Source organism: Streptomyces sp. NPDC016309, from assembly GCF_043077235.1.
GTDB lineage: Bacteria > Actinomycetota > Actinomycetes > Streptomycetales > Streptomycetaceae > Streptomyces.
Genome location: NZ_JBIBSG010000007.1, coordinates 232,046 through 289,463 on the forward strand (window position 1 = coordinate 232,046; position 57,418 = coordinate 289,463).

50 protein-coding genes, 1 tRNA gene and 2 pseudogenes (1 of these 53 only partly in view) are annotated in these 57,418 nt (G+C 72.9%); 26 read left to right on the forward strand and 27 right to left on the reverse strand.

From position 1 onward, the window contains the following. The first annotated feature begins 328 nt into the window (after positions 1–328). The gene (locus ACF068_RS19675) at positions 329–1,228 is read left to right on the forward strand and encodes a Yip1 family protein (protein ID WP_392275523.1); all 900 of its coding nucleotides are present in this window, start codon (positions 329–331) and stop codon (positions 1,226–1,228) included. 60 nt (positions 1,229–1,288) lie between these two features. Here the strand turns inward: ACF068_RS19675 and ACF068_RS19680 are convergent, their stop codons facing one another. The 3 genes from ACF068_RS19680 to ACF068_RS19690 form a co-directional block, all read right to left on the reverse strand. Further along, the gene (locus ACF068_RS19680) at positions 1,289–1,786 is read right to left on the reverse strand and encodes a phosphoribosyltransferase (protein WP_392275524.1); all 498 of its coding nucleotides are present in this window, start codon (positions 1,784–1,786) and stop codon (positions 1,289–1,291) included. 2 nt (positions 1,787–1,788) lie between these two features. After that, positions 1,789–2,364 carry a dCTP deaminase gene (dcd, locus tag ACF068_RS19685; RefSeq protein WP_336323542.1) on the reverse strand — a complete coding sequence of 192 codons (576 nt, stop codon included), beginning with the start codon at positions 2,362–2,364 and terminating at the stop codon, positions 1,789–1,791. Positions 2,365–2,433: 69 nt separating this feature from the next. Beyond that, positions 2,434–2,607, reverse strand: a complete 174-nt coding sequence (locus tag ACF068_RS19690) for a hypothetical protein (protein ID WP_392275525.1) — start codon at positions 2,605–2,607, stop codon at positions 2,434–2,436. Between the two features lie 226 nt (positions 2,608–2,833). On the opposite strand from ACF068_RS19690, the gene ACF068_RS19695 reads away from it, so the two are divergent. Beyond that, positions 2,834–2,907, forward strand: a tRNA-Gly gene (locus tag ACF068_RS19695). Between the two features lie 54 nt (positions 2,908–2,961). Here ACF068_RS19695 and ACF068_RS19700 read toward each other — a convergent pair. Then, the gene (locus ACF068_RS19700) at positions 2,962–3,693 is read right to left on the reverse strand and encodes an XRE family transcriptional regulator (protein WP_392275526.1); all 732 of its coding nucleotides are present in this window, start codon (positions 3,691–3,693) and stop codon (positions 2,962–2,964) included. 577 nt (positions 3,694–4,270) lie between these two features. Here ACF068_RS19700 and ACF068_RS19705 point away from each other — a divergent pair. The 9 genes from ACF068_RS19705 to ACF068_RS19745 all read left to right on the forward strand — a co-directional run bounded on the left by ACF068_RS19705 (position 4,271) and on the right by ACF068_RS19745 (position 16,078). Then, positions 4,271–4,726 (forward strand): NUDIX hydrolase, encoded by a 456-nt coding sequence (locus ACF068_RS19705; RefSeq protein ID WP_392275701.1) that lies wholly within the window; start codon positions 4,271–4,273, stop codon positions 4,724–4,726. A gap of 412 nt (positions 4,727–5,138) precedes the next feature. Next, positions 5,139–5,732, forward strand: coding sequence for a hypothetical protein (locus ACF068_RS19710; RefSeq protein WP_392275527.1), 594 nt, complete (start codon positions 5,139–5,141; stop codon positions 5,730–5,732). Between the two features lie 2 nt (positions 5,733–5,734). Next, positions 5,735–7,111, forward strand: a complete 1,377-nt coding sequence (locus ACF068_RS19715) for a hypothetical protein (protein ID WP_392275528.1) — start codon at positions 5,735–5,737, stop codon at positions 7,109–7,111. 192 nt (positions 7,112–7,303) lie between these two features. After that, on the forward strand, positions 7,304–7,645 hold the full coding sequence (locus ACF068_RS19720) for a hypothetical protein (protein ID WP_392275529.1): 342 nt from the start codon (positions 7,304–7,306) through the stop codon (positions 7,643–7,645). A gap of 538 nt (positions 7,646–8,183) precedes the next feature. Beyond that, the gene (locus ACF068_RS19725; RefSeq protein ID WP_392275530.1) at positions 8,184–8,432 is read left to right on the forward strand and encodes a hypothetical protein; all 249 of its coding nucleotides are present in this window, start codon (positions 8,184–8,186) and stop codon (positions 8,430–8,432) included. Continuing rightward, complete coding sequence (locus ACF068_RS19730; protein WP_392275531.1) at positions 8,429–8,830, forward strand: DNA-binding protein; 402 nt, start codon at positions 8,429–8,431, stop codon at positions 8,828–8,830. Before ACF068_RS19725 ends, ACF068_RS19730 begins: the two co-directional genes overlap by 4 nt. A gap of 340 nt (positions 8,831–9,170) precedes the next feature. Then, complete coding sequence (locus ACF068_RS19735) at positions 9,171–10,733, forward strand: sigma-70 family RNA polymerase sigma factor (RefSeq protein ID WP_392275532.1); 1,563 nt, start codon at positions 9,171–9,173, stop codon at positions 10,731–10,733. A gap of 319 nt (positions 10,734–11,052) precedes the next feature. Beyond that, entirely contained in the window at positions 11,053–13,413 is a 2,361-nt protein-coding gene (locus ACF068_RS19740) for a non-reducing end alpha-L-arabinofuranosidase family hydrolase (protein WP_392275702.1), read from the forward strand. 40 nt (positions 13,414–13,453) lie between these two features. Beyond that, positions 13,454–16,078, forward strand: coding sequence for an RICIN domain-containing protein (locus ACF068_RS19745; RefSeq protein ID WP_392275533.1), 2,625 nt, complete (start codon positions 13,454–13,456; stop codon positions 16,076–16,078). Positions 16,079–16,175: 97 nt separating this feature from the next. Here ACF068_RS19745 and ACF068_RS19750 read toward each other — a convergent pair whose 3' ends face one another. From ACF068_RS19750 to ACF068_RS19765, 4 genes are all read right to left on the reverse strand, one after another. Further along, positions 16,176–17,306, reverse strand: a complete 1,131-nt coding sequence (locus ACF068_RS19750; protein ID WP_392275534.1) for a PP2C family protein-serine/threonine phosphatase — start codon at positions 17,304–17,306, stop codon at positions 16,176–16,178. Between the two features lie 137 nt (positions 17,307–17,443). Continuing rightward, on the reverse strand, positions 17,444–18,649 hold the full coding sequence (locus ACF068_RS19755; RefSeq protein ID WP_392275535.1) for an HTTM domain-containing protein: 1,206 nt from the start codon (positions 18,647–18,649) through the stop codon (positions 17,444–17,446). Further along, on the reverse strand, positions 18,636–19,208 hold the full coding sequence (locus tag ACF068_RS19760; RefSeq protein WP_392275536.1) for a DUF5819 family protein: 573 nt from the start codon (positions 19,206–19,208) through the stop codon (positions 18,636–18,638). Before ACF068_RS19760 ends, ACF068_RS19755 begins: the two co-directional genes overlap by 14 nt. A 308-nt stretch (positions 19,209–19,516) precedes the next feature. Beyond that, positions 19,517–20,881, reverse strand: coding sequence for an ice-binding family protein (locus tag ACF068_RS19765; protein ID WP_392275537.1), 1,365 nt, complete (start codon positions 20,879–20,881; stop codon positions 19,517–19,519). Positions 20,882–21,225: 344 nt separating this feature from the next. Here ACF068_RS19765 and ACF068_RS19770 point away from each other — a divergent pair, with 344 nt between their 5' ends. Continuing rightward, a complete protein-coding gene (locus ACF068_RS19770; RefSeq protein ID WP_392275538.1) occupies positions 21,226–21,792 on the forward strand; it encodes a DUF5994 family protein in 567 nt (188 codons plus the stop codon). Between the two features lie 4 nt (positions 21,793–21,796). Further along, positions 21,797–22,030 (forward strand): hypothetical protein, encoded by a 234-nt coding sequence (locus ACF068_RS19775; protein ID WP_392275539.1) that lies wholly within the window; start codon positions 21,797–21,799, stop codon positions 22,028–22,030. Positions 22,031–22,162: 132 nt separating this feature from the next. Here ACF068_RS19775 and ACF068_RS19780 read toward each other — a convergent pair whose 3' ends face one another. After that, the gene (locus tag ACF068_RS19780) at positions 22,163–22,615 is read right to left on the reverse strand and encodes an iron chaperone (protein WP_392275540.1); all 453 of its coding nucleotides are present in this window, start codon (positions 22,613–22,615) and stop codon (positions 22,163–22,165) included. A gap of 106 nt (positions 22,616–22,721) precedes the next feature. Here ACF068_RS19780 and ACF068_RS19785 point away from each other — a divergent pair, with 106 nt between their 5' ends. Then, positions 22,722–23,558: a ribonuclease BN gene (locus ACF068_RS19785; protein WP_392275541.1), complete on the forward strand. Its 837-nt coding sequence runs from the start codon at positions 22,722–22,724 to the stop codon at positions 23,556–23,558. A gap of 39 nt (positions 23,559–23,597) precedes the next feature. On the opposite strand, the gene ACF068_RS19790 is transcribed toward ACF068_RS19785, so the two are convergent. Then, a complete protein-coding gene (locus ACF068_RS19790; RefSeq protein ID WP_392275542.1) occupies positions 23,598–24,560 on the reverse strand; it encodes a DMT family transporter in 963 nt (320 codons plus the stop codon). Positions 24,561–24,685: 125 nt separating this feature from the next. Here ACF068_RS19790 and ACF068_RS19795 point away from each other — a divergent pair, with 125 nt between their 5' ends. Next, entirely contained in the window at positions 24,686–25,471 is a 786-nt protein-coding gene (locus tag ACF068_RS19795; RefSeq protein ID WP_392275543.1) for a DUF2470 domain-containing protein, read from the forward strand. Between the two features lie 85 nt (positions 25,472–25,556). Here ACF068_RS19795 and ACF068_RS19800 read toward each other — a convergent pair whose 3' ends face one another. After that, on the reverse strand, positions 25,557–26,822 hold the full coding sequence (locus ACF068_RS19800; RefSeq protein ID WP_392275544.1) for a cytochrome P450: 1,266 nt from the start codon (positions 26,820–26,822) through the stop codon (positions 25,557–25,559). A gap of 179 nt (positions 26,823–27,001) precedes the next feature. On the opposite strand from ACF068_RS19800, the gene ACF068_RS19805 reads away from it, so the two are divergent. Next, on the forward strand, positions 27,002–27,451 hold the full coding sequence (locus ACF068_RS19805; RefSeq protein ID WP_392275545.1) for a lamin tail domain-containing protein: 450 nt from the start codon (positions 27,002–27,004) through the stop codon (positions 27,449–27,451). 69 nt (positions 27,452–27,520) lie between these two features. Here the strand turns inward: ACF068_RS19805 and ACF068_RS19810 are convergent, their stop codons facing one another. From ACF068_RS19810 to ACF068_RS19820, 3 genes and pseudogenes are all read right to left on the reverse strand, one after another. Next, positions 27,521–27,781 carry a hypothetical protein gene (locus ACF068_RS19810; RefSeq protein WP_392275712.1) on the reverse strand — a complete coding sequence of 87 codons (261 nt, stop codon included), beginning with the start codon at positions 27,779–27,781 and terminating at the stop codon, positions 27,521–27,523. A 6-nt stretch (positions 27,782–27,787) separates the two neighbouring features. Further along, positions 27,788–27,844: pseudogene (locus ACF068_RS19815) on the reverse strand (hypothetical protein); the annotation flags it as partial. Positions 27,845–27,846: 2 nt separating this feature from the next. Beyond that, positions 27,847–28,053, reverse strand: a pseudogene (locus ACF068_RS19820) (hypothetical protein); the annotation flags it as partial. Positions 28,054–28,400: 347 nt separating this feature from the next. On the opposite strand from ACF068_RS19820, the gene ACF068_RS19825 reads away from it, so the two are divergent. Beyond that, a complete protein-coding gene (locus ACF068_RS19825; protein WP_392275546.1) occupies positions 28,401–28,757 on the forward strand; it encodes a PRC-barrel domain-containing protein in 357 nt (118 codons plus the stop codon). On the opposite strand, the gene ACF068_RS19830 is transcribed toward ACF068_RS19825, so the two are convergent. The 10 genes from ACF068_RS19830 to ACF068_RS19875 are packed head-to-tail and all read right to left on the reverse strand — an operon-like array spanning position 28,712 to position 40,300. Then, the gene (locus ACF068_RS19830) at positions 28,712–30,481 is read right to left on the reverse strand and encodes an ABC transporter ATP-binding protein (protein ID WP_392275547.1); all 1,770 of its coding nucleotides are present in this window, start codon (positions 30,479–30,481) and stop codon (positions 28,712–28,714) included. The two genes, ACF068_RS19825 and ACF068_RS19830, sit on opposite strands and share 46 nt — an antisense overlap. After that, a complete protein-coding gene (locus ACF068_RS19835; RefSeq protein WP_392275548.1) occupies positions 30,478–31,263 on the reverse strand; it encodes an ABC transporter permease in 786 nt (261 codons plus the stop codon). Before ACF068_RS19835 ends, ACF068_RS19830 begins: the two co-directional genes overlap by 4 nt. After that, positions 31,260–32,213, reverse strand: a complete 954-nt coding sequence (locus ACF068_RS19840; protein ID WP_392275549.1) for an ABC transporter permease — start codon at positions 32,211–32,213, stop codon at positions 31,260–31,262. Before ACF068_RS19840 ends, ACF068_RS19835 begins: the two co-directional genes overlap by 4 nt. Continuing rightward, positions 32,201–33,817, reverse strand: coding sequence for an ABC transporter substrate-binding protein (locus ACF068_RS19845; RefSeq protein WP_392275550.1), 1,617 nt, complete (start codon positions 33,815–33,817; stop codon positions 32,201–32,203). Before ACF068_RS19845 ends, ACF068_RS19840 begins: the two co-directional genes overlap by 13 nt. Positions 33,818–33,876: 59 nt before the next feature. After that, a complete protein-coding gene (locus tag ACF068_RS19850; RefSeq protein ID WP_392275551.1) occupies positions 33,877–34,665 on the reverse strand; it encodes a class I SAM-dependent DNA methyltransferase in 789 nt (262 codons plus the stop codon). After that, positions 34,662–35,954: an MFS transporter gene (locus tag ACF068_RS19855; RefSeq protein WP_392275552.1), complete on the reverse strand. Its 1,293-nt coding sequence runs from the start codon at positions 35,952–35,954 to the stop codon at positions 34,662–34,664. Before ACF068_RS19855 ends, ACF068_RS19850 begins: the two co-directional genes overlap by 4 nt. Continuing rightward, positions 35,951–37,027, reverse strand: coding sequence for a mandelate racemase/muconate lactonizing enzyme family protein (locus tag ACF068_RS19860; RefSeq protein ID WP_392275553.1), 1,077 nt, complete (start codon positions 37,025–37,027; stop codon positions 35,951–35,953). The genes ACF068_RS19855 and ACF068_RS19860 overlap by 4 nt, the downstream gene beginning before the upstream one ends. Then, positions 37,024–38,166, reverse strand: a complete 1,143-nt coding sequence (locus ACF068_RS19865; protein WP_392275554.1) for a PLP-dependent cysteine synthase family protein — start codon at positions 38,164–38,166, stop codon at positions 37,024–37,026. The genes ACF068_RS19860 and ACF068_RS19865 overlap by 4 nt, the downstream gene beginning before the upstream one ends. Further along, positions 38,163–39,047: a Rossmann-like domain-containing protein gene (locus ACF068_RS19870; protein WP_392275555.1), complete on the reverse strand. Its 885-nt coding sequence runs from the start codon at positions 39,045–39,047 to the stop codon at positions 38,163–38,165. Before ACF068_RS19870 ends, ACF068_RS19865 begins: the two co-directional genes overlap by 4 nt. After that, positions 39,044–40,300, reverse strand: coding sequence for an ATP-grasp domain-containing protein (locus ACF068_RS19875; RefSeq protein WP_392275556.1), 1,257 nt, complete (start codon positions 40,298–40,300; stop codon positions 39,044–39,046). Before ACF068_RS19875 ends, ACF068_RS19870 begins: the two co-directional genes overlap by 4 nt. Positions 40,301–40,454: 154 nt before the next feature. On the opposite strand from ACF068_RS19875, the gene ACF068_RS19880 reads away from it, so the two are divergent. From ACF068_RS19880 to fxsT, 9 genes are all read left to right on the forward strand, one after another. Next, positions 40,455–41,972: an alpha/beta hydrolase gene (locus ACF068_RS19880; RefSeq protein ID WP_392275557.1), complete on the forward strand. Its 1,518-nt coding sequence runs from the start codon at positions 40,455–40,457 to the stop codon at positions 41,970–41,972. Positions 41,973–42,028: 56 nt separating this feature from the next. Beyond that, a complete protein-coding gene (locus ACF068_RS19885; RefSeq protein ID WP_392275703.1) occupies positions 42,029–42,601 on the forward strand; it encodes a GNAT family N-acetyltransferase in 573 nt (190 codons plus the stop codon). Then, positions 42,601–42,942, forward strand: a complete 342-nt coding sequence (locus ACF068_RS19890) for a hypothetical protein (protein ID WP_392275558.1) — start codon at positions 42,601–42,603, stop codon at positions 42,940–42,942. The genes ACF068_RS19885 and ACF068_RS19890 overlap by 1 nt, the downstream gene beginning before the upstream one ends. A 416-nt stretch (positions 42,943–43,358) precedes the next feature. Continuing rightward, the gene (locus tag ACF068_RS19895; protein ID WP_392275559.1) at positions 43,359–45,305 is read left to right on the forward strand and encodes a protein-arginine deiminase domain-containing protein; all 1,947 of its coding nucleotides are present in this window, start codon (positions 43,359–43,361) and stop codon (positions 45,303–45,305) included. A 21-nt stretch (positions 45,306–45,326) separates the two neighbouring features. Further along, the gene (locus tag ACF068_RS19900) at positions 45,327–46,091 is read left to right on the forward strand and encodes a DUF72 domain-containing protein (RefSeq protein ID WP_392275704.1); all 765 of its coding nucleotides are present in this window, start codon (positions 45,327–45,329) and stop codon (positions 46,089–46,091) included. A 58-nt stretch (positions 46,092–46,149) separates the two neighbouring features. Beyond that, the gene (locus tag ACF068_RS19905) at positions 46,150–47,418 is read left to right on the forward strand and encodes an alpha/beta fold hydrolase (protein WP_392275560.1); all 1,269 of its coding nucleotides are present in this window, start codon (positions 46,150–46,152) and stop codon (positions 47,416–47,418) included. A gap of 72 nt (positions 47,419–47,490) precedes the next feature. After that, positions 47,491–49,122, forward strand: coding sequence for a hypothetical protein (locus ACF068_RS19910; protein WP_392275561.1), 1,632 nt, complete (start codon positions 47,491–47,493; stop codon positions 49,120–49,122). Continuing rightward, a complete protein-coding gene (locus tag ACF068_RS19915) occupies positions 49,119–50,156 on the forward strand; it encodes an AAA family ATPase (RefSeq protein WP_392275562.1) in 1,038 nt (345 codons plus the stop codon). Before ACF068_RS19910 ends, ACF068_RS19915 begins: the two co-directional genes overlap by 4 nt. Next, positions 50,153–54,595, forward strand: coding sequence for an FxSxx-COOH system tetratricopeptide repeat protein (gene fxsT / locus ACF068_RS19920; RefSeq protein WP_392275563.1), 4,443 nt, complete (start codon positions 50,153–50,155; stop codon positions 54,593–54,595). The genes ACF068_RS19915 and fxsT overlap by 4 nt, the downstream gene beginning before the upstream one ends. On the opposite strand, the gene ACF068_RS19925 is transcribed toward fxsT, so the two are convergent. From ACF068_RS19925 to ACF068_RS19935, 3 genes are all read right to left on the reverse strand, one after another. Further along, positions 54,592–56,475, reverse strand: coding sequence for an aKG-HExxH-type peptide beta-hydroxylase (locus ACF068_RS19925; RefSeq protein WP_392275564.1), 1,884 nt, complete (start codon positions 56,473–56,475; stop codon positions 54,592–54,594). The two genes, fxsT and ACF068_RS19925, sit on opposite strands and share 4 nt — an antisense overlap. 30 nt (positions 56,476–56,505) lie before the next feature. Further along, positions 56,506–56,688 carry a hypothetical protein gene (locus tag ACF068_RS19930; RefSeq protein WP_392275565.1) on the reverse strand — a complete coding sequence of 61 codons (183 nt, stop codon included), beginning with the start codon at positions 56,686–56,688 and terminating at the stop codon, positions 56,506–56,508. A 138-nt stretch (positions 56,689–56,826) separates the two neighbouring features. Further along, a protein-coding gene (locus tag ACF068_RS19935; protein WP_392275566.1) for a hypothetical protein crosses the window boundary here: on the reverse strand, positions 56,827–57,418 show its 3' portion. Its footprint extends 500 nt past the window's final position; 592 of the gene's 1,092 nt are visible here — the last part of the coding sequence; its start codon lies off the right edge, out of view; its stop codon occupies positions 56,827–56,829.

Genomic DNA, 57,418 nt, shown 5'->3' on the forward strand with positions numbered 1-57,418 from the left:
GCGGGGGCGGCGCGGGCGGGGGGGGCCGGCCCCCCCCGCGCGGGGGGGGGGGGGGGGCCCCCGGCCCCCCCCGGGGGGGGCCGGGGCGGCGGGGGGGGGGGGGCCCCCCCGCTTCGTGTCGCCAGGGGGTCCTGTGACCTACTGCACAGTAATCGCCCGCCCCGTCCCGCTCTTCCCCCGCTCGCCCCCAAAAGCGCAGGAACCGGCCCACAAAGCCCTGATTCCGCCCCCATTCCGGCCCCTAGGGGATGTCACAGGTCCGCAGCAAAGGACCCGCCCCTCCATGGCCCGTCCACCGAACACGGCGGGACCGGGTACGTTCGGTGACGTGGCTGGATTCAGGATCGGACGCGGCCGGGACAACCGCACCCCGCAACAACGACCGCAGCGGGCGCCCTACGGCGCCGCGGCGGCACCACCCCCGTACGGGCAACCACAGCAGCAGCAGTGGCCCCAGGGGCAGCAGCCGTACCCGCACGGGCAGCAGCAGCAGCAGCCGTACGGCGAGCCGGAGTACTTCGGCGACCCCTACGCGCAGGCGCCCGCCGCTCCCGCGCACGACCCGTACGCCGCGAACAACCCGGGCCACACCCGGGCGTTCAGCATCCACGACGAGGCGTACGACGACGGCTCCGCGTACCAGGACGGCGCCACCTACCAGGCCGGCGCCGGCCCCGCCCCGTCGGGACCGCGCCTGCACTGGAAGCAGCTCCTCAGCGGCATCGTCATGCGCCCGGGCCCGACGTTCTGGCAGATGCGCGACCACGCCGTCTGGGGCCCCGCCCTGGTGGTCACCTTCCTCTACGGCCTGCTCGCCCTCTTCGGGTTCGACCAGGCCCGCGAGGAGGCCATCAACGCCACGCTCTCCACGGCGATCCCGTACGTCCTCGTCACCGGCGTCATGTTCGTCGTCGGCGGCCTGATCCTGGGCGCCGTCACGCACACCCTGGCCCGCCAGCTCGGCGGCGACGGCGCCTGGCAGCCGACCGTCGGCCTGTCCATGATCATCATGGCCATGACCGACGCGCCGCGCCTGCTCTTCGCGCTGTTCCTGGGCGGCGAGAACACCCTCGTCCAGATCGTCGGCTGGCTGTCCTGGCTGGCGGCCGGCGCGCTCTTCACGTCGATGGTCAGCAAGTCGCACGACCTGCACTGGCCGAAGGCCCTGGGCGCCTCGGCGATCCAGCTCGTGGCGCTGCTGTCCCTGCTGAAGCTCGGCACGATCTGACGCCCGTACGTCACGCGAAGGCCCCCGCCGAGGCGGGGGCCTTCCGCGTGCCGGTGCGGCTCAGGCGTCGAGGACCTGGCCCTCGCGCTTCACGACGGGCGGCTGCACGCTCCACGGGAAGTTGATCCACTCGTCGGTCTTCTTCCACACGTACTCGCACTTCACGAGCGAGTGGGACTTCTCGTAGATGACCGCGCTGCGGACCTCGGCGACCGCGCCGAGGCAGAAGTCGTGCACCAGCTTCAGCGTCTTGCCGGTGTCGGCGACGTCGTCGGCGATGAGCACCTTCTTGTCGCTGAAGTCGATCACGTTCGGCACCGGCGCGAGCATGACCGGCATCTCCAGCGTGGTCCCGACGCCGGTGTAGAACTCCACGTTCACCAGGTGGATGTTCTTGCAGTCCAGCGCGTACGCCAGCCCGCCCGCCACGAACACGCCGCCGCGGGCGATGCTGAGCACGATGTCGGGCTCGTAGCCGTCGTCCGCGATGGTCTGCGCCAGCTCGCGGATCGCCGTCCCGAACTTCTCGTAGGTCAGGTTCTCCCGTACGTCACTCATGCTCACACCTGCGTCCGATGGAAGTTCTGGAAGGACCGCGAGGCGGTCGGCCCCCGCTGTCCCTGGTACCGCGATCCGTACTTCTCAGACCCGTACGGGTACTCCGCCGGCGAGCTGAGCCGGAACATGCAGAGCTGCCCGATCTTCATGCCCGGCCAGAGCTTGATCGGCAGCGTGGCGAGGTTCGACAGCTCCAGCGTCACGTGCCCGGAGAACCCCGGGTCGATGAACCCGGCGGTCGAGTGCGTCACCAGGCCGAGCCGCCCGAGCGAGCTCTTGCCCTCCAGCCGCGAGGCCAGGTCGTCGGGGAGGCTGATCACCTCGTACGTCGACGCCAGCACGAACTCACCCGGGTGCAGGATGAAGGCCTCGTCCCCCTCCGGCTCGACCAGCCGCGTCAGGTCCGCCTGCTCGACCGCGGGGTCGATGTGCGGGTAGCGGTGGTTCTCGAACACCCGGAAGTAGCGGTCCAGCCGCACGTCGATGCTCGAGGGCTGCACCATGGAGTCGTCGTACGGGTCGATGCGTACCCGCCCGGCGTCGATCTCGGCCCGGATGTCCTTGTCTGAGAGAAGCACGCCCCGAGGATACGCAGAGCGCGCGGGCCCGCCCCAATCGGACGACCCCCGCGCGCCTCCCACCACGTACTACCGCCGCTCGAGCACCACGGGCACGGCCTGCCGCAGCCGGGCACAGCGCGGACACCGCAGCAGCCTCCCCGGCCCGATCCGGCCGGCACCGAGCTGCTGCATCGGGAACGAAGCGGTACTGAACACGTGCCCCTCGGCACAGCGGACGACGGTGCGCTCCATGGAGTCCATCAAGTCCCTTCCCCAACAATGCGTGGACGAGAAAGCCACATTAGGGGATCAACAGGACACCACTCCAGGCGGCACCCCGTCCCCCCACCGTATGCCCCAACTCCCGCCCCACGCACCTGGATCCGTCCCCCACACAGCACGAAGACCCCGCGGCGCGATACACCGGGGGCCTGCCGATGGGGTACAGTGAGCGACGATACGACACCGGATCTCCGGTGCGTGTTACGCGGGTGTAGTTTAATGGTAGAACATGAGCTTCCCAAGCTCAGAGCGCGGGTTCGATTCCCGTCACCCGCTCCAAAAAGAAGCCCCAGGCCGATGGCCCGGGGCTTTGTTGTTGGGTCGGCCCGCGCGTTAGGTGTTCGCGGGAACGGCCCGGCTCCACAGTTCTTCCGCATGCTCGGCGAAGCGGTCGAACATTCCGCCCTCGCCCTGGCGGCGCAGATGGAGCAGTGGCGAGTCGTGCCCGACGAGACGAGCCAGGTGCGGCGTGACGAGGGCCTGGTGGTCGAACCGGAAGACCGACAGGGAGACGTGGTTCACCGCATCCTCGGCACTGCTGAACCTGACCTCGAGTCCGTCCATGGCACCAAGGTGCTCCAGGTGTTCCAGAGAGATTCTGATCCTGGTGGACACGCTCAGGGCGACGCCTTCGATGAGCTCACGCTGTCGTGTGACCTCACTGTCCGGGTCACCGAGCAGGAAGCGCACCCTGCACCCCGTGTCCAGCTTGCGCCGGAGCGTCTCGGCGAAGGCGGGCTGTTCGAGCCAGACGAAGTAGTTGGTGTACCCCGCCAGAAAAATCTGGTCGTGAGCCTCCTCGATCAACTCGCCCCAGACCGTCGACGGGCATGCCGAGCGGTACGGATAGGCGTGGACGAGTTCCCTGTCGTGCCCCGACTTCACACGGTCCTGTAAGGCTTTGGGCCAGATCATCTCTTCGTCCACCTTCAGTGCCCGGCAGGCATCGACACGGTTCCTTGCATGCGGCACCAGCTCGGCGTCGGCCAGCCATCGCTCCACGGTCTTGGGCGCCACTCCGATACGGGCGGCAAGCTTGCGGGGCGTGAGCCGCGCGTCCGCCATAGCCGATCGTAAAGCGACGTTCAACGCTTCTCCCTACGACGTTTGGGCCTTGTCGCACGGTAGCGCCGGGCGTCTCAACTGTCCGCGCCATCGCCGAGATACGTCCGTAAGGGGGGAGCATCGTTCCCGTTATGAGCGACCCGAGGACTTACCCGCACCGCCCGGTCTACCTGCCGATCCCGCCCGAGCCTCCGCGTCCCGTCAGCGGATGCGCCACCTGTGCCGCGCTGGCGGCGCGACGGAGTGCGGCCCGGGACGAAGGTGACTACTCGCAGGCGACGGACGCATCGGTCGAGATTCGCAACCACCCCCACCGCACCAGGTGATCGCCTTGACGGATGCCGACACCCCCCACCTCCACGACAGCCGTTCGATCGCCGGCCAGGCAGCCAGGGGGCTGTGGTCGGCCCTCGTGTCCCTCGGCCTCCCCCCTGGGCAGGCACGCCACGTACGGCCCGTCTTGACCAGCAGTGGGAAGCCCTACGTCTACATCGGTCTGCTCACTGCGGAGGCGGTGTCCAAGCTGTTGCAGCTCCTCGGGTCCCCGCCTCGGGGACATGCCGTGGCAAGCCCGCCCATGGTCACCGCCCCCGAGCCAGCCCCGGGGACACCACTGCACTCCGTATCCGTGGCGGGAGCGGTGGTGCGGGAGGACGGCCGGCTCCTGGCGATTCGGCGCGCTGATAACGGGACTTGGGAACTGCCGGGCGGAGTGCTGGAACTGGCGGAGTCACCGGAAGAGGGCGTAGCCCGCGAGGTCTGGGAAGAGATCGGCATCCACGTCGAGGTCGACGAACTGACCGGCGTCTACAAGAACACGGCTCGGGGCATCGTCGCCCTGGTGTTCCGCTGCAAGCCCTCCGGGGGCACCGAACGAACGTCGGCTGAGCCCCTGGCGGTCGACTGGCTCACGCCCGCAGAGATCACCGAGCGGATGTCCGAGGTCTACGCAGTCCGGCTGCTGGACGCCCTAGACGGGAATGGCCCGCATGTCCGGAGCCACGACGGACGCCACCTGCTTCCAGCGCGGTAAGACTTTCCCTACTTCATCAAGGCACCCGCCGCGCACAGCGCGGCGCGCGCGGCCCGTCGTCCGGGCCGACGCTCCTGTCTCCGCCCCGCTCCGGCCCGGCCGCCGGCCGCACGCCGGTCGGCTCAGGGTTGCTGGTGGGAGAAACCCGCTGTGGCTGGGGCGGTCGGCTCCACGGCTTTAGCCACCTCCCCGGTCCGGGTCCCGCGCCGAGCAAGACCAGGGGGCCACTCGTGCTCATTACGGGCAGGTTCAAAGCCTGCCCGAGTTGCCAACCAGCGCACGGCCCCCTGATCATGCTCGGCCCCAGACCGGGCAGGCCACCGGCGAAACCCGCTCCACCGACCTGTACGCAGCCATCCCCCCTTCCTCACGCAGGGTATGCGCCCAAGAACCCATTGGGTACGCTCTGGCTATGTCGGGAGAGCTTCTGCATAGCAAGGGCGAAGAGGGGGCCCGGCGAGCCAAGCATTGGCTCGACGCCACAACCCGCGCGAATGCCCGATGGGTCAATCCGAACCCCACAGCGATCCCGAAACTTACGTTCGATTGGGCGGACGGATCGACTTTCTCTTATGACCTTGGCGGCCTGCTTATTGGCGGACAGTTCGAAGGTCAGGAATTCCTGGTTGAGTCGAAGTTCTATGAAACGCCAGGCCATCAAGGCAGCATGTATGTCGAGTACCTGGCTAAATGCTACCGCGCCTATAAAACAAGGCCCGATCGATGTGATAATTTCATGTGGATAACATGGCACCCATTTTCGCTTAACAGATGGTCGAAGCTCTGCACGGCTGCCGAGGTTCGAGCAGCAACCCTCGCTCATCATCACAAGTGCCTGGGATGCGCCGACCCTGATCAAGCCGAAGAGTTGGTCGACGAGGAAGCGTGTAAAGAGGTCGCCGACCGCCTCTGGCTAATCCTCCTCAGTAAACGCCAGGAAGAACTCGTGATCAGCAAAAAGCATCTCGGCTGGATACGGGATCGCGAGACGACGGAGGAGGTTTAGCGATGAAGTCCGATTACGCTGAAGCCTTGCGGGATGCCCTTTTCGACCCGAACCCGAACTCCAGCGCTCGGCGTACTAAAGAATTGGTCATCCGCGAACTCCGTGACGTGGACCCTCGCATCAACATCAAGAGTACCGAGTACTTTAACCATACTTTTTCACCGGATCTCGTCCTTACTTGGCCGGGGAGCAATAAGCGCGAGAAGCGCTATGTCTTCTTGCGACTACCAGACAGTCCCGAGTACTTCGCCGAAGACGTCGAGACCGTCAGCGAAATGCAGCCGATTGTGTACGGCCTTAACGGCGGTTCGGACCTCTCCGAGTCGTTGAATGCAGTGGCCGAATTGAGCCACGAGAATAACGTCCTGGTGACCGACGTCCATGGCATGGACCGCCTTGCTCGGAATAGAAAGGATCACAACATTGCCAACCTGGTCTCCACCGCACTAATTCGCGGCGGCCGGGGGCTCATGGACTCGGGTGGTGCAGATGCCATCTCAGCAAGTGTGAATCGCGGGTTTGAGGGCGCGCGTGTTGCTCAGGTCGAGGCAACCGGGAACGCAGTACGTGCCCTTGAGCGGTATCTTGCTCCGGCGCAATCCAGGCAGATGACGCAGTTTCTTCAAGCAGTCTGGATTTCCTCCCAGGGGCGAATCGATGGATTCCCGGGACCTAAGGAATTGTCAGGCGAAATCGGTGACGAATCACTGGAGTACCTTCTTCATTTCGACCCAATCGATGACCCCGACTTCTGGCGAGCCTTAGGAGCCTCTGTTTCCGTCGAGCAGTTGTCCAGGCTCCAAATCACGGATGCCCCTGTGAATCTCCAGCATCTTATTCGAGAGAATCTAGACCGCCTGTGGTCTAGGCAGATGCGAGTGATTGGGGGCGAGCTCGCACTGAGCGAATCCGTTGAGCCCACCTGGACTGTCACTCGTCAGTCTTTGTGCTTGCGGGGGGAGGATTACGCGGCTTACTTTGCACAGAATGCAAGCAACCTGCGCCACATTAGGCCCGACGCGGCATACGGACTTTCCATTGAGGATATCCACCGCCGCTCTCGAAATATCCACCTGAGCGAACTCACGGTGCGAAAGGGTTCAGAAAGTTTCACCGTAGAAGCCCAGGGGATCCGCAGCGTGTTGCTTGCGGAAAGCCTGTCCGCCCTGCCTGCCAGTTATCTCGAGAAAGCGCGCGTGATTCGCGCTACTGCGAAGTCGCCAGGAGGGCAAGAAATACACTGCGATTTCCTCGAGCGGGATGCAACAGCAGTGACCAGCGCCCGCGTCTGCCTCGAGGATTGGCTAGGCTCTGCACTCCCCTTGCTCTGGGACGTTTCGGTGAACTTCTCACGACATGACGGGACGGAGACTGCTTGATCGCCTGGCACATCGGTGAGGATCCAGCGCAGACGCGCCCCTTGGACGGTGCCGGCTCCCGGGCAGCATGGAGAGACACACAGAAACTTCGGCTGCCTGCCCCGATGCCTGACTGGAGGCAAAGTTCTCGCTTTAGCACGCCCCAGGGTAAGCCGTGCATCCTGGTCCAAAACCGTCTGGAGGAGGCGCGCATTGAAGCGCAGCAAAGGGACTGACGACGAGGAAGCACGGATGCCGATCTTCCCCGTGCCCAACCACAGCTACTTCCCGGGCATGATCGTGACTTTCCTGGTGGTCGCCCTCATGGCCCATGTGCTCATGCGCGGACTGGACAAGCCCGGGTGGATGGCCTGGCCCATCGCCAGCCTCTACCTGGCAGACTCCCTGCGCCGAGCCAGGCTCGCACATTTGCGGCTAGCAGCAAGATGGAACGAGTTGCTTGATGACTGGCTCGATCATGAACAGCGGCTACACAAGCAGCAACTTGAAGATCTGCGCAAGAAGCACCAACCGGATCAATTGTCTCCAGAGTAATCGTGCCCGATGCGTGCCCGATGAGACGGTGCACAACGGTCAACCCTCATCTCCTGTGATTCCCAAACTCAGAGCGCGGGTTCGATTCCCGTCACCCGCTCCATGACGAAGGCCCTGGTCGGAGACCAGGGCCTTGTTTGTTGTCCGGATCGGTTCAGGGACCTTGCCCAGAAGGCTTCTCTCTGGCCTTCGCACGGGCGGCGCGCACGAGGTCGTCCAGATTCCTGCTTAAGCGTCTGCACGGCACGTCGCTGACGAAATTGGTCAGTGCCGTAGGGCACAAGTAACTGGCGCTCGGCGTGACCGTCGGTGCACTCACCCCTCCATCGGGTGCCCGCCCGGCCGACGTCGTGTCGGCCGGGTTGGCCGGCGCCGGGGCATCGGCATCGGCATCGACATCGGCCCTTCACGCCCTAATCCGTTGAGGCGGACAATCCTTGACACACGACAGGGCAGCACCCCACCACTACAGGCACCTGGTCGGAGCTCAGGGCGCCCATCACGGACGACCTCACGCATACTCCAGTATGCTCCGAGTATGTCATCGACTACTCGCATCACTGTCACACTGCCCACCGACCAAGTGGCGGAGCTCCGTAGACTCACGGACAACGTCTCCGGCTATGTGGCGGAAGCCGTAGCTCGCCAGATCCGGCACCAGCTCCTGGGCAACGACCTCCGCCGCCACGAGGAGGAGCACGGATCCTTCAGCGACGAGGAGCTCGCCGAGGCCCGCGCGAAGATCTTCGGCTCCGCCGGCTCCTCCAAGGGCGCGGACGCCGCGTGAGCGAGCGCATCGAGACCGTCGTCCTGGACGCGGAAGGGTTGTCCGCCTGGATCGCGCAGGACCGCAAGCTCCTCGCCATGCTGCAGGTGTTCCACGACATGGGAGCCGACCTCGTCATCGGAGCGAACACCATCGTGGAAGTCAGCCACTCCCGAACCAACATGCCTCGCCTGAACTGGGCTCTGTCCCGCGTCAAAGTGGAGCCGGTCACCGAACAAGCGGCGAAAGCGGCAGCGGAACTCCTGAAAGACGCCGGACTGCACGGGCACGAATACGCCATCGACGCCACGGTCGCCGAAGTCGCGCTTCGCCAGCCGAAACCCGTCGCTCTGCTGACGTCCGACAGCGACGACATGGCCAAACTCTGCGGCAGCCAGATCCGCATCATTCCTCTTTGACCCGCCGGCCCTCAGGCTCTGTTGCACTGCCGCCACCCGTGCCCCATCCGTGCACAGGTCGGAGCCCGTCCAACAGCCCGAACCACCGGTGATTCCCCAGCTCAGAACGCTGGTTCGATTCCCGTCACCCGCTCCACGCAGAAGGCCCAGGTCATCGACCCGGGCCCTTTTCTTGTCCGGACCGGGTCAGGGGGGCCGTGGGTGGTGCCTCAGGGGGGCTTGGGGGTGGCCCGGGCGGGGCCGGTTCATCGGTCCGAAGCGCGCGCTTTGGCCGTGTACCTCGCCGACGTTAAGGTGTGGCGCCGTGATCGGCGGATCGCTTCTTCGGGGGAGGTGGGGGATGGGAATGGGGCTCATGGACGCGGACCACGCGAGGCTGGTCGTCGCGGCGCAGGCCGGTGACGAACGGGCGCGCGAGGAGCTGCTCGCCGCATACCTGCCGCTGCTCTACAACATCGTCGGGCGAGCGCTGAGCGGACATGCCGACGTCGACGACGTCGTCCAGGAAACCCTGTTGCGCGTGGTGCGCGACCTGCCCGCCCTGCGTGCCCCGGAAAGCTTCCGGTCCTGGCTGGTGTCGATCACGCTCCGTCAGATCAATTCCCACTGGCACCGGCAACGCACCCTCGCCGACCGGACCACGGTCATGGACGAGGCGCTCCGGGTACCGGCCGTCGGCGCCGCGCTCGAGGACAGGACGATGCTGCGTCTGCACCTCTCGGACGAGCGCCGCCAGGTGGTCGAGGCCGCCCGGTGGCTCGACCCGGACCATCGGGTGCTGCTGTCGCTGTGGTGGCAGGAATGCGCCGGCCTGCTGAGCCGTCACGACATCGCCGACGCGACAGGGCTCAGTGCGGCCCACGCCGGAGTACGCCTCCAGCGCATGCGCGAGCAACTGGATCTGAGCCGGACCATCGTCGCCGCGCTGGAGGCGAACCCGCGCTGTCCGCAGCTCAACGAGACCGTCGTCGGCTGGGACGGTCTCCGTACACCTGTGTGGCGCAAGCGGATCGCGCGGCACACCCGCGCCTGCCCGGTGTGCACGGCGACGACGACACAACGGGTTCCGGCCGAACTGCTGCTCCTCGATATCGCGCCGCTGGCCGTCCCGGCGACGCTCATCGCCGCGCTGGCCGCCAAGGGCCTGCTGTCGGGTACGGCGGCGGGCGCCGCCGGGCTGGCCGCGGCACACACCACCGTCGGCACGGCGGTGGGCGGAGGCGGGCTGCACGGCTCGCTGATCGGCAAACTGCACGCGGTGACCGCTCATCCGATGGTGAGCCTCGCCACCGGCGCGGTGATCGTCGCCGGGGCCGCCACCTACGCGACCTGGCCCGAACCGGCGCCTCGGGCGCCCGGCGTCGTCGCCGCTCCCACGGCCGGCACTCCCACGCCGATCCCGTCGCGCAGCACCCGGACCCCGTCGGCCGAACCGTCCCCGGTGAGTCCGTCCGCCGTCACGGGCGTTGTTCCGCTGGGCGCACGGTCGCTGGAGTCCGTCGACCAGCCCGGCCTGTTCGTCACGTACGCCGGCGACTTCGCGACGCTCGGCCGGGTCTCCGCGTCCAGCAGCGACGGCGCACGGCAACGGGTCACCTTCACGGTCGTCGAGGGACTGGCCGACGCACGGTGCGTCACCTTCCTCGCCGCGGACGGCCGGTATCTTCGCCACCATTACCTGCGGCTGCGGCTGAGCACCGACGACGGCAGCGAACTGTTCCGCGAAGACGCCACCTTCTGTCCGCGTCCCGGGGCGGTCGCCGGGTCGGTGACCCTGCACGCGCACAACTATCCCGGATCGGTCCTCCGCCACCGCGACGGCGGCATCCGGCTCGACGGCTCCGACGGCACCCGGGCCTTCGCCGGCCAGGCTTCCTTCGTCGTGCGCGGCGCGCGGGCCTGAGACGCCCCCCGGCACGCGGGACCGGGTCGCTCGGCAGGGCGAGCGGGCCGCGGGGCCCGGCGTAACACTTTCCGCCCGCGAGATGCATCACCGGGCGATCGTCCGGACGGCGCGACTTTTCTGTTACGAGCCCGCCGGTCCGGAAGCCTCCACTTCAGGGGTGCCCTTCCCGCCGACACGATCCGTGCCGGCGTGGCGGGTTCCCCCGCTGACGCATCCCCTGAAGAAAGCGCCTCCCATGAGACGACACACCCACGAACACCGGGCGTCCGATACGCAGATGACGGCACCCCGGGTGGCCCGCGGCACCCGAGGAGACATGAAGGGCCTGCACCGGTTCCGCCGGGGTCGCCGAACACTGACGGCGGGACTGTCGGCCGCGGCGGTGGTGGCCGGTGTGGTGACGCTCCTCCCCAGCTCCGCCGGAGCCGCGGCCCTGGGTACCCAGGCGGCCCCCTCGGGCCGGTACTTCGGCACGGCGGTGGCCGCAGGCCGGCTCGGCGACCCGGCGTACACCGCGATCGCGGACCGGGAGTTCAACATGATCACCCCGGAGAACGAGATGAAGTGGGACGCCGTCCAACCGTCCCGCGGCCGGTACACCTTCGGCGCCGCTGACAAGATCGTCGACCGTGCCCTGGCGCACGGCCAGCGCGTGCGCGGCCACACCCCGGTCTGGCACCGGCAGCTCCCGGCCTGGGTCGGGTCCATCCGCGACGCGCAGACGCTGCGCGGCGTGATGAAGGACCACATCACCACCTTGATGGCCCGCTACCGGGGCAAGGTCTACGCCTGGGACGTGGTCAACGAGGCGTTCGCCGACGGCTCCGGCCGGCACCGCAGCTCGGTCTTCCAGGACGTGCTGGGCGACGGCTTCGTCGAGGAGGCGTTCCGCACCGCCCGGGCGGCCGACTCCTCGGCCAAGCTCTGTTACAACGACTACAACATCGAGAACTGGTCGGACGCCAAGACCCAGGGCGTCTACAGGATGGTGAAGGACTTCCGCTCCCGCGGCGTGCCGATCGACTGCGTCGGGTTCCAGAGCCACTTCGGCACCGGCGGCCCGCCGTCCAGCTTCCGGACCACCTTGTCCAGCTTCGCCGCCCTGGGTGTCGACGTCCAGATCACCGAGCTGGACATCGCCGGGGCGTCACCCGCCCACTACGCCGACACGGTGAAGGCCTGCCTGTCCGTGGCCCGGTGCACCGGCATCACGGTGTGGGGCGTCCGTGACAGCGACTCCTGGCGCAGCGACGAAAGCCCCCTGCTGTTCGACGGCCACGGCAAGCCCAAACCCGCGTACGGCGCCGTCATGGACGCCCTCCGTTCCGGCTCGGGTACCTCCCCGGCCACGCCGGCCGAGGGCACCGGAGAGATCAGGGGCGTGCCCTCCGGCCGCTGTATCGGCCTCCCCGACCCGGCCACCGCCAACGGCACCCAGGCGCAACTGGGGGACTGCGGCGGACGGGCCGATCAGCGCTGGACCCTCACCGCCGCCAAGCAGCTCAAGATCCACGGCGACAAGTGCCTGGACGCCAAGGGCAAGGGCACCACCAACGGCACCCCGGTCGTCATCTGGGACTGCAACGGCGGCGCCAACCAGCAGTGGAACGTCAACACCAACGGCACGATCACCGGTGTCCAATCCGGGCTGTGCCTCGACGCCGTCGGCGCGGCCACCGCGAACGGCACCAGGATCCAGCTCTACACCTGCGCGGCCGTCGACAACCAGAAGTGGACCGCCCCGTCCGGGACGGGCGGCAGTACGTGTGCTCTTCCCACGACGTACAAGTGGAGTTCGACGGGTGCGCTGGCGCAGCCGGCGAACGGGTGGGACGCGGTGAAGGACTTCACCCACGTGGTGCACAAGGGCAAGCACCTGGTCTACGCGTCGAGCGCGTCGGGGACCTCGTACGGCTCGATGGCGTTCAGCCCCTTCACGAACTGGTCGGACATGGCGTCGGCCGGCCAGACCGGGATGAGCCAGAAGGCGGTGGCGCCCACCCTGTTCTACTTCGCGCCCAAGAAGATCTGGGTGCTGGCGTACCAGTGGGGTGCGTGGCCCTTCAGCTACCGCACGTCGAGCGACCCCACCGACCCCAACGGCTGGTCCGCGCCCCAGCCGCTGTTCACCGGCACCATCCCCCGCACCGACTCGCCCACCGGCCCGATCGACCAGACCCTGATCGCCGACGGCCAGAACATGTACCTGTTCTTCGCCGGTGACAACGGCAAGATCTACCGGGCGAGCATGCCGATCGGGAACTTCCCGGGCAACTTCGGCTCGTCGTACACGACGGTCATGAGCGACACCACGAAGAACCTCTTCGAGGCGCCGCAGGTCTACAAGGTCCAGGGCCAGAACCAGTACCTCATGATCGTCGAGGCTCGGGGAGCGAACGAGCGCCGCTACTTCCGCTCGTTCACGGCCTCCAGCCTGAGCGGACCCTGGACCCCGCAGGCCGCGAGCGAAAGCAACCCCTTCGCGGGCAAGGCCAACAGCGGTGCCACCTGGACCAGCGACATCAGCCACGGTGACCTGGTCCGCACCACCCCCGACCAGACCATGACCATCGACCCCTGCAACCTGCAGTTCCTCTACCAGGGCAAGTCCCCGACCGCGGACGGCCCCTACGACCGGCTGCCGTACCGGCCGGGTGTCCTCACGCTGAAGCGCTGACCCGCCCGATCCACGGTAAACGCAAGGAGAACGACCCCCCATGAAGAACCCCACGAACGGCGCGCGCCGGCGGCGTCACCGCCGTCGCTGGACCGGGACCGGACTGCTGATCGGTGCGCCCGCCCTCCTCGTGCCGTACCTCCTGTTCGTACAGGACGGCTCGGAGGCCGCGACGGTCGACGGCAACACCTACTACCGGCTGGTCTCCGTACGCAGTGGCAAGGCGCTGGACGTGAACGCCTTCTCCACCGCCGACGGCACCCGCATCCAGCAGTGGACCGACCAGAACACCGCCAACCAGCAGTGGAAGCTGCGCCCCGCCGGGGACGGCTACTACGAGCTGGTGAACCGCAACAGCGGCAAGGTGCTGGGCATAGCGGGCGGTTCGACCGCCGAAGGAGCCGCCGCCGAGCAGCAGACCGACACCTCCTCCTCCGCACAGGAGTGGCGGATCGACGAGGTGGGCGGATCCGGCGCCGTCACCCTCACCTCCCGCAGGAGCGGCCAGGTCCTGGACGTCTCCGGAGGCTCCACGGCCCAGGGGGCGGCGGTCATCCAGTATCCCGGCAGGGGCAGCACCAACCAGCAGTGGAAGCTGGTGAGGGCGGCCGGAGCGCAGGCGGCCGGGACCGGACCGTACGTGTGGAAAAACGCCCCGGTGGTGGGCGGCGGTTACGTCACCGGGCTGGTGTTCAACCCGCGCGAGAAGGGGCTGCTGTACGCACGCACCGACATGGGCGGCGCCTACCGCTGGGACAGCGCGGCCGAGCAGTGGATCCCGCTGACCGACTGGCTCGGCGAGAAGGACTGGAACCTGCTGGGCATCGACGCGCTGGCCACCGACCCCGTCGACCCCGGCCGGCTCTACCTCGCCACGGGCACCTACACCAACGGGTGGGCCGGCAACGGTGCGATCCTGCGCTCCCAGGACCGCGGCCGCACCTTCCAGCGCACCGATCTGCCGTTCAAGCTGGGCGGCAACGAGGACGGCCGCGGGGCGGGCGAACGGCTGGCGATCGACCCCGCGAACAACGGCACCCTGCTGCTGGGCACCCGCAAGAACGGCCTGTGGCGCAGCACCGACCACGGCGCGACCTGGAGCCAGGTCTCCTCGTTCCCCGTCAGGGACGGGGCGAGCAGCGGCGCGGGCGTCTCCTTCGTGACGTACGGCCCGGCCGGCAGCAGGACGGTCTACGTCGGCGTCGCCGACAGGTCCACCTCCCTCTACCGCTCGACCGACGGCGGCAGCACCTGGCAGGCCGTCCCCGGGCAGCCCACCGGCCGGCTGCCGCAGCACGGCGTGCTCTCCGGTGACGGCTCGCTGTACCTGACGTACACCGACGCGCTCGGACCCAACGGCGTGACGGCGGGCTCGGTCTGGAAGCACACGCCGGCCGACGGGGCGTGGAAGGACGTCTCCCCCTCCCGGGGCGACTACGGGTTCTCCGGTCTGGCCGTCGACCCGCGCAAGCCCTCCACGGTGATGGTCACCACCCTCGACCGCTGGTGGCCCGAGGACGAGGTGTACCGGACCACCGACGGCGGCACGACCTGGAAGGCACTGGCCGGGACATCGGTACGGAACGCCTCCGCCGCTCCCTACGTCGGTACCGGCGTCGGGCACTGGATGACCGCCCTGGCCATCGACCCCTTCGACTCCGGGCACGTGCTGTACGGCACCGGCAGCGGCATCTGGCGCAGCAAGGACGCCACCGCCACCGACACCGGCGGCACCAGTCACTGGACCGTGGGGGCCCGAGGGCTGGAGGAGACCTCGCTGCTGGACGCGATCGCCCCGCCCGGTGGCGCCCACGTCGTCACGGCCATGGGCGATCTGGGCGGGTTCCGCCACGACTCCCTGACCGAGGTGCCCGCCGGGCGACTGAAGAACCCGATGATGACCAACAGCACCGACATCGATTTCGCCCAGTCCAACCCCTCGGTGATGGTCCGCGTCGGCCGCGGCGGCGAGAAGGACGGTGCCTACTCCACCGACGGCGGCACCACCTGGAACGGCTTCGCGTCGGAGCCGGTCGGCAGCGCCGACAGCGGCCGTGCGGCGCTTTCGGCGGACGGCTCCACCATCGTCTGGACCCAGGCCGGTCAGGTCCCCTACCGGTCGACCGACAGGGGGGCGAGCTGGTCGAAGGTCAGCGGCCTGGGCACCGACGCCGTGGTCGTCGCCGACCGCTCCTCGGCCAGGACCTTCTACTCACTGGCCGGCGGCACTCTGCACGTCAGCACCGACGGCGGCGCGAGCTTCACCGCCCGCGCCACCAACCTGCCCGCGGGCCGGCTCACGGCCGTCCCCGGTACCGCCGGGGACCTGTGGATCGCCGGCGATGCCAAGGGGCTGCTGCACTCCACCGACGGCGGCCGCACCTTCACCACGCTCACCACGGTGCGGTCCGCCTCCGCGCTCGGCTTCGGCAAAGCCGCACCAGGCGCCTCCTACCAGGCGCTGTACCTGATCGGCACCGTCAAGGACGTCAGCGGCGTCTTCCGCTCCACCGACGGGGGCGCCACCTGGCTCCGCGTCAACGACGACGCCCACCAGTGGGGCAGCATCGGAGCCGTCGGCGTCATCACCGGGGACCCCGACACCTACGGGCGCGTCTACGTCGGCACCAACGGACGTGGCCTCCAGTACGGCGACCCGTCCTGACCCGACGCCCGAGCGGGGCCGCGGGCACACCAGCCCGCGGCCCCGCGCCATGACCGGGGGACCTCCGCGGCGCGTGTGGACGCGTTCGCGGGGGGGGTCAGCGGGAGCCGGTGGGGCGGGGGCGGGGGGTGTGGGGCTTGTCGTAGCGGAGGGCGAGGGCCGCGATGTCGTCGTCGAGGCGGCCGCCGCTGTAGCGGAGCAGTTCGCGGTGGAGGTGGTCGAGGACCTCGCGGGGAGGCATCGGGTCCTGGGCGCGCATCCAGGTGGGGAGGGGGAAGAACTCACCCGCTCGGTCCCGGGTCTCCGTCACGCCGTCGGTGTAGAGCAGGATCTGGTCGCCGGGGGCGAAGGCGACGGTGTCGACGCAGTAGGTGTCTCCGATGAGCGTCGAGAGGTTGAGGGGCGGGGAGGGGGTGGAGGGGTCCAGGACGCGGGTCGACCGGTGGTGGACCAGCAGCGGCGGTGGGTGGCCGCAGTTGAGGAGCCTGATGATGCCGCCGCCGCGGGGGACCTCCGCCATGAGGACGGTGGCGAAGCGCTCCGGCACGTCCGGGCCCGGGAACATGGCGATGTGGCGGGTGATGCTGGTTTCCAGGCGCCGGACGATGCCCCGCAGATCGGGTTCGTCGTACGCGGACTCCCGGAAGGAGCTGATCACCGCCGAGGCCGCGCCCACCGCGGTCAGGCCCTTGCCGCGCACGTCGCCGATGATGAGCCGCACCCCGAAGGGGGTGTCGGCCGCCTCGTAGAAGTCGCCGCCGATCCGGGCCTGCTCCTGGGCCGCCAGGTACAGGGACTCGATCTCGACGTCGTTGATACGGGAGGGCAGGGGGCGCAGCAGCACCTTCTGGGCCGCGTCGGCGACGAGCCGGACGTGGAAGAGCGTCTCCTCCCGCTGGAGGCGGAGATGGCTCGCGTACGCGGCGGCCAGGGTGACGGCGACGATCGCCGCCCCGGTGTACGGCGTGCCCAGGTCGGTGTGGAAGAAGCTGAGCGTGATCATGACCAGCAGGCAGAACGTCCCCAGCAGGATCGTGGGGAGCACCGGCCACAGTGCGGCGGCGAGGGCCGGCGCGGCGGGCAGGAGACGGCTGAAGGCGATCTCCCTGGGGGTGGAGAACGCCAGGGCGGCGATCAGGACCGTGAGGACCACGGGGGACAGCTGAGCAGTGGCTTCCCACCTGTCGCCGTGGAAGGGGCGGCGCCGCAGCCGGCCAAGCTTGATCATAAAGCCATCATATCGGGACATAAGGGGCGTCGATCGGTCACGCGTGGGCGGGGGCGGGGCGGCACGGCGGGCCGGTCGGCCGGCGGCGCGTGACCGGCGCACCGAGCGGCCGCGCCGTACGGTCCGGCGGCGGCCACTCAGCCGGCCCGTCCGGGCTGCGCGGGGACGAGGCCGGCTTCCGGGCCGGGGGGTGTCTCCTTCCCGCCGGTGCCCGTACGCCGGACCGCGCGCCGGCACAGCGGCCCCAGGGAGCGGTAGAAGCGGTCCGGCAGGAAGGCCGCGTCGGCGACGATCATCGCGGCGGAGAAGAGCGGCAGGCCGAGGACCACCGCGATGCCCACGTGCATGGTCAGCAGCACGGCCAGGACGGGGTACTTGAGCCTGCCGAAGAGGACGAAGGGGAAGGCGACCTGGAGCAGCACCGTCAGGTAGCACGCCGCGGCGATCAGCACCTCGTGGTCGTCCGCCATGGCGGAGAGGGCCGGCCACGGCCGGAACAGGTGCAGGTTCAGGGCGTAATGCAGGGCGGTCCCGTTTCCCCAGGTGCCGCCCTGCACCTTGTACAGGCCGGCGGAGCCGTAGAGGAAGCAGACCTGGGCGGCGATGACCAGCATCCCGCAGTTGTGCAGGACGGTGACCAGGCTCAGCCGGGCGTCGCGCAGATGGGTCCGGAGCTCGCCCGCGAACGGCGGCCACGGGAGGCGTGGCCGCGGCCCGGCGGCCGAGCGCAGACGGGCCCGGCGGGCATCGAGGGACCAGCGCCGGCCGCAGGCGGTGAGGACGAGGTAGACGGCCATGAGGAGGATCAGGTTGTCCCCGCCGTCCGTCATGAAGATCGCCCTGGCGTGGAACGAGGCCACCACGAGGGCGAACAGTACGGACACCACCCTGGTCCGCCAGCCGAGCAGGAACAGCGCGGACGTGACGACAGCCGCTCCGTAGCAGAGCTCGAAGTAGGCGCGGCTGTCGGACAGGGTGAGAATGCTCGCCCAGCCCGTCTGGTCGAAGAGCTGTCGCGCCAGTACGGGAGTCCACGGCGAGCCGGGCCCCCAGATCTCGTCGCGGTGCGGGAACTCGCGCAGCAGGAAGACGAGGTAGAGCAGCCCGTACCCGATGCGCAGGACCGCCGCCGCGTACAGGGAGACCGGCCGCTCGACCAGGAGGGCGAAGAGCGCGGCGAGACGGTCGAGTGCCCACCGCGTCACCGTGCGCGAGCCCGCTCGCCCGGTGCCGTACGCCGACGGCCCGGGGGTCGTGGGCGTGGGCGTGGGTGCGGTCGCGCGCGTGGGTGCGGTCATGGGCGTGGGTGCGGTCATGGGCGTGGTCGGCTCAGTCGGTGCCATGGGGGGCCACCTTCCACCAGGGCAGGTAACGGGTGTCCACGGCGGTGGCGGGGCGGTCGCTCCGCGCGGACCCGGGTGCGCCCACGGGCAGCGTGACGACCCGGAGCTGGATGGAGTCGAAGGAGCCGCCACGCCGGTCGGCGACCCGGTCCGCCGCGATGTTGCGGAGGTACCGCTGGATCATCACGGCCCGCTCCGAGCGCGGCAGGTCGTCACCGCCGAGCGTTTCGAGGTAGGAGCTCCAGGCACGGCGGAGCATGTTCTGGGTCGTGTGACTCGGAAAGACGTTGTGCTCGATCGCGGTGGTGTCCACACCACTCAGGTCGAACCATCCGCTCACCTCCGCCGTGCCGTCCGGAGCGGTACGCATGGTCCTCGCGGAGATCTGCCGGTTGACCGACTCCGGATCCGGGGCGAAGAGCCGCCAGTTCTGCTCGAACACCGGGTAGATCCAGGCGTCGATCTGCCGGCTGTAACGCTGCGAGACGGCATTGGCGGGTGCCACGTGCAGGAAGACCAGCACCACATGGATGAGCGTCGCCGCCAGACACAGGACCACGGCGGCTCCCGTGGCCGCTCTCAGCGAGCGGTGCGGTGGTCTCGCACCACCGTGTGACGCCGGCGGACCGCTGCCGCCGCCCCTCTCGGCCGAACCGGTGCCGGAGTGCTCCGACCCCACCGGTTCCGCTTGCCCGACGCCGCCCAGCACGGCCCCACCCGGCCTTCCCGTCCCGCTGTTCATGTCCGCTTCTTCCGGTTCTCGCGGTTCCGCGCGTGGCGCGGGGTGGACCCGGAGGTCCACCGCGCGCCACGCGTTCCACTCACGCTGGTGGGGAGCCGGCGTCGCGCACGGCTCGCCCACGGGCGCTACCCGTTCATGTCGTCGCCGTGCGTACCGGGCCGGCCGTGACCCTTGAGGTCCAGGTCCAGGTCGAGGTGGCGCGCGCGGTCGCCGTAGCCGCCGGGCTTGCCGTTGTCGCCGTGCCCGGGCTTGCCGTGACCGGGCTTGCCCGGCTTGCCGTGTCCGGGCTTACCGTGACCGGGCTTGCCACGCCCGGGCTTGCCGTGGTCGTGGTCATGGCCATGGCCGTGTCCGGGCTTACCGGGCTTGCCGTGACCCGGCTTCCCCGGCTTGCCGGGCTTACCGGGCTTACCGGGCTTGTGCGGCGGCTTGTGCGGCGGCTTGGGACCGCCGCCGCCCGTGGTGCCGCCATGGACGCCGCCGATCGTCGCGCCCGTGGTACCGCCCGTGGTGCCCGCGATGAGGCCACCCGTGGTCACTCCGCCGAGCACACCGCCGACGACTCCGCCGGGCGCGCCACCGGTGGTGCCGCCGGTCGTCACACCGCCGAGCACGCCACCGACGCCGCCCGTGGTGCCACCGTTGGTGGTGCCCCCGGTCCCGCCCGTGGTGCCGGCGATCACGCCGCCGGTAGCGGTGCCGCCCGTCGTGCCACCGGTGGTGCCGCCCGTCGTGCCGCCCGTGGTCCCGCCGGCACACGCGGGTCGGGTGATCGTGTTGGTGTCCAGCGTCACGGAACCGTTGCGGGCCAGGGCCCGGCCCACGATGTCCGCTCCCGTGTTGGCGGTGATCGACGTCAGGGCCATGATCGTGCCCACGAAGTCGGTCTGGGTGCCGAGGGTGGCCGAGCTGCCGATCTGCCAGAACACGTTGCACGGCGAGGCACCGTTGATGAGGCTCACGCTGCTCGCGGAAGCAGTCGTCAGGCCGGAACCGACCTGGAACACCCAGATGGCGTCCGGGTTGTTCTCGCCGTCCAGGGTGAGCGTGCCCGTGAGACCGAGGGTGGACGATGCCGTGTACACGCCCGGGGCCAGGGTCAGACCGCCGGCGTCCGGGGGAAGCGCCATGTCCGAGGACTGCCCGGCCGCGTTGTTGTACGCGGCGACCAGGTCGCTCTTGGCCCCGGCGGCCACGGCGTCCGCCGAGTGGAACGTCCCGTCCACCAGCCCGGGCGGGAATCCGGTGATGGCCGTTCCCGGGTGCACCCCGACGTCGCCGGTGATGACCGAGGCTCCGGTGTTGGACACCGACTGACCGGCCAGGACGGCGAAACTGTCGGCGGTGCCCAGGAGTACGGGTTGGGCGAGCGCGTTCGCCCGCGTCGGCGTCACCGCCACGACGGCGGCGGAGATCACCAGGGTGAGCACCGCGGCCATCCAGGCCGACGTTCTGCGCCAATGCGGCGCGGCAGAGGTATTCAGCGTCATCGAGAAGCCAGCTCCTGAGGGGGATGGTGGCACGTTCAGCGAAAGCCGGAATGTCCGGAATCGCCCGCTTCATTCGGCTGGCATATTACGCAGACTGCTAGACGGGGTTACGCGCCGCCGGAGTGTTTCCCGGAAGCCCTCCATTTGCCGCAAAGAAAATACGAGGGTCCGACGACCACGGCCACGAGGACGGCCGGCGCGCTCGTCGGCGGCCCGTCCCCGGGGCGTCGGCCGGAGTAGAGTGGAGGCACCGGGAGCACCTCGCACACCGGCTTCCCGCCGGTGCCGTTCCCGGCGAGCGACAACACCGGGACGCCTGAGGCGCCCGGAGTCAGGTCCGCGTCATGACCGCGACCATCGAACGTACGACCCTCACCGAGCGGCCCGCGCCCTCACCACCGGTGCGGCTGTCAATGGTCCCGGCGGGATCGGCGCCCGGTCTCCTGGACGGTGCCTGGTGGCCCCGCTCCCGCGACCTCGCCCGTGAACTGCCCGCTCTGACCGACGCACTGGACGTCCCCTGGGGCCGGGTCACCCGGGTGACGGTGAACCCGTCCCTGTGGCCCGTGATCCCGCGCAAGGTGCCCGTCACCGGGCACACCGTGCATGTGGGCTGGTTCGCCGCCGAGCAGGACCGGAACAAGCTGATCCTTCTCTCCTACACCAGGGGTCGCATGGACCTCCTGGTCGTCCCAGCGGAGACGGGTGCGGCCGCAGCCGCCCGGCTCATGTCCGCGGCCGCGGCTCCGGGCGGCCTCAGCACCGCCAGCGCGCTGATGGCCGACGAGGACTCGGCCACCCGCGAAGGGACGGAGGCCCGCGGTCGCGAGGAAGGCTGGGAGACCGACGGCGGAGCCGCTTCGCCGGGCGGGGACCCGGCCGGGCCCCTCGGCGCCTCCCGAGGGCGGTGAGGACATGGGAACCCTCATCGTCGTCGCCCTGATCATCGCCATGATCGGCGTGGGCGTGATCGTCATCCACCTGCTCAACACACAGCACGACGAAAGGATCGCGGCCTTCCGCTACAGCGACGCCCTGCCGGGGATCGGCAGGCGCGGCGGCCGGGAGCGGAGCGGCCTCCGAGCGGGCCGTACCGACAGAACGAGGCCCGAAAAGTCACCGATGCCGGAAACGAGTCATCGGACTTAGGATGAAAGCGGGTCGGCACACTCTCACGTGCGACCGACCCGGAAGGGCGACCCCGGTGTGTACACGCCGGGGTCGTTGTCGTTGCCGATCCCGGACGGGGGCGGGGACGGGGCGGGGCGGGGCGGGGCGGGGTCAGCCCACCGCCCGGCGGAGGAGGGCGGTGATCCGGTCCTCGACGGCGGGGGTGAGGTCGGCCAGGGCGTAGGCGGTGGGCCAGAGCGGGCCCTCGTCGAGGGCGGCCCGGTCGCTGAAGCCGAGGGTGGCGTAGCGGGACGTGAACTTCTGGGCGCTCTGGAAGAAGCAGAGGACTTTGCCGTCCTTGGCGTAGGCGGGCATCCCGTACCAGAGCCTCGGGGTGAGGGCGGGGGCGGCGGTCTTCACCAGGGCGTGGACGCGTTCGGCGAGGACCCGGTCGGCCTCGGCCATCTCGGCGATCTTCGCGAGTACGTCGGCCTCCCCGTCGGCCTTGGCGGCGCGCGGGACGCGGCGGCCGGCGGCCTTCAGCTCCTTGGCCCGCTCCTTCATCGCGGCCCGCTCCTCGTCGGTGAAGCCGTCGTAGCTCGTGGTGGCCTGCGTGTCCGTCATGGCGATGTCCTCTCCGGCGGTGCTCGATGGGGTGCGTCTCACGCTAGCCATGCGGCCCCTGGGGTGGCTTCTCCGAAACTGATCGATGGCGTGGTAGTCGACAGGGATGCCGAAGCCACTCAGCGAAGCCCGTCGTCCCCATCCGTTCGGCCGGCTGCGCCGTGCGGTCGGGCGCTCACCCGTGGGGCGGGCGTGGCGGCGCGGCACGTCCCTCGAACTGGGCCAGCGCGCCTTGGGGTTCGCGGCTCTCGGGCTCCTGACACTCGTACCGCTCCTGGTGATCGTGTCCTCGGCCGATCCGGAGCGGGGGCGGGGGTTCGCGCAGTGGCTGGCGGACGGACTCGGGGTGTCGGGCACGTCCCGGAACGAGGTGGAGCGGCTGTTCACGACCCCCGGCCAGGCGTTGCGCACCACGACGGCGTTCGGCATCGCCGCGCTCACCCTCTTCGGGCTGACCTTCGGGGCGGCGATGCAGACCGGGTACGAGAAGGTGTGGGGGCTCGGCCAGGCCCGCTGGTGGGCGCGGTGGCGGCACGTGGTGTGGCTGGTCGCGCTCACCGCGTACGTCTTCCTCTCCGGGACCACCACGTTGCGGCAGGAGGTCCCGGCCGGCGCGTTCGCCGCCGCGCTGAGCGGGGTCCTGTTCTTCTGGTGGTCCCAGCGGCTGCTGCTGGGCGGCCGGGTGGCCTGGCGGGCCCTGCTGCCCGGCGCCGTGGCCACCGTGATCGGTCTGCTCGGCCTGCGGGTGTTCTCCCAGCTCGTCTTCTCCCCCCTCATCGCCTCCAGCACGGTCACCTACGGTCCCGTCGGCACCGTGCTCGTCCTCCAGTCCTGGCTGGTCGGCGCGGGCGTGGTCGTGTTCGGCGGGGCGCTGGCGGGGCGCCTGGTCCACGAGGAGCTCACGCGGGTGGCGGGTTCACTGCGCCGGGGACGGCGGGGGTGAGCGGGTGGGGGGTGCGGGCCGGCCCGCGGACCCGGCGCGCTACCGGGCGGCCTCGCGAGCCGGGGCGGTAGCCGGGGCGGGTGCGGGTGCGGGGGACGGGCGTTCGGCTCCGTCGGCGGCCGTACGGCCCCATGCCGTACCGGCCAGGATCAGCAGGACCCCCAGCAGGCCGAGCCAACCCGGCCGGTCACCGCCGAGGGAGATGCCGGCCACGGCGGCCCACACCGGTTCCGTACCGAGCAGGAGGCTGACCCGGGACGGGGAGGTGCGGCGTACCGCCCACATCTGGACGAAGAACGCGAACAGCGTGCAGAACACCGAGAGGTGGAGCAGCCACGCCCAGTCGGCCGGTCCGAAGTCCGCCGCCGCGGCCCAGGGGGTGGCACCCGTGCCCGGCGCGGCGCACAGCAGGGCGAACACCAGTACCGAGCCGCCCAGTTGGACGGTGGTCAGCGACAGGGCGTCCGCGCCCCGTACCGACCGCATCCGCGACATCGCCAGGACGTGCACGGTACGGGCGACGGCGGCGCCCAGCATCAGCAGGTCGCCGGCCGACGGCTCGCTGAACCCCGCCCCCTGGGTCAGCAGCAGCACACCCGCGACCGACAGGCCCGCCGCCGCGACGAACCCGCGGGACAGGGGCGTACCGCGCAGCCGGCTCTCGGCGATCGGCGTGAAGATCATGGTGAGGCTGATGATGAGCCCGGCGTTGGTCGCCGAGGTGTGCACGACCCCGTACGTCTCCATCACGAAGATCCCGGCGAGGATCAGGCCGAGGACGCCCGCTCCGCGCAGTTGCGCGCCGCTCAGGGCGCGGAGCCGTCGCCACCCCGCCACCACCAGTACCGGCAGGACGACGGCGAACCGCAGTACCAGGACCGCCAGTACGGTCCCGCCGGTGGTGACGCCCTTCGCGGCGAGATAGCTGGAGCCCCAGACCACCGCGACGAGCAGGACGGGCAGATCGGTCGGCCAGGCGCGGCGGGCCGCGGTGACGCTCATGGGACTCCTCGGGCGGAGGGGGCACGGGGCCCCGGGCCCGGACAGCGTAATCGGCGGTCCGGGGGGAGGTGGCGGGAGCTGCCGCCCGTCCGCTAAGTTAGGCAAGCCTTACCTAAGGAGGAGTGGTGAGCAGTCGCCCCGACGCCCGTCCGCCCGAACCCACCCGCACCGAACCGACCCGCGCCGAACGGGTCCGGTCCGTGCTGGTCGCCGCCCGGTCCCTGACGGTGACCACCCACGGATACCGCTGCGACCTGACCGGCGCGCACGCCCTCGACGAACGGGGCCGGCTGACGCTGCGCCTGCCGGCCGACTGCCACCTCGCCGCGGCCGTGGTGTGCGCCCCCCGGGGCGACCTGGCGACCGTGCTGCACTTCACCGACGTGGCGCCGACCGCCGTACGGGAGCGGGTACGGGCCAGGGTGACGCTCGCCGGGTGGCTCACCGAGGACGACGCGGGAGCCGGGACGGCGGCGCACGGTGTCGCCCTGCGCCTGGATCCCGTACGGGCCACGCTCGTCCGGGGCGACGGGGGCGACGGGGGCGGGACGGGCGACGGGGGCGTCTGCGTCGGCCTGGACGAGCTGGTCCTCGCCGAGGCGGATCCGCTGGCGGCCCACGAGGCGGGACTGCTCATGCACCTGGCCGACGACCACGCCGACGCGGTGGCCCGGCTCGCACGGCTGGTGGAGCCGCGGCACCTGCACGGCGTCCGCCGGGTGGTGCCGGTGGGCGTCGACCGGTACGGGCTCACGCTGCGGCTGGAGCGCGTCCGCGACCACGCCGACGTACGGCTGCCGTTCGCCGTCCCGGTGCGCGAGGCGGCCGACTTCGGGGACCGCGTGCAGCGGCTGCTGGCCGCCGCGCACGCGTGTCCGCGCCGGCGCCCCCGCCTGTACACCCGGCCGTGACCCGGGCCCCGGCACCACCGCCACGGCCCGGGGGGCGGGACCAGGTCGCGGCGATCATCCGCGCGGCCCCGTCGGCCGCCGCCCTCTACACGCCGCCCGGCCCGCCGCCGCGTCCGTCGGCGGGCACCCCGACGCGCACGGGAAGCGAACGGTGCCCGTGCGAGATGAACGACTCGACCGGCCGCAACTCCTCCGCCGGCACGGCCAGTTCCACCTCCGGGAACCGTTCGAAGAGCGCCGGCAGCGCGATCCGCGCCTCCATCCGGCCCAGCGGGGCGCCCAGGCAGTAGTGGACGCCGTGGCCGAACGCCAGGTGCTCCTTGTCGGCCCGGGTGACGTCGAAGCGGTCGGCGTCCTCGCCGTACCGCCCGGGGTCGCGTCCGGCGGCGGCGTACGCGACGAGGAGCGCATCGCCCCGGCGGACGACCGTCCCGTCGACGTCGATGTCGTCGACGGCGTACCGCAGCGGGAGGTTGGCGACCGGGGCGTCGGACCGCAGGGTCTCCTCGATCACGTCGTCCCAGGACGCCCGGCCCGCCCGTACGAGCGCGAGCTGGTCGGGGTGGGTGAGCAGGGCGTGGATGGCGTTGTCGAGAAGGTTGACGGTGGTCTCGTGGCCGGCGCCGATCATCAGCACCAGGGTGCCGAGCAGTTCCTCCTCGCTCAGCCGGGTGCCGCCCTCCTCGTCCCGGGCCGCGATGAGACCGCTGGTCATGTCGTCGCCGGGGGCCAGCCGTTTCGCGGCGACGAGTTCGGCCATGACGGCGTAGAGCCGGGTGTAGGTGGCGGTGACCTCGGCGGGGTCGGCGGCGGTGTGGAAGATGCTGTCGACGATGGAGCGCAGTTCCCCGCCCTTCTCCTCGGGGAGGCCGAACAGCTCGCTGATCACCTGGATGGGGAGGGGGTACGCGTACATCTCCCGCAGGTCCACGACGGCGCCGTGCCGGCCGGCCTCGGCGATGCGGTCCAGCAGCGTGGCCGTGATCTCCTCCACGCGCGGCCGCAGCGCGGCGGTGCGGCGGGCGGTGAACGCCTTGGCGACCAGGGTGCGGAGGCGTTTGTGCTCGCCGCCGTACGCGGTGAACATGTTCTCCACGGCGACCCAGGTGAACAGGGGCCATTCCGGGGAGATCTCCCCGTTGATCCAGGCCGGCCAGTGGCGGCGCGGGTCCTTGGAGACCCGGGGGTCGGTGAGCAGCCGCTTCAGCAGGTCGGGGCTGCTGACCGCCCAGGCCTCGACGCCGCCGGGGAGTTCGACGCGGGCGAGGGGCCCGCGTTCGCGTAAGCGGGCCGCTTCCCCGTGGATGTCCCGGCCGGCCGGATCGATCACCAAGCGGTCCTGGTCGCGCATCAGCGCCTCCTGCTTCCTGCTCGTCGCGTCGCGATGGGCGCATCACGCTACGCGCGGACGGGCTCCGGGACGAGACCGCACCGGTTCGCTCCTGAATGGGCCAAACCGACCAGTAACTCCATGACCATATGGTGTGCTTTCCCCGCCGTGGAACGCACGGTTCACCTTGGGGAGGACTCTTGAAGGTTCGCTTCGCCGCGTCGGCAGCCGTCGTCGCCACCGCCGTCGCCGGAAGCCTGCTGACCGCCGCTCCGGCCGCCCAGGCCGCGGGGGGCGTCAGCATCTACCGCGTGTACTACAACTCGCCCGGCACGGACAACCGCACCAACACGTCGCTGAACGCGGAGTGGGTGCAGCTCTACAACTCCGGCACGTCCGCCATCTCCCTCACCAACTGGAAGCTGAAGGACAGGGCGGGCTGGACGTACACCTTCAGCGGCACGATCGGCGCCAAGCGGTACCTGACGGTCCACACCGGCCGGGGCACCAACACCGCGGGGCACCGGTACTGGGGCCGGGCGGCGTACGTGTGGAACAACGACGGCGACACCGCGTACCTGCGCAAGGCGTCGGGCACCCTCGTCGACTCCTGCGCCTGGGGCTCCACCGGCTCGTCGAAGTACTGCTGACGACCGCCACCCGCTCCGCCCCCTCACCGGCGGGCGGAGCGGGCGGGGTACCCCCCGCACGGGTCTCCTTCAGCCGGCTCGGCGAGCAGAGGCGCGCGGGACGACCCGGACGTTCGCGCCCCTCGCTCGCAGCCACTCCTCAAGGGCCTCTCCGCCGATTTCGCGAACGCCACCCTCTTCAGCAGCCAGCTCCACCGGGCCGAAAACGGAACCTGAGAGACCATTCACGACGGTATTACCGTCGATGCGCACCTGAAATGAATTTTCCTGCACCACCGCATTCGAAAGATCCGCGCCGCACAGGTTCACATCCAGCAGTGAGGCACCCATCACGCGCGCCCCACGGAAGCTCGCCCCGGATGCGTCGACGCCGTAGAGCGATGCCTTGACCAGGTCAGCGCGCCGAGCGCGGCGAACTGGCTGTTGCGGACGACCGTCATCATCACGACGGACGACATCACACCGGCGACGGGCAGCAGCGACATCGCGATGTTGCCGCCCTTGCCCTCGGGGAGGTTGGGCGGGGCCTCGATGGTGCGCGCCCCGGGGGCGGCCGGGGGCCGGGTGGTCCGGGCGGGGCGGTGTATCAGCCCGGTGCTCATCGGTCGGCTCCCCCTCAGTGGCGCTTCTGGGAGAGGTGGAAGACGTCCGCGGCGAGGCGGGAGGACCACCCGACGCAGGCCGCGCACAGGACGGCCGCGTCGTCCGTCCCCCTTGCTTTGCCTCCGCGACATAAGGCATGGGCGAGCGGCGGGCACACCCCGGGGCGACGCCCGGGAGCACCGCGGGAACACCACGGAGGAGGTGCCGGGGCCCCGCCCGGCGGGCGTCGCGGCAGGGTGACCGGGTGCCGTGCGGTGGCGCCGGTCGGCGCGCGGGCGGACGCTGGACCCGGGAAGGGCCAGACCCACCGCACGGACCGCACGGACCCGCTCAGAGGGCAGAACGCATGATCCAGTCAGCAGACATCCGCGAGTGGCGCAACCACGACGTCGTCGATCCCAAGGGCCACAAGATCGGCGTGCTGGAGGCCGTCTACGTGGACACCGTCACCGACCAGCCGGCCGTGGCGACCGTACGGACGGGGCTGCCGACCAGGCAGCGGCTGGTGTTCGTCCCGATCGGCGACGCGATCGTGGGGCCGGACTACCTCAAGGTGCCGCACTCCAAGGGGGAGGTCCGCAAGGCGCCGTCCATCGGCACCGACGACGTCCTGCCGGCCGAGGGCGAGGCCGACATCTTCCGGCACTACGGCATGCCCTACGAACCGGGTGCCCACGGCGAGCGACGGCTCGCCCGCCGCTGACCCCTACGCCATTCGAGGAGGTGCCTTCCATGGTGCTGTTCCTGTTCCTGATCATCGTCGCCATCGTCCTGGGGCTCATCGGCGTGGTGATCGAGGGCCTGATGTACCTGCTGATCATCGGCATCGTGGTCCTGGTGCTCGACGTGCTGTTCCTCGCCCTCCGCCGGGGCCGCAACCGCCCGCTGCGCTAGGTCGGGTCCGGAAAGTCTCGCCTGGCCCGCGGTCCGGCCGAGCAGGGCGGCCGTGAACGGGTGGCGGGGCGAGGCGAGGACCCGGTGGGCCGGGCCCTGCTCGACGATCCGGCCCCCGTCCAGCACGGCGATCCGGTGGGCCGGGGCGGCGGTGTCCAGGTCATGGGTGATGAGCACCAGGGCCAGGTCACCGCGCTCGCGGAGGAGACCGGTGAGGGTGCGGAGGAGGCCGCGGCGGGTGACCGTGTCGAGGCCCGAGGTGATCTCGTCGCAGACCAGCACCCGGGGCTCGGCGAGCAGGGCGCGGGCGAGGGCGGCGCGCTGGAGTTCGCCGCCGGACAGGCCGGCGGGACGGCGGCGGACGAGGCGGGCGTCGAGCCCCAGGCCGGCCAGGGTGCGCAGCGCCTCGGCCGTCGCCGCGTCGCAGTCCGCGCCGCGCAGCCGTACCGCCGTGCGGGCCACCTGGTCGAGCACCGGGCGGTGTTCGTCGAAGGCGGCCCGCGCGTCCTGGAACACGTACTGCACCGCCGCCAGTTGCCCGCGGGTGCGGTCGCGCAGGCTGCGGGGCAGGGGGGAGCCGTCGAGGAGGACGTCCCCGTCGTGGTCGCGGTGGAGCCCGGCCAGGCAGCGGCCGAGCGTGGTCTTGCCGCTGCCGGAGCGGCCCACCAGCGCCAGGCACTCACCGGCGCGGAGGGTGAGGGCCCCGGTGGTGCGCAGCACGGTGGCCCGGCCGTGCCGGGCGGTGAGCCCCTCCGGCACGTGCAGGACCACGCTCCCGCCCCCACCGGGCGCCGGGGGCGGCGGGGCGGCGGGCGGGGCGAGGAGGGCGCGGGTCCAGGGGTGGCGGGGGGCGTGCCAGAGCCGGCCGGGCGGTCCGGACTCCACCACCCGCCCGGCCCGCATCACGAGGACGTCGTCGGCCAGGTCCCGGACGACGTCCAGGTCGTGGCTGAGCAGCAGGAGCGCGACGCCCTGCCGGGCGACGGCGGCCAGTCCGTCCACCACGTGCCGTTTGGTCAGCGGGTCCAGACCGGTCGTCGGCTCGTCGGCGACGATCACCTCGGCGCCGAGCAGCAGCGCCTGCGCGAGGACGACCCGCTGCTGCTGGCCGCCCGAGAGCTGGTGCGGGTACCGCCGCAGCAGGACCTCGCCGTCCGGGAGCCCGGCGCGGGCCAGGGCGTCGGCCACGCGGGCCCGGGCGGCCGCCCGGCGCTCCCGGCGCGGCAGCCCACGCACCCGGGTGCGGGCGACGTCCGTGAGCAGCGCGTCCACCCGCCGGGCCGGGTTGAGGACGGCGCCCGGGTGCTGCGGCACGTACCCGACGAGCCCCTCCGGCACCCGGACCCGGCCGGTCACCCGGGCGCCGGGCGGGTACTCGCCGAGCAGGGCGAGGCCCGTGGTGGTCTTGCCGCTGCCGGACGCCCCCACCAGGGCGGTGACCCGCCCGGGGCGCAGCCGGAGGTCGACGCCGTCGACGACGGCCCGGCCCCCGGTCTCGACCCGCAGGCCCCTGATGTCGGCCACCGCGTTCACGCGCGTCTCCCCTTCTCCAGCGCCGCGTCGAGGAGCAGGTTGCTCCCCGTGGTCAGCGCGACGATCAGCAGGGCGGGCACCACGACGGCCCAGGGCTGGACGAACAGCCCGGTGCGGTTGCGGTCGACCATCACCGCCCAGTCGGCGGCGTCGGGCGCGACGCCCACGCCGAGGAACGCGGCCGTCGCCACCAGGTACAGCACGCCCGTCAGCCGTACGCCCGCGTCGGCGGCCAGCGTGCGGACGGCCGACCGGCCGGCGTACCCGACGGCTGTGCGCCACCAGGTCTCGCCCTGCATGCGCAGCGCCTCCACCGCCGGGCGGGACGCCGCCTCCGCGGCGGCGGCGCGCACGATACGGGCCGCGTCCGGGATGTTGACCAGCGCGACCAGCAGCGCGAGGCCCACCGCGCCGGGCGAGAACACGGCGGCGACCAGCAGGACCATCAGCAGCGACGGCACCGCCAGCAGCACGTCGAGGGGCCGCATCAGCAGTTCCTCCAGCCAGGCGCGGTGGGTGAGCGCGCCGGCCAGCCCGAGCGGCAGGGCGACGGCGTACGCCAGGGCCGTCGCGGCCAGCGCGACCAGCACCACCGGCCGCCCGCCGAGCAGCACCTGCCGCCACACGTCCCGTCCGGTGAAGTCGGTGCCCAGCCAGTGCCCGCCGCCCGTCGTGAACGAGGTGGCGCGCGTGCCCGGTTCGCCGGCGAACAGCGGCCCGAGCAGGGCGATCAGGAGCGGTACGCCGACGATGAGGCCGCCCAGGACGAAGCGCCGTCTCACGCCGCCACCTCCGCCCGGGGGGCGAACCGGCGGGCGACCAGGTCGGCGCCCAGGTTGAGGACGACGGTCGCCACGCCGAAGACCACCGCGAGGGCCTGGACGACCGGGACGTCCCGCTCGGTGACGGCGTTCATCAGGACGGTGCCGAGACCGGGAATCACGAACAGGGCCTCCACGACGATCACCCCGCACAGCAGCCAGTCGACGGTGCGGGCCAGTTGCTGGGCGGCGGGCGCGAGCGCGTTGGGCAGCGCGTGCCCGTACCGGACGCGTGCGCCGCCGATCCCGTACCGGCGGGCCTGGGCGGCGTAGGGGGAGGCCAGCGCCTCCGTCATGCCCGCCCGGACCAGCCGGGCCAGGGAGCACACCGGGCGCGACAGCAGGACGAGCACGGGCAGCACCAGCGCGGCGGGGTGGGCGAGCAGGTCGGTGCCGTAACCGACGGCGGTCGGCGGCAGCCAGCCGAGCCGCAGGGCGAACACCGTGACCAGCAGCACCCCGGACGCGAACTCCGGCACCGCGTACACCCCCAGCGTCACCGCGCTGACCAGCCGGTCCACCCACCGCCCCGCGTGCCGGGCGGCCAGCACCCCGAGGCCCACGCCGGCCGGCACCAGCAGCACCACGGTCAGGGCGGCGAGCAGCAGCGTCGGCCCGAAGCCGTCCACGAGGTACGCGGAGACGGGCCGGCCGGACGCCAGGGACGTCCCGAAGTCGCCTCGTACCAGCCCGGCGGTCCAGTCCGCGAGCCGCTCGTGCGCGGGCCGGTCCAGCTCCAGGGCCTCGCGGACGGCGGCGATCCGCGCCGGGTCGGGCTGGTCGCCGGCGAGGGACACGGCCGCGTCGCCCGGCAGCGCCTCGGTGAGGGCGAAGACGAGCAGCACCACGGCCGCCGTCTGCGCGGCACCGAGCAGCAGCCGCCGGACGATCCACGAGGTCACGCCAGCCACACCTTGTCGAAGCGGGCCCAGTCCAGGGAGTTGGCGGGCGCCCCGGACGCGACGCCCCGGACGTTGCTCGCGGTGCCGAGGATCCAGTCGGCGAACCCCCAGACGAGGAAGCCGCCCTCGGCGTGCAGCCGGCGCTGCATCCGCTCGTAGACGGCGGCCCGCGCGGTCCGGTCCCGGGTGGACTGCGCCTGCCGGTACAGGGCGTCGAAGTCCTTGTGGTGCCACTTGGTGGCGTTGGTGGTGGAACCGGTCAGCAGGCGCTGGGAGATGTGCGCCTCGATGGGCATGGCACCGGAGCGGTAGCAGCACAGGGTGCCGGAGTCGAGGACGTCCTTCCAGTAGCTGTCCTTGCTGCCGGTCCTGACGGTGACGGTGACGCCGGCCCGGGCCGCCTGGTCGCGGAAGATGGCGGCGGCCTCGGTGAACCCGGCGGCGACGGGCGAGGTGTCCAGGGTGACCTTCAGCTTCTCCGCGCCGGCCCGCTTGAGCAGCGCCCTGGCCCGGTCCAGGTCCTGTTCGCGCTGCGGGAGGCCGCCGGCGTAGTACTCGTACCCCTTGCCGAACAGGTCGTTGCCGATCTCGCCCGCGCCGGACAGGGCGCCCTCGACCAGCTCCTTGCGGTCGGCGATCAGGAAGAACGCCTGGCGGACCCGCGCGTCGTCGAACGGCGGCCGGTCGGTCTTCATGGCGAACGACTGCATGGCGCTGTTGCGGAGCCGGACGATCCGGACCCGGCCCCCGTCCTCGTGGGCGCGGGCGGTGGTGGGGTTCAGCTCGTGGGCGTACTCGACCTGCCCGCCGAGGAGGGCGTTGACCCGCGCGGACTCCTCGTTGGCGACGACGAACTCCAGCTCGTCGAGGTACGGGGCGCCGTCCCAGTAGTCGTCGTTCCGCCGGAAGACGGCGGAGCGGCCGGGCGCGAAGGACACGAACCGGAACGGGCCGCTGCCGACGGGGTTCCGGTCGAAGTCGTCGGCGCCCTCCGGGACGACGTAGGCGCCGAACGCGGCGAGCACGTTGGGGAACTCGGCGGTCGGGCGCTTGAGGACGAACTCCACGGTCCGCGCGTCGATCGCCCGGCTGGCCCCGAGGTCGATGGGCTCCAGGGACGCCTTCGCCCGGTACGCCCCGGCCGGGTCGGCGACGCGGCGGTAGCTGAACAGCACGTCGGCGGCGGTGACCGGCCGGCCGTCGTGGAAGGCGGCCTCGCGGAGGGTGACCTTCCAGCGGTCCAGGCCCGCGCTCGGCTCCCAGCCGGAGGCGAGGCGCGGCCGGGCGGACAGGTCGGGCCCGTAGTCGGCCAGCTTGTCGAACAGCGCCTTGGCGCGGGCCACGTCCGCGAACAGGTTGGCCAGGTGCGGGTCGAGGGTCTCGCTCGCACCGCCGCCGGCGAACGCGGCCCGCAGCCGCCCGCCCCGCCGGGGCCTGCCGCCGCCGTCGGCGGAGGCTCCGGCGGCGGGCCCGGACCCGGCGCAGCCGGTGAGGGCGAGCCCTCCGAGGCCCGCGGCGGCCGCGCCTCCGGCGGCGGCGAGGAAGCCCCGCCGGCGCAGACCGGGAAAGCGGGGGTCGTTCACGGGGACGTCGTTCCTGGGGACGTCGTTCATGGCGGTCTCCTTGGTGCTGGGCGGGTGGGTCACGGGCGCGGGGGCGGGGGCGGCGGGTGTCACGCGCGGCTACGGGCGACCAGGTGCAGCCGGTCGCCGTCGGCCGTGGCGGCGGGCGGGTCGCCCTCCCGCCAGGGCGGGTCGGTGCGCGGGCCCGGCCGGTCGTACAGGGCCAGCACCTCGAAGCCGTGGACGGCCAGGAGGTGGCGCAGCTCCTGCGGGAAGAGCAGCCGCCACGCGGAGCGCTGCTCGACGGGCGGGGCTCCGTCGTCGGAGGTCCACACCCGGGTGCGCCGCAGCAGTTGCGCCGCCCGGTCGACGTGCAGGGTGGTGCTGGAGCGGTACGCGGTGCCACGCCAGGTGAAGCCGTTGACGGCGGGGGTGCCGAGAAGTTCCGTACGGCCCAGGAAGAAGGCGCCGTTGCGCATCTCGGCGACGAGCAGACCGCCGGGTGCCAGCGAGCGGCGGCAGGACGTCAGGAACCCGTCGAGCTGGGCGTTGGTGTGGCAGTACAGCAGGGAGCTGTCCAGGCACACCACCGCGTCGAAGGCCCCGGTACCGAGGTCGAAGCCGTGCAGGTCCGCCCGGACGTGGTCGGGCCCCGGGTGGTGTTCGCGGGCGTACGCGAGCATCGCGCCGGACAGGTCGGCGGCGGTGACCCGGCGGCCGGCCGCGTGCAGATGGGCGGCGTCGCGGCCGGTGCCGCAGCCGATGTCCAGGACCCGGGGCCCGGCCCCGTACCGGCGCAGGGTGTCCTCGGCCCAGCGCCCGGCGAGCCGCCCGGGGTCGGGGAAGCGCGCCTCGTACAGGGCCGGGTTGTCGGTGAGCAGGTTGGCCGAGCCGGTCATGCGCACCGCCCCGCGCCGCGGGGCGCGGCCGTCCGCCGCGTCTCCCCGGTGGCCTCCGGCAGGGCGCCCCGGCGGTGCAGCCACAGCACGCCCGCCGCGGACACGGGCCCGAGGGCGAGGCAGCACGCCCAGGGCAGCCAGGCCGCGCCCCCGTCGGCGCCCGCGTCCATGGCCCGGCCGACGACGGCGTTGCCCACGGCGGCGGCGATGCCGGAGACCACGTAGAACAGACCGAAGCAGGTGCCGGTGAGCTCCGGCCGGCCGAAGCGGGGGATCAGCTCCATCACGAACGGCTGGGCGGCCATCACGCCCAGGTACAGCAGCAGCGCCCCGCCCAGCACGGGCAGCACCCGCAGCGCCGCCTCGCCGGGCCCGCCGCCGGGCGCCGGCCCGCCGTCCGCCACCAGCATGGGCGGCAGGAACGACAGGCCCATCAGGGCGAGGCCGGCGGCGATCCACCACGCCCGCCGGCCGCGCCGCTTCAGCGCCCGGGTGAGGGGCAGTTGGAACGCCAGGTTGGCGAGGGTGCCCACCAGGAACACCAGCCCCGCCGCGCCGTCCCAGCCGGTGGCGGCGCGCGCCCCGTCGGGCAGCAGCAGGTAGAGCTGGTTCTCCATGGTGAACATGCCGACCATGGCCAGGGCGAACGCCACGAACCGCCGGTTGCCGGCGACCTCCCGCCAGTCGCCGAGCACACCGCCCCGGGCGGGCGCGGCGGCCTCGCGCGCCGGGAGCACCAGCGCCTGGGCGACGGTGAGGACGGCGAAGATCCCGGCGGCGGTGAGGGCGGAGACCCGGAAGTCGGCCAGCAGCAGGGCGCTGCCCAGCAGTGGTCCGACCAGGGCGCCGGTGGTGGCGAACACGTTGAACAGGGCGAACGCCTCCGCCGTGCGCTCCCCCGCCTCCTGGGCGAGGTAGGCGCGGACGGCCGGGTTGAACAGCGCGCCCGCCAGTCCGCTCAGGACGGAGGCGGCCAGCAGCACCGTGAGGCCGTCGCCGAGGGCGAACATCCCGAACCCGGCGGTGCGCAGCGCGCAGCCGGTGATGATCACGCGGCGGGCGCCCAGCCGGTCCGCGGCGGAGCCGCCGATGAGGAACAGCCCCTGCTGGCTGAGGTTGCGCACGCCGAGCACGACGCCGACCACGGCCGCCGACATGCCGAGGTCCTCGGTGAGGTGCAGGGCGAGGTAGGGGACGAGCAGGTAGAAGCCGGTGTTGACGCCGAACTGGTTGACCAGCAGCAGCCGCACGGCGAGCGGGAAGCCGCGTATCTCGCCGAGGGCCGTCATGCGCCGGCCCCCCGGGCCGTGGCGCGCGGGCGGACCCCCAGGCCGGGCTTCCGGCCGGTCCGTACGGTGCCGTCGGCGCCGCCGATGCCCGTCCAGGGGTCGTCCGCGAGCAGCAGGTGCCCGTCGAGGTCGGTCCACCGGGCGCGGTCGGCGAGGTGGACGGCGGGCGCGATCCCGAGGGTGCTGGCGGTGAGGCAGCCGAGCATCAGCTCCGTGCCGGAGCCCGCGATCAGCCGGGCGATCCGCAGGGCGGCCGTGACGCCGCCGCACTTGGCCAGTTTGACGTTGACGCCCTGGACGCGGCCGGCGAGGCGGCGGACGTCGTCGAGGCCGACCGCGTCCTCGTCGGCGATCACCGGCAGCGGCGACCGTTCCGCGAGCCGGGCCAGCGCCTCGGGGTCGCCGGGGACGAGCGGCTGCTCCACGGCCTCGACGCCCAGTTCCACGAACCGGGGCAGCAGCCGCGCGCACCGGTCCGCCGTCCAGGCGCCGTTGGGGTCGAGCAGCAGCCGGGCGTGCGGGGCGGCCGCGCGGACCGCCCGTACGCGGGCCACGTCGTCGTCCGGGTCCGGGGCGCCCGCCTTCAGCTTGAGGACGGTGAACCCCTGCCGGACCAGGTGCCCGGCCAGCGCCGCGGCCCGCCGGGCGGGTGTGATGCCGATGGTGCGGGCGGTCGCGGCACGGGGCGGGGCGGCGGCGGGGCCGGGGCGGTCGCCGAGGAGCTGGTGGACGGGGACGCCCGCGCGCTTCCCGGCGAGGTCGAGGAGCGCCGACTCGACCGCCGCGATCACGGCGGGCGGGGCGGCGGTGAGCGCCGGGGCTCCGGCGCGGAGCGCGTCGAGGGCGCTCTCGGGGCCGTCGAAGCGGCGCAGTTCCCGGGCCGCGTCGTCCAGCAGCCGTTCGATGGTGGGGGCGTCGAGGCCGTAGTACGCGCTGGTGACGGCTTCGCCGTGGCCGCGCAGCCCCTGGTGTTCGACGGTCAGCCACACGGCGTCGCGGGCGGCCATGGTGGAGCGGGATATGCGCAGCGGCTCGCTGAGGCGGAGGCGCACGGTGCGCCGGGTGACGTTCACGGGCTCTCTTTCACGGGGTGGCCGCCGCGCGGGGCGGGGGTGGTGGCGGGGTGGTCGCCGCGCGGGGCGGGGGTGGTGCGGTCGAGCGGGTCGGTGACGGTGGTGCAGCGGGCCCATCCGGTGGCTTCCACGGCGCGCGGGTGCGGGATCTCGACGGGGCGGGCGGCGGCGCCGGCCGGGTCGATGCCGTGGGCGGTGGTGAAGTCGTCGTCGTAGACGGAGCCGAGGTAGCGGTGGGGCCCGTCGGGGAAGACGGTGGCCACCACGGCCCCGGGGTGGACGCGGGCGGCCCAGGCGGCCACGCGGGCGACGGCGCCGGTGCTCCAGCCGCCGCTGACGAAGCTGGAGCGGGCGAGCCGGCGGCAGGAGTCGACGGCCTCGGCGGGGCCGATCCAGTGGACCTCGTCGAACGCCTCGTAGGCGACGTTGCGCGGGTGGATGCTGCTGCCCAGGCCGCGCATCAGGCGGGGCCGGGCGGGCTGGCCGAAGATGGTCGAGCCGGTGGCGTCCACGCCGATGAGGCGCAGCCGCGGCCAGTGCCGCCGCAGCGGGCCGGTGATCCCGGCGCTGTGGCCGCCGGTGCCGACGCTGCACACCAGCACGTCGAGGTGGTCGAGCTGGGTGGCCAGTTCGGCGGCCATGGAGGCGTAACCGGCGGTGTTGTCGGGGTTGTTGTACTGGTCGGGCCAGTACGCGTGCGGCAGCAGCGCCAGCAGTTCGCGCAGTCGCGCCAGCCGGGCCGCCTGCCAGCCGCCCTCGGCGGCCGGGCGGTCGACCAGCTCCAGCCGGGCGCCGTGGGCGCGCAGCAACTGCCGCATCGACGGCTCCAGCTCGGTGTCGCCGACCAGCACGACGGGGTGCCCGAGGGCCTGGCCGGCGAAGGCCAGTCCGATGCCGAGCGTGCCGGAGGTGGACTCCACGACCGGTGCGCCGGGCCGCAGTTCGCCGCGTTCCCGGGCGCCGAGCAGCATGGACACCGCCGCCCGGGCCTTCATGCCGCCGACGCCGAGGCCTTCCAGCTTGGCCCAGAACCCGGGCTGCGGGCACGGCAGGTCGGCGGTGACGCGGGCGAGCGGGGTGCGGCCGAGCAGCGCGAGCAGCTCCGGGTTGCCGGTGGGGCTCCGTACGGCCGTGGTCACGAGGCGGCCCCGCCGTACCGGTGGACGACGCCGGGACCGCCGTCCAGCCAGAAGAAGGGGTACGGCTCGGCGCACACCGCGCTCACTCCGGCGCCGATCAGGCGCGGCAGCACCGCGCTGCCGGTCTGCGCGAACATCACCAGCGGCTTGCCGTGCCGCAGCGCGTGGGCGCGCAGCGGCTCGAAGGTGCCGTTGCCGAGGGTCATGCCGGAGGCGAGGACCGCGTCGCAGCGCTCCAGTTCCGCCCGGGCGTCGGTGCGCACCGGCTCGCCCCACTCGGTGGTGCCGCCCTTGAGGTCGCACGGTACGTACGCCAGCCCGCGCGCCCGCAGCGCCTCCAGCAGGGAGTTGACGACGCCGACGACGAGCACGGTGGCGCCCGGGGCGGTGTCGAGCAGGTCGGTGACGGCCCGGGCGCGGGCCCGGGACTTGTCGAGCGACCCGCCCGCGGGGAGGGGGAACGGCCGGGCGCCGTTCGCGGCGGTGTGCGGCAGGACGTGCATCAGGTACGCGTCCAGCGCGGCCACCCGTACCGGCGGCAGCTCGTGTTCCAGCAGCCGGGCGACGTCCGCGCCCACGCAGTCGTCGACGGCCCCGTCGGGCAGCCCGCCGGGTTCGACGGCGCACGAGCCGACCGCCGCCCCGAGGCGCAGGCTCAGCACCTCGTTGCGGTACCCGGTCCCGCGCCCCTGGTGGCGTACGGACTGGCGGGTGGTGAACGCCACCGAGACGCGCTGCGTGCCGGGGTCGGGCCCGAGGCCGCCGCGCAGGACGCGGGCGACGAGCTCGTCGTACGAGGCTGCCGCCGGGCGGGCCGCCGGGGCCGGGCCGGCGGTGTCCACGGCGGTGGCCGGGCCGGCGGCGGCGGCCGGGGGCGTCATCGGGTCACCACCCGGGGGCGGAGCGCCGCGAGGAGCGCCTCGACACGGTCGCGGGCGCCCGGGCCGTCGGCGTCGCCGGCCATGACGTGCCCCAGGTACTCGTTGTTGCTGCCCGCCGCCCTGACGGCCGCGCCCGGCTCGGCGAGCTGGAGTTCCAGCAGGCCGGGGGCCCGGCGCACCTCGTCGGCGCCGTCGACGCCGTCCAGCACGCCCTCCCGGTCCGGGACGAGGAACCCGATCGCGGCGCTGCGCAGCCCGGTGGCCCGCCGCCGCAGGTCGGGCCGGCGGCCGAGGGCGACGTCCACGGCGGCGGCCGCCAGGTCGATCCCCGTGACGTGCCGTATGAGTTCGGTGATGCGGTTGCCGGCGGGGCGCGGGTTCACCTCGACGACGCGGGGCCCGTCGGGGGTCAGTTTGATCTCGGTGTGGGCGACCACCGCGTCGAGGCCGAGGGCCTTGAGGGCGTGCAGCGCGGTCCGTTCGGCCGCCTCGGAGTCGGCCGGGCTCAGCGCGGCCGGGAACATGTGGCCGGTCTCGATGAAGGCGGGCGCCCCGCCCACGCTCTTGTCGGTCACCCCGACGACGTGGGACGTGCCGTCGTACGACACCGTCTCCACGCTGACCTCGGGGCCCTCCAGGAGCTCCTCCAGCAGGACGACCGGCGTCCGGCGCTGGCCGCGGGCGTTGACGGGGAACGCGGCGAGCGCCCGGTGCGCGGCCACCAGGGCGGCCTCGTCGTCGACGCGCCGGACGAACATCCCGGCGCACAGGTCCACCGGCTTGAGGACCAGGGGGTAGCCGATCTCCCGTGCGGCGCGTTCCGCCTCCGCCCGGTCGGCGCAGACCGCGAAACGGGGCCCGGGCACACCGGCCTGGGCCAGGACCTGCCGGGTGGCGTCCTTGCGACAGGCGTTCACCACCGCCTCGGGGGTGGGCCCGGGCAGGCCGAGGCGTCCGGCGATCCGCGCGGCGGTGCCGAGGTAGTAGTCGCACGAGGTGATCACCCCGTCGAACCCCAGGGCGGCGTGGGCCCGCTCGGCGAACGGCAGCAGGGCGGCGGTGTCGTTGGTGTCGGCCGTCAGCACGTGCCGGGCGGCGAGCAGCGGGTGCGCGGTGCCCTCGGGGGCGGAGCGCAGGTAGTGGTGCAGGTCGCGGGTGAGGAAGGTGAACTCGTGGCCCTCCTCGCGGATCGCCCGTGGCAGCAGCCTGCTCATCGATCCGACCCAGCTCTCGACCACCAGCAGATGAGCCACGGCTTCCCCTTCTTCGGCGTGCGCGGACGTATGCGGTCGCGCCCGACGGGACCGGTACGTGTCCGGAGGCGCGCGGGCTTGACCGGGGAGCACGTTATCGATAATCGTTTTCATTGTCATCTGATGGAGCGTCGCTCTTCCGAATGCGAGACCCGTGCCTGCCGCTGCCCGCCCCCACCCGCCCCTGCTGTACGCCCTCGTCGCCGCCACGGCCGCGACCGCGCTCGCCCCCGGCCCCGGCCCCGCGGCGGCCGCCCCGCCCGCCGCCCGCACCCCCGCCCCCGCCGCCGCGCCCGCGCTGCGGTTCGGGCCCTGCCCCGCCTCCGTACCGGCACCGCCCGCGCCCGACCGCGTCACCTGCGGGTGGCTCGCCGTACCGCTGGACCCCGGCCGTCCCGACGGGAAGCGGATCCGCCTCGCGGTCTCCCGGGTGCCCGCCTCCGGGACGCCCGCCGAGCGGCGCGGCGTCCTGCTGGTGAACCCGGGCGGACCCGGCGGCTCCGGACTGCCGTACGCGGTCACCAAGCGGGCCAAGCTCCCCGAGGCCGTCCGCCGGGCGTACGACGTCATCGGCTTCGACCCGCGCGGCACCGGGCTCAGCGCGCCCGCCGACTGCGGCCCGATGGGCGGCCTGTTCGCCACGCCCGGCCCCGACCCGGTGCCGGAGGGCCGCGCGGAGGAGACGGCGTACCTGCGCGCGCTCAGGCGCATGGCGGACGACTGCGCGGCCGGCACCGGCGACGCCCTGCCCCACCTGTCGACCACGCGCACCGCCCACGACATGGACGCCGTCCGCGCCGCGCTCGGCGAGAAGCGGATCGCCTTCCTGGGCGTCTCCTACGGCAGTTACCTCGGCGCCGCGTACACGGCCCTGTACCCGCACCGGGTGGGGCGCATGGTGCTGGACAGCGTCGTCGGGCCCGGGGACTGGTACGACTTCGACGTCCGCCAGAGCCGGACCCTGCTGCGCCAGCGCGAGGTGTTCTTCGACTGGGCCGCCCGGCACTCCGGGCGCTTCGGCCTGGGGACCACCGCCGGGGCGGTCCGCGCCGCCTACCAGCGGGCCCGTACCGGCTACGGCCCGGCGGAGTTCGACCGCGCCGTGTACCGGGCCCTCGGCCGCACCGAGCGCTGGACCCCGCTCGCGGACGGCATCCGCGCGTACCTCCGCGACGGCGACACCGCGCCGCTGCGCCCCAAGGAGCCGTTCGACGGCCCCGCCTCACGGACGTACGAGGCCGCCAACCGGGCCGTCAAGTGCGCCGACGGCCCCGGCCCCGCGCCCGCCCGGATCCTCGCCGACCTCCGCCGCGCCCGCCGGGCCGACCCGCTGCCGGTGCTCACCGGCATGGAGGCCTCCGTCTGCGCGTACTGGCACCACACGCCCGCCCGCCGCACCCCGCTCGGCTCGCCCGACGCCCCGCCCGTGCTGCTGGTCGCCTCCGCGCACGACCCCGTCACCCCCGTCGAGGGGGCCCGCCGGCTCCAGCGGCGGCTGCCCGGTTCGCGCCTGGTCACCCTGCACGACGACTACTCCCACGGCGTGTTCGCCAGCCGCGGCGACGCGTGCGTGGACACCGCCGTCACCGCCTACCTCACCGCCGGCACCGTCCCGCCGGCCGACGTGCACTGCGCCGGCCCCGGCCTGCCCACCCCGGGGGACGCCCCGTGAGCGACTACACCGTCCGGCCCGCCACCCCCGCGGACCTGCCGGGCGCGCGGCGGCTGATGCTGGACACCTTCCACCGGGACTTCGGCTACGGCTACGTCCCCGCCTGGCACCACGACGTCGTCGACCTCACCGGCACCTACCTCGACCACCCCCGGCACCTGCTGCTGGTGGCCGTGCGGGACGGCGAGGTGGTGGCCACCACCGGCGTACGGTCGACGGGCCCGGCCCACCCCCCGCACCCCCGGTGGCTGGCCGAGCGCTACCCGCCGGGGAGCACCGCCCAGCTCGTCCGCGTGTACGTCGCCCCCGGGCACCGGCGGCGGGGCCTGGCGCGGACCCTGGTGCGCCGGGCCCGCGACTTCGTCGCCTCGACCCCCGGCTACGACCGCCTGTACCTGCACACCAACGTCGACGTGGACGGCGCCGGGGCCTTCTGGCGCGGCCTGGCCGAGGAGGTGTTCGACGCCCGCACGACGGGCGAGCACGGCCCCGGCGTGGCCACGGTCCACTTCGAGATCCCGCTCCCGGGCACGCGGCCGCCATCCGGTGCCGGCACGGACCGGGACCGTGCCTTCCCGGCGGGTCGGGGCGTTGTCGGAGTACCGCACGACCGACCGGAGAGAAGCTGATGACCAGGACCCGCCGCGCCACCGCCCGTATCGTCGCCACCACCGCCGCCACCGCGACCCTCGCCCTCGCGGGCGCCGCCACCGCCCAGGCCGCGGCCGCGGACCCGCTGGCCGGCCTCACCGGCGGCCTCACCGGCGGCGCGCCCGCGGCCCAGCCGGGAGGGCTGCCGGGCGGACTGCCGGGCGGGCTCACGGAGAACCTGGGCGGCGGGCTGCTCGGGGGCGCGTCCGGCCCCCTCGGCACCGTGACCGCGCCCCTCAGCGGCGCGGGCGCCCTCGGCCTCTCCGGCGCCACGCAGTTCGCGCAGGGCCTGGTCACCTCGCTCAGCGCGGTGCGGTAACCGCCCGGCGGCCGCACGCACGGGCCGGGGCCGTCACCGGGCGTCGGCCCCGGTGGCGGCCCCGCGCGATGCCCGGCCCCCGGCCGCGTGCCCCGCCGCCCCCGTACGTCCCCTACGCCCCCGTACGCCCGGCCGCCTCAGCCGCCGCGCGGCGCCGGACATGATGACCGCCGTGCGGGATCCCGCCGGCCACCGTCCACGGCCACCCCGGTGCTCCCGGGCGCCCCGCCGCACGCGCGGACGGGCGGCGGTGACACCGGCATCGTCGGTCACGCACCGCCGGTCCCGCCCGTCCCCGCCCGGTCCCGCCGGTCGCCGCCGACCCCCGCCGGTAGCCCGCCCTTTGCGCCAATCCCCGCCCGCCAGGCAACGCGACGCCCGCCCGCGCCCTCTTCCCGCTCGGCAACCAACCCCCCATGAAGGGACGCAAGGTGGTTACGAGCACACCGAGACGAACGGCCCTCGCCCTGATCGCGATCGGCGCCGTCCTGGCACCCGTGTCACCGGCGATCGCCGCCCCGGCACCCCCGGTGAAGCCGGTGGACCTGCGCGCGGACGTCGACCGCGACGGGCGGGTCGACCTCACCGGCACGACGGACACCACCGGCGAGGACACCTGGACGCCCGCGCGGGGCGCGGTGTTCCTGCCCAACATCGACGACGACACCAAGCGCTGCCCGACCACCGGCAAGGGCGGCAAGCCCCTGTCCGACGCCGCGCTCGCCGCCTGCAACGACGGCGCCGACGCGATCGTCAACGGCAACGCCGACCTCGCCGACCTGGCCCGCGTCCGCGCCGTACCGATGACGAACCTGCCCGCCACCGCCACCGGTTCGGTGAGCGTCCCGGCCGGCGGGAAGAACACGCGCGTCTTCGTCAAGCGCGCCACCGGCTGGGCCCACGTCACCGGCAAGACGCGCCTGACGGCGGCCGAGCTGCGCGCCGGGGTCGAGTTCGGCGTGGAGAGCACCGACATCGTCCGCGACGCCAAGGTCTGGGACGGCCGTGCCGTCATCCGCCTCACCGTGTCGGGCCCGGGCACGGCGGCCACCTCCGACGACATCACCCTCCACGTCGCCCCGCTGCTGACCCACCACCACCTCCAGAAGGCCCAGCGGGTCCTCGTCACCAAGGTGCCCGGCAAGGACTACTACGCCCGCCGCCAGCAGGCGTTCGTCAACGGCCTGGCCAAGGAGGTGAAGGCGGCCGGCATCACCGAGCCGCTCCTCACCCTCGACAAGTACCAGGACATCTGGGCGCAGGACTTCGTCGAGCCCGGCTACGTGAGCATGACCGGCCCCGGCGGACGCCGCCAGGTCATACGCGTGATGCTGCGCTCGGCCCAGCCCGACCGCGAGGCGGGCCGCGAGCTGTTCGAGAAGGTGCGCGGCAACGGCGTCGGCGTCGTCCAGGTCTCCGGGGTCCGCGACTCGGAGGAGTGGACCCTGAACTCGATGGGGAACCTGGAGACCATTCCCCCGTACACCCACCAGGGCCGGTCCTACCCGGCCGGGCGCATCATCATGGGCGAGCGCAAGGACGACGGCTCCAAGCCCGCCCTGGCGATGCGGACCATGCTCGCCTCCCAGGGCCTCCAGAACCCCCTGCTGCTGGACACCTCCTGGCTGCACGTGGGCCATGTGGACGAGTTCGTGCAGTTCCTGCCGGCGCCGGGCACCCCGCGCGGCTGGAAGATCGGCATCGCCGACCCCGAGGCCGGTCTGGAGCTGCTCCGCGAGGCGCAGAAGGCCGGACACGGCAAGACCCGGATGTTCTCGGTGCCGGACTCCGAGGAGCGCCTCGCCCCGAAGGAGACCATCGACCAGGCCCTCGCCAACAAGGAGCTGGTCGCCGACAACGCCCTGGCCGCCGCCCGGATCAAGGCCAACCTGGCGGTCCTCCAGCGCGAGACCGGCGTGACGGACGCCGAGGTCGTGCGCGTGCCGGCGCTGTACACGCGCGGCACCGAGCAGGTCGGCGAGCGCGGTGACCGCGTGCCGCGCCTGTCGCGGCTGGGCGCCGGCGAGGTGCCCGAGGCGGTCGCCGAGTACGGCCAGCAGAAGCGGCTGGAGCGCCGCGACGGCCGGGCCGCCGGCCCCGGCACCGTCATGACCAGCGCGTACGTCCCCGGCGCCGTCAACGGCATCCTGCTGAGCGGCGACCGCTACCTGGCCCCGCGCCAGTGGGGGCCGGTCATCGGCGGCAAGGACGTCTTCACCGCCGCCGTGACCGCCGCCTACACGCGTGCCGGGATGAAGGTCTCGTACATCGACGACTGGGAGACCTACCACCTGGGCATGGGCGAGGTGCACTGCGGGACGAACACCCTGCGGGACGCCTCCGCCGCGTGGTGGAAGCGGTGACCAGAGGGGAGCATGGGTGATGTGCCCATGCTCGTCGGAACCTCGGGGTGGCAGTACGCGGACTGGCGCGGCGGTCTCTACCCGGCCGGGCTGCCGCAGCGGCTGTGGCTGGAGGAGTACGTCCGCCACTTCGCGACGGTGGAGAACAACAACGCCTTCTACCGGCTGCCCAGCAGGGAGGTCTTCACCGCCTGGCACGACCGGACCCCGGAGGGGTTCGTCATGGCGGTCAAGGCCAGCCGCTATCTGACCCACATCAAGCGGCTGCGCGACCCCGAGGAGCCAGTGGCACGGCTGCTGGACCGGGCGGAGGGCCTCGGCGACCGGCTGGGGCCCGTCCTGGTCCAGCTACCGCCGAACTTCCGCGAGGACACCGGGGCGCTCGACGCCTGCCTGCGCCGCTTCCCCGGTGGCGTACGGGTGGCCGTCGAGCTGCGCCACCCCTCCTGGTGGGAGGCGGAACGGGAGCTGCGGGCGGTGCTGGAGCGGTACGGCGCCGCCCTGTGCTGGGCCGACCGGGACTCCCGGCCGGTGACACCGCTGTGGCGCACGGCGCCCTGGGGGTACGTGCGGTTCCACGCGGGCGCCGCCACGCCCTGGCCGCGCTACGGGCGCCGGGCGCTCGCGTCCTGGGCGGGCCGGATCGCCGGCGCCTGGGCGGACGGGGACGACGTGTACGTCTACTTCAACAACGACCCGGGCGGCGCCGCCGTCCTGGACGCCGCCGTGTTCGCGCGGGCGGCGGCGGGCCTCGGCCGCACGGTCACGCGTACGCCCACCCGCTGACGGCCCGGATCCCTAGACTCGGCCAACGGGGTTCGCCGGCACGCCACTTGGGGGTCACATGGTCACGGTCCTGTTCGTGCACGGTACGGGGGTCCGCGAGCCGTCGTACACCGCCGCCCTGGAGGCCGTCCGCGCCGGCTTCGCGCGCGTGCGGCCCGACGTGCGGGTCGAGCCGTGCGACTGGGGCTCGGCGCTCGGCTCGTACCTGCGAGCCGGCGGCGTCTCCATCCCCGGGTACGCCACCGACGCCGCCGGGCCGGAGCCGGGCGCGGTGCGGGAGGGCGACGAGGGCACCCCCGGGCCGGAGCGGGTCGCCGTCCGGGAGGACGACGAGGACCGGCTGCGGTGGGCGATGCTGTACGCCGACCCGTTCGCCGAGCTGGGGGCCTACGCGCTGGCGGAGCGGTCGTCCCGCCCGCCGGCACCCGCCTTCGTGCCGGGGGCGGTCGCGCCCGGCGACGCGCTGCTGGACCTGGTCGGCCGGCTGGCCGGCTCGGCAGCGGTCCGCACCGCCTGGGACGCCGCCGTCCCGTCCGTACCCCTCGCCGGGGCCGTGGACGCGCTGCTCGCCGCGCCACCGCTGCGCCGCGCCGCCGCCCTGGCCGCGCCGGAGGGCGACGCCCTGCCCCGGCTGACCGCCCGCGCCCTGACCGCCTGGGCGCTGGCCCGCGCCGGCCGCCCGGCGGGCGAGGTGCCGGTCGCGGCGCGGGACGACCTGGTGGACACGCTCACCGCCGAACTGGGCGGTGACGTCAAGGGCCTCGGTGACGCCCTGGTGGCCGCGCTGGGCTTCTCCGCCCGGCTCTTCGAGCGGTCGGTCGGCTCCCGGATGCTGGTCTCCCGCCGGGCCGCCCTGAGCGGCCGTTCGGTGGGCTTCTTCGGCGACATCGTCAGCTACCTCGTGCGCGGCCGGGCGGTGCGCGACCACGTCGCCGACACGATCCGCGCGCTGCCCGGCCCCGGCCCGGTCGTCGTCCTCGGTCATAGCCTCGGCGGCGTGATCGCCGTGGACCTGCTCACCGACCCGCCGGACGGCGTCTCGGTGGACCTGCTGGTCACGGCCGGCTCCCAGGCACCCCTGCTGTACGAGCTGGACGCGCTGCCCTCCCGCCCCTACGGCAGCGGGCTGCCCACGGCCTTCCCCCGCTGGCTCAACGTCTACGACCGGCGCGACCTGCTCTCCTACCTCGCCGCCGGGGCGTTCGGCCACGACCCCCGGATCACCGACGTGGAGGTGGACAACGGCCAGCCGGTGTCGGCCGCCCACAGCTCCTACTGGGCCAACGAACGGTTCTTCCAGGTGTTGTCCACAGCGCTTCCCGGGTGAACGGAAAACCGCTTAACCTGGTCCATCCGGTACGCAGGGGTACCACACGGCACGGTGCGAGGGGGAACGCGCGTGGCCGCCACGGGAGGTTTCGACGCCGTACAGCTACGGATCCTGCGCGCGTTCGTCGACGCGCTGGAGGATCCGGCCGTCCGGCTGATCAACGACAGCAGCAGGGACCTGTGGCGCCAGATGGTGCACCAGCACATCCCGGGGATGACCGCCGTCAGCTTCAGCGTGCCGCGCCAGGAGTTCCTCAGCGTCGTCCACAACTGCGCCACCATCGACGGCGGCATGGACGGGCTCGTCGCCGCCACCTGCCTGGTCAGCCCCGCCCTGGAGCCGGCCCTGTTCCTGCTGCTGGCCGAGTGGAAGGCCCGCCTCGCCTTCCCCGGCCCCGACTGGGCGCCGCTGCGCCGGGTGCTGGAGGTCCCGGTGTCCGAGCTGGGGCTGCTGGTGGACCGGGCCACGGACGGGCTCGTACCGCTGCCGGAGCACAGCACCACCCCGTGGGAGGCGTTCGTCCACCTCGCCGACCGCAACAGCCGGCCGGGCGCCCTGATGCCGGCGATGGCGTTCCTGGAGCACACGGCCGCCCTGTGTCCGGAAGTCGCGGCGGGAATCGGGGAATTACGCGCCTGGAACGACCACTTCGCACGCCAGTGGCACCTGACCGGTCCGCTGACGGCCCTGCGGACCGCACTCGCCGCCCCTCCCCCCGGCCTGCTGCCCGCCGGCGCCTCCGCCGGGGCCCCCGCCGCGAGCCCGGCGGCCGCCTCCACCGCCCCGGTCAGGCCCCTGATCAGGATCTACGTGAAGGTGGAGCCCGACCGCACGCCCCAGGGCGGGGCCGGCCGCCGGCGCACCGCCCGCGCCCAGCGCTACCACGTCTCCGCCTGCGTGAAGTACACCGATTCGAACGCCCTGCACCGCGATCCGCACACCGAGCCCCGCGAGTCCGTGACCCGCTCCCAACTCCCGTTCGCTGTGGCAGAGTTGCTCACGCATATGACGCAGCTACGCCACTCCCGCGCCGAGAACGCCGCCCTGGAGCTCTTCCTCCCGGCGGAGCTCCTCAACGAACCCGTGGAGTGGTGGGACCGCGACCCCGGCCTGGGGTTCCCCAACTCCCTGCTGAGCCGCTACCGCGAGATCCTGCTGCACAGCCTGGAGCGGGTGCAGCGGCCCGCGTTCCACAACGCCTGGCGGGCCCGCTGGGCGCACTGGCGGACGGGCGAGGGCCCCGGACTGGTGCACGAGTGCGACCCGGAGACGCTGACCGACACCGAGCACCTCGCCCTGCTGGACGCCAAGATCGGGCGGGACGACGACGTGGTGGGCATGGTCCTCAGCCGGCCGCCCCACCGGGACACGGAGCTGGGCTTGAGGGAGATGAGTCTGGCCCTCGACCTCGGGGTACCCATAGTGGTGTATCACCGCGACGACCCGGCGTCGGAGGTGTTCCGCAGCATGATCAGAGAGAGCTTGGCCAATGAGGGACTGGCAGGGCTCCCCGAGCGTGCGCAACAGTGGAAGTCCGATGTCGCCGTCCGTGCCACCGGCACCGCAGCGGGCGGGGCGAGCGCCGTGACCGACCGGGACGTCGAAGCGATCCGGTCCATGAGCATGATCTGGGACGACCCCGAGCTTCTTCTCGAGGGCGGGCAGAGCGCTCCCGCCACCTTTGTAGGGGGGACCGAGTGAACGCGGCGCACCAGGGCGGGCCGCTCTACCGGGGCACCGGAGAGCTGTTACCGGACACACCGTACGAGGACCGGACCTGGCCCGAGGGGCCGCCGTGGCGGGACTTCCGGGCCCCGGCCACCATGCCCCCGCCGCCGGGGGACGACGAGGCCGACCGGCGCCTCGGCCCGCCGGGCCGGCCCCGCACCCCGCGCCCGGAGGAGGTGCGGCTGGTCAACGCCGCCCTCCTGCTGCGCAGACCGCTGCTGGTCAGCGGACGGCCCGGGGTCGGCAAGTCTGGCCTGGCGTACCGGATCGCGCGCGAGCTTCGGCTGGGGCGGGTGCTGCACTGGCCGGTGACCAGCCGCACCACCCTCGCCTCCGGGCTGTACGAGTACGACGCGATCGGCCGCGCCCAGGCCGCCCGGGACGCCGGCGACGGCACCCGTCCGGGGACCGGGAACTACGTGCAGCTCGGCCCGCTGGGCACCGCGCTGCTGCCGTACCGGCTGCCCCGCGTGGTCCTGATCGACGAGATCGACAAGTGCGACGCGGACCTCCCGAACGACCTGCTCACCCTCTTCGAGGACGCCTGGTTCGACGTGCCGCCACTCGTACGGGTGAAGCAGACCGAACCGACGGCGACCGTCCATACGGCTGATCCCGGCGGCACCGCCGTGATCGAGGACGGAGTGGTCAGGGCACACACCTTCCCCGTCGTCGTCATGACCTCGAACGGCGAGCGGGAGTTCCCCGAGGCCTTCATGCGCCGGTGTCTGCGGCTCGACATTCCGGACCCGGACGCGGAGACCCTGGGCGAACTCGTCTCGGGCCATTTCGGCGACCGCCTCGGACCCGCGCAGGAGGCGCTCATCCAGGATTTCCTCCGGCGCAGCACCAGGGTGGGCGGGCTGGCCGCCGACCAGTTGCTGAACGCGGCCCATTTGGCGACCTCGGGCCTCTACCAGCAGGACGGGAACGACGCCGGGGAGTGGCAATCGGTCCTCGCCGCCATTTGGCACCCTCTGGGTGGTGAAGGGGCGGATACGGCGTGACCGGCGACACCTCGGCCGCCCGTGGCACCGACGGGCGGCACCGGCGGGACGGCCCGGCAGACCTGCCGGGCCCCGGCGTGCTGCCCGTCACCGGCCTGTACGCGTGGGAGGTCGCCGACGCCGTGTGGCTGGCGGCCACCCACCCGTGGCTGGCGGGCGGCCGGGAGCACGCGGACGAGGAGAAGACCGACGCCCCGGAGCGGCCACCCGCCGACGGCCCGGCGGCCCACCGGGAGGCCGCCCCCGGCGCCCTCGCCGAGCCGGCCGGGCCCCCCGCCGGCGACCCGCCCCGCCCCGCGCCCGAGGCCCGGGACACCGGCGCCCACGGCACCGGGGCGACCGCCCCCGGCGCACGGGCCCCTGACGACCCCGCACGGGACGGCCCCGCGCCCGGGCGGCCGGCGCCCCGGCACGACGCGCCCCCTGACCCGGCCGGGCCCCCGTCCGCCACCGCCACCGTCCCCGCCGGGCTCACCCGCCGCCCGCCCGGGCCCAGGGAACTCGGCCGGGCGCTGCGCCCGCTGCGCGCCCACCTCGACTCCGTCCACGCCCACACCCTCGACGAGGCGGCCACCGCCGAGCGCATCGCCCTCGCCCCGCACCTGCCACCGGTCCTGGCGCCCGAACGGGAACGGCGGTGGAGCGCGGTCCTGGTCGTCGACAGCGCCCCGCACATGGCCCTGTGGCGCCCCGCCGTCGACCGGTTCCGCTCCGCCCTCCAGGAGTACGGGGCGCTGCGCGACGTGGACGTCCTCACCCTGGACACCGACCGCGCCGACCGGGCCGTGCTGCGCGCCCCGGGCCGGGCGGGCCGCCCCCGGCCCCCGCGCGGACTCGTCGACCCGGCCGGGCGGCGCATCGTGTTCCTGCTGACGGACGGGGCCGCGCCGGCCTGGCGGTCCGGTGCCGCCCAGCGGCTGGCGGCCCTGTGGGGCAGGCACCAGCCGGTCGCCGTGGTGCAGATGCTGCCGCAGCGGCTGTGGTCCGGCACCGGTCTGTTCCCGGTGCGGGTCCGGATGCGCGCCGAGGGGCCCGGGGCGGCGGCCGGACAGGTGCGCTGGACGCCCGCCGAACCGCTCGCGGCCTCGACTCCGCCGGACGCCCCGGGCCGGATCGTGGCCGTCCCGGTGCTGGAGCTGAACCCCGCGTGGCTCGGCCCGTGGGCCCGCTTCATCGCGGGCACCACCCCGCGCTGGGCCGACCTGCCTGCCCTCCTCACCGGCGACCGCGCCCCGGCGCCCGCCGCGCCGCCCGCGCCCCGCCCGGCGGCGGCCGAACTGGTGGCCCGCTTCCGCAACCGCGCCTCGCTCGACGCGTTCGACCTCGCCACCCGGCTGGCCGCCGTCCAGCTCGACCTGGCCACCATGCGGGAGGTGCGGCGGCAGACCATGCCGCGCGCCACGGACGCCCATCTGGCGGAGCTCGTCATCAGCCCGCTGGTGGAACCCCTGCCGGGCTGCGACGGGAATTCCTACCTGTTCGTCGACGGCGTACGGGAAGAACTCCTGGCGGCGGGCAGCAGATCGGCGACGGAAAGCGCCCTGAAGAAAGCGGCCGAATTCCTCGCCCCGCACAACGAGGCGGCCCGGGAACTCCTCGAATACCTGGAGAGCGGGTCGCACCCGGCGGCGCCCGCGTTCCGCGAGGAAAGCCTGCGGTCGGTCGAGGCGACGGCCGACAACTTCCGCTTCCGGCAGGCCGAACACGCGGCCCTCCAGGCCATTTCCGGTTCCCACCGACTCCGCGCACAAAAGCTCGGCGAACACATCGGAACCACCCCTCCGAACGGCCATACCGGCGTTTCGCCGGGTCCCGCCGATGAAAGACTCCCCGTCGACAGCGACCATCCTGTTCCCCCGTCTGGAGGCCCCCTCGTGAGCACGGTCCCCGCCCCGGCACAAACCCCGGCCCAGCAGCCTCCGGCCGGAGGGGGCGGACGACCCGCCATGCCCGCCGTCTGGGGGAACATGCCGCCCCGGAACGTCGTGTTCACGGGCCGGGAGGAACTGCTGGTCGCACTGGAGAACGGCCTGCGCCGGGGCCCCACCGCCGTGCTCCCGCACGCGCTGCACGGAATGGGCGGGGTCGGCAAGTCGCAGCTCGCGCTGGAATACGTGTACCGGCACGCGGCGGAATACCAGGTGGTGTGGTGGATCCCCGCCGAACGGACCACCCAGATCCAGCAGGCGTTCGTCGAACTGGCCCGGCGTCTCCACCTCCCGGTGAGCGCCGAGGCCATTACCGCCGTACCCGCCGTTCTGGAAGCACTGCGCACCGGCAACCCGTACAACAGTTGGCTACTGGTGTTCGACAACGCGGAAAGCCCGGCGGCCGTGCAGGAATACTTCCCGAGCACTCCGGAGGGCGGCCCGGTAGGCTCCGTCATCGTGACATCGCGCAACCCTCAGTGGAACACCTTGGCCCATCCGCTGGAAGTCGATGTGTTCGAGCGGGAAGAGAGCATTCAGCTACTTCGGCGGCGTAATCCCGACCTGTCCGACGAGGACGCGGACATGCTCGCGGAAATCCTCGGCGACCTGCCGCTCGCCGTCGAGCAGGCCTCGGCGTGGCGCGCTGAAACGGGAATGCCGCCCGCCGAATACCGGAGGGTGTTCGAGGAGAAGGCCGCCGAACTGATGGCGGTGTCGCCGCCCACCCAGTACGAGAAGACCGTCGCCACCGCGTGGAACGTGTCCCTCGACCACGTGGAGGGCAAGAACGCCGGTGCCATCCAGCTCCTGGAGCTGTGCACCTACTTCGCCCCCGAGCCGGTCAACCGGCAGTTCTTCTCCAACTCCGTGTCCGAGCCGATCGCCCCCGAGCTGGACCGGATCTTCACCGACCCCATCCGGCTCAGCCGTGCCATCCGGGAGATCAGCCGGTACTCCCTGGCCAAGATCGACCACCGGACGAACTCGATCCAGATGCACCGGCTGGTGCAGGCCGTGCTGGAAGCACGCATGACGGAGGAACAGCGCCGCCGGTTCCGCCACGGCGCCCACCTGCTCCTCGCGGCGAACGCGCCGAGCGACCCGCGCGCACCGCAGAACTGGCAGCGGTTCGGTGAGCTCTACCCGCACGTGATCGCGTCCGGGGCGGCGCTCTCGCCGCACCGCAACGTGCGCCAGATGGTGCACAACGTGGCGGAGTACCTCTTCTACTGGGGCGACCACGCGGCGGCGCTGGACTTCGCGCGCGAGACCTACCGCGAGTGGTGCCGGCTCTTCGGCGAGGACGACCAGCAGACCCTGGTCCTCGGCCGCCACCTGCGGTTCGTGCTGTGGCGGGACGGACGCTACAAGGAGGCAGCCGAACTGGGCGAGCGCATGCTGGCCACGCTGGAAGGTGCCGGTCCGGACCTGGAGGAGGAGTACCTGCGCGTCAAGGGCCAGGTGTCCACCGACCGCCGGGCGCGCGGTGACTTCCGGGGCGCGCTGGAGTTCGACGAGGAGGTCTACGAGCGGGCCGTGCGGGCCTACGGCGACGAGGACCCCGAGACCCTGCTGCACGCCCACAACCTGGGCGTCACCCTGCGCGTCAACGGCCTGTACGCGCGGGCGCTGGAACTGGACCGGGCGAGCTGGCGGACCAAGGTGCAGCTCTTCGGTGCCGACGCGCCCACCACCCTCAGCTCCGAGGCCTGCCTCCACCTGGACAAGCAGGAGCTCGGCGAGTACGCGGCGACGGAGAAGGCCTACGAGGAGGCCATCGACATCCACCGGGACACCTTCGGCGACATGCACCCCAACACGCTGAACGCCATCGCCCGGCTGGGTGTGGCGCAGCGCAAGGCCGGCCACCACACCGCCGCCGAGGCGAACACGCGCAACGCGCGCGACGCGCTGATCGAGCGGTACGGGGAGCGCAGCCCCGACTCGCTCCAGGCGTCGCTCAACCTCTCCATCGACCTGCGCCAGAACGGCTCGTTGCCGGAGGCCCTGAAGCTCGGTGAGCGGGTGCGGGCGCTGTACGCCGACGTCTTCGGCCAGGACCACCCGCACACCGCCGCCGCCGACGCCAACCAGGCGATCACCCTGCGCCTGCTGGACCGGGCGGACCAGGCCCGCAAGCTGAACGAAGCGGCGCTGGCACGCTTCCGGGAGAAGCTGGGGGACGCCCACCCGCACACCCTGATCTGCGCGATCAACCTGGCCAACGATCTGTTCGCGATGGGCGACGCCCCGGGCGCGCTCGCGCTCGACCAGCGGACGTTGCCGTCGCTGGTGACGACGCTCGGCGACGACCACCCGACCGTGCTGGTCCTGCGCGGCAACACGGCCGCCGACCTGCGGGCCCTGGGGCGCACCGGGGAGGCGGAGGAGCTGCACAGGGCGGCCATCGACGGGATCCGGGCGAAGCTGGGCGAGAACCACCCGGCGTGCGGGGACATGCTGGCCTGGCGCCGGGCCAACTGCGACATCGACCCGATGCCGATCTAGGTCGTATCCGGATCGCGGCCGGTGCCCCGGCCCAGCCACTGGGCCAGGGCGACCGGGTCCGGCGGCCGCCCGGAGCGGTCCGTCACGGCGGCGTGGACGGCCGCGACCAGTTCCGGTACGCGGGTCAGGGCGGCGACCGCGTCCGGCGCGGCGCCGGTGTCCGCGAGCGCCAGACCAAGGCCGGTCCACGCCCGGGGCCCGGCGGCACCGGTGGTGATGTCCTGGGCGTAGAGGCGCCGGGCACCGGCGGTGTCCCCGCACGCCCACAGCAGATCGCCCCGGCCGGCGCCGGCGACGCCGGGCACGGAGTCCCCGGACCGGTCGCGCAGCGTGTCGAGCGCCGCCGGATCGGCCAGCCCCACCCGGACGAGCACGGCCCGGGCGTCCAGGTGCCGGGCACCGGAGTCCCGTAACGCCGCCCGGCGCGTCGGCAGCCGGGGCGGGCGGTTCCGGTCACCGCTCCAGGCGATCGCCAGGGCCTCGACGTCCCCGTCCAGAGGCCGCACGTGGGCCAGGCGCCAGGTCGCCCGGTGGTCGGCGGCCATCCGGTGGGCGAGCCGTTCCCCGGGGCCGTCGCCGAGGGCCGCGCCCAGTCGCCGTACGGTACCGAGGAGGGTCTCCAGGGCGCTGCGGCCCGCCTCGGTGAGAGCGGGATCGAGACTCAGCTCCGCCACGATCCGGTCGAGCCGTCCCAGCCACAGGGCGCTTTCGAAGCGTGCCGCGCCCTCCCGCGTACCCCCGGGGAGCCGGTTGGCGTACGCCTGCCAGAACCGGGCCACGGCCATGAAGGCGTACGCCCCCTGGAGCATCCCACCGAGAGGGCGGGGGTCGTCACGCCAGGGCGCGTAGTACAGCCGGTCCGCGACCCCCGGTTCGTACAGGGGGCACAGGTGCATCAGCGCGCTGAGCTTGCTGTGCTGGAGTTCGTGCACGAGCGTCGCCGCGCACAGGGCCACCGATGCGGGGAGCGAGGACGCCATGCCGCCGACGCCGTGTCCGCTGGTGACGCTGAGGACCCGGAACGGCTCCTGGGCGGCGATGGGTTGGAGCGAGCGCATCAGCACGCTGGCCGCTTCGGCGGACGGGGGGTCGACGTCCGCCAGCAGCGCGTGCGCCTCGCGGAGCAGGCGGCTCCAGGTGCCCGCCGCGGACGGTGTGAGCCGTCGGGCGGCCCCGTGGGGCGGAGGTGCGATCCGGTGGTGTCCCACGTCGTCGAGGACGACCCGCGGCGGCCGGTCGGGGACGAGGGACACACGGCGTACCGGCAGCCAGCCCGGTGTGTTCCGCTCCGGGGGGCCGGGCAGGTGGAGCCGCCCGTAGCGGCCGGTGACGCTGGGCCGCCCGCCGGTCGACCGGACGTCGGCCGTGTCCCAGAGCGCCGGTCGCCGGTGTGCCGTGGGGAGCCGCGCCAGGCCCAGGGTGGGCAGCCACACACCGCCCCGGCGCGCGGGGACGGGTAACGAGAAGGAGAGCCCCGCGCGGATGGCGGCGACCGCGGCCAGGGTGTGGAGATGGCCGGCGTCCACCCACAGGGGGGTGTCCGCACGGTGGGGGCGCCGGAGCCGGGTCAGCAGGCCGCTGAGCCAGATTCCCGTTTCGGGCAGGAGGAGCAGGTCTTCGACGGCCGTTCCGGGATCGTGCCGCTGGGCGGCCGCCAGCAGGTTCCATGCGACCTGGGGCTCGGGGAGGGGGGCCGTCACACCGGCCAGCCGGGTCAGGGTGTCCATCAGCAGGTCGAACAGCAGCAGGCGATGGCTGAACTCGGCGCCGGCGAGCGCCTCGAGCGCTCCGCTCCCACCGGCTCCGCCGGCGAGTTCGTGGAAGTGGCCTGGTGTCAGTGAATGCCGCGACTCCGCTTCGTGCAGAGAGTCAGGGCGCATACCGTCCCTCTGTGCCGCCGGACCGGCTCATCAGGAAGTCCAGCTTCCGTTCTGGCTTCCGGTGGACTCGCTTCCCGCCGCGCGTCCCGCGTCCGCCAGCAGCCGGGCCTTGGCAACCGCTCTGGTGTCGTCGGGCCGGGAACGCAGGTCCTCCAGGGAGGTGCCCGTGAGGACGGGCAGGTCCGACATGATGGCGGTTTCCGGCTTTTCCACTGCCGTAGACCTCCCCCGGTGTCCGAGCGGTGTTCGATCCGCCGCCCTTACATGATGTCCTAAGCACCCACCGCTGGAAACATGCGCTACCGGACAGCCTGTCCGCCTCCCGGTGTCCCGTGGCCGAATCGCGGAGCCTCAACCACCATGGGAGACAGGGGCGGTGAACCATTCCGGATAGTCGCCGAGGACCTCACGGAGGTCGTCGCGCGCGGTGGTGCCCGGGTCCACCAGGGACACCGCCTCCCACAGGCGGGTGAGGCCGTCGCGGAAGCTCACGCACGTGTCGATGAGCCCCAGGATCTCCAGGCGGGTCTCGGCCCGGCGGGGCACGCTGCCGGACATCGGGGCGGGCAGGAGGCCGATGACCTGGCCCCGCGACGCGGGGTCGCGCATGACCTCCAGGGCGGCGAGCGCGTCGTGCAGGCGGCCCTTGTCGGCCAGATCCAGCGCGCGGCGGGGTGCCGGGCGGGCGGGGGCGGGCACGTGGGGGCGGGTGCCCCGGGTGCGGACGGCCTCCCCGTCGCCCTCGAACCACAGGGACGTGGTGGTGCCGAACCTGCCGCGCAGCGCTTCGGCGAGCGGCCGGGGGGACGCGTACCAGTCGGGGTGCTCGCGCAGCAGCCGGAGCGCCTCGGTGCTGAACACCCCGGAGCGCAGCCCGTTGCGGGCGGTCTGGCCGGGGCCGCAGGCGAACAGCACGTGCTGGTCGGCGTGTTGCCGGGGGGTG

Excerpts from the sequence above, each read along its gene's own strand:
- ACF068_RS19680 (WP_392275524.1), bottom strand. The coding sequence starts at position 1,786 with ATGAGTGACGTACGGGAGAACCTGACCTACGAGAAGTTCGGGACGGCG.
- ACF068_RS19690 (WP_392275525.1), bottom strand. The coding sequence starts at position 2,607 with ATGGACTCCATGGAGCGCACCGTCGTCCGCTGTGCCGAGGGGCACGTG.
- ACF068_RS19700 (WP_392275526.1), bottom strand. The coding sequence starts at position 3,693 with ATGGCGGACGCGCGGCTCACGCCCCGCAAGCTTGCCGCCCGTATCGGA.
- ACF068_RS19705 (WP_392275701.1), top strand. The coding sequence starts at position 4,271 with ATGGTCACCGCCCCCGAGCCAGCCCCGGGGACACCACTGCACTCCGTA.
- ACF068_RS19710 (WP_392275527.1), top strand. The coding sequence starts at position 5,139 with ATGTCGGGAGAGCTTCTGCATAGCAAGGGCGAAGAGGGGGCCCGGCGA.
- ACF068_RS19715 (WP_392275528.1), top strand. The coding sequence starts at position 5,735 with ATGAAGTCCGATTACGCTGAAGCCTTGCGGGATGCCCTTTTCGACCCG.
- ACF068_RS19725 (WP_392275530.1), top strand. The coding sequence starts at position 8,184 with ATGTCATCGACTACTCGCATCACTGTCACACTGCCCACCGACCAAGTG.
- ACF068_RS19735 (WP_392275532.1), top strand. The coding sequence starts at position 9,171 with ATGGGAATGGGGCTCATGGACGCGGACCACGCGAGGCTGGTCGTCGCG.
- ACF068_RS19740 (WP_392275702.1), top strand. The coding sequence starts at position 11,053 with ATGAAGGGCCTGCACCGGTTCCGCCGGGGTCGCCGAACACTGACGGCG.
- ACF068_RS19745 (WP_392275533.1), top strand. The coding sequence starts at position 13,454 with ATGAAGAACCCCACGAACGGCGCGCGCCGGCGGCGTCACCGCCGTCGC.
- ACF068_RS19750 (WP_392275534.1), bottom strand. The coding sequence starts at position 17,306 with ATGATCAAGCTTGGCCGGCTGCGGCGCCGCCCCTTCCACGGCGACAGG.
- ACF068_RS19755 (WP_392275535.1), bottom strand. The coding sequence starts at position 18,649 with ATGGCACCGACTGAGCCGACCACGCCCATGACCGCACCCACGCCCATG.
- ACF068_RS19765 (WP_392275537.1), bottom strand. The coding sequence starts at position 20,881 with ATGACGCTGAATACCTCTGCCGCGCCGCATTGGCGCAGAACGTCGGCC.
- ACF068_RS19770 (WP_392275538.1), top strand. The coding sequence starts at position 21,226 with ATGACCGCGACCATCGAACGTACGACCCTCACCGAGCGGCCCGCGCCC.
- ACF068_RS19775 (WP_392275539.1), top strand. The coding sequence starts at position 21,797 with ATGGGAACCCTCATCGTCGTCGCCCTGATCATCGCCATGATCGGCGTG.
- ACF068_RS19780 (WP_392275540.1), bottom strand. The coding sequence starts at position 22,615 with ATGACGGACACGCAGGCCACCACGAGCTACGACGGCTTCACCGACGAG.
- ACF068_RS19785 (WP_392275541.1), top strand. The coding sequence starts at position 22,722 with ATGCCGAAGCCACTCAGCGAAGCCCGTCGTCCCCATCCGTTCGGCCGG.
- ACF068_RS19790 (WP_392275542.1), bottom strand. The coding sequence starts at position 24,560 with ATGAGCGTCACCGCGGCCCGCCGCGCCTGGCCGACCGATCTGCCCGTC.
- ACF068_RS19800 (WP_392275544.1), bottom strand. The coding sequence starts at position 26,822 with ATGCGCGACCAGGACCGCTTGGTGATCGATCCGGCCGGCCGGGACATC.
- ACF068_RS19810 (WP_392275712.1), bottom strand. The coding sequence starts at position 27,781 with ATGGGTGCCTCACTGCTGGATGTGAACCTGTGCGGCGCGGATCTTTCG.
- ACF068_RS19825 (WP_392275546.1), top strand. The coding sequence starts at position 28,401 with ATGATCCAGTCAGCAGACATCCGCGAGTGGCGCAACCACGACGTCGTC.
- ACF068_RS19845 (WP_392275550.1), bottom strand. The coding sequence starts at position 33,817 with ATGAACGACGTCCCCAGGAACGACGTCCCCGTGAACGACCCCCGCTTT.
- ACF068_RS19850 (WP_392275551.1), bottom strand. The coding sequence starts at position 34,665 with ATGACCGGCTCGGCCAACCTGCTCACCGACAACCCGGCCCTGTACGAG.
- ACF068_RS19855 (WP_392275552.1), bottom strand. The coding sequence starts at position 35,954 with ATGACGGCCCTCGGCGAGATACGCGGCTTCCCGCTCGCCGTGCGGCTG.
- ACF068_RS19870 (WP_392275555.1), bottom strand. The coding sequence starts at position 39,047 with ATGACGCCCCCGGCCGCCGCCGCCGGCCCGGCCACCGCCGTGGACACC.
- ACF068_RS19885 (WP_392275703.1), top strand. The coding sequence starts at position 42,029 with ATGCTGGACACCTTCCACCGGGACTTCGGCTACGGCTACGTCCCCGCC.
- ACF068_RS19890 (WP_392275558.1), top strand. The coding sequence starts at position 42,601 with ATGACCAGGACCCGCCGCGCCACCGCCCGTATCGTCGCCACCACCGCC.
- ACF068_RS19895 (WP_392275559.1), top strand. The coding sequence starts at position 43,359 with ATGAAGGGACGCAAGGTGGTTACGAGCACACCGAGACGAACGGCCCTC.
- ACF068_RS19905 (WP_392275560.1), top strand. The coding sequence starts at position 46,150 with ATGGTCACGGTCCTGTTCGTGCACGGTACGGGGGTCCGCGAGCCGTCG.
- ACF068_RS19925 (WP_392275564.1), bottom strand. The coding sequence starts at position 56,475 with ATGCGCCCTGACTCTCTGCACGAAGCGGAGTCGCGGCATTCACTGACA.